Source organism: Bradyrhizobium sp. Kon37, from assembly GCF_055807535.1.
On the sequence record NZ_JBVVOY010000015.1, the window covers coordinates 1 to 55611 of the forward strand.

The window sequence follows — 55611 nt, forward strand, 5'->3', positions numbered from 1 at the left end:
CCACATCACCGCAGGACTTGACGCACAGACCCCGGGCGTCAGGACCACACGACTTGTTCGTCCGCGCACGTCCTCGCATGTCGCTTCGAGTGCTGGCGTGTGCTCGCACCCGAAACCATGCGAAGACGCTGTCGGCATCGTGTCGTAGGCACGAAAGCCTGTGCTCACGGTTTCCCGCCCTGCAAGGCTCGCCGTGCCCGACGCCGTCGCGTCCATCGCTACCCAACCCGCGGTTCATGACGATCGCGATCCGCCCCTTGTCTCGGGCCAGGGTGTGTCGCTTGTACGACAAATCCGAATTTCGGTAAAGTGGAATATTTTTGCCGGGTGCACTTGACTGGCCAAGGCGGCACACTTTCGCAGTGTTTCGCCTTTGGCGCACCGCGCTCCAGGGAGGCGTCTGGAGCTATCCGCCAGAAGCAACATTGTTCCGAAATTGTGATGCGATGTCTTTTGGCCATGCCATTTCCTGAGTATGATGCAACTGAAGAGCCCCACACCTAGCGGGGACACGTTCAGGGAGAGTCGCCATGGCTGTAGCAGGGACAGCTCGGTGGACGTGGATTTGGCCAGGGCTGGCGTGGGGCGTCCTGTTGATCAGTTTCGTTCTCGGCAAAGGCGGGGTCATCGACGCCGCCGCCGGAGCGGCTCTGTTCGGCACGGTCTTCGCCGCCGTGTATCACGCCGAGGTGGTCGCTCACCGCGTCGGCGAGCCGTTCGGCACGCTGATCCTGGCGTTGGCCGTGACGGTGATCGAGACGGCGCTCATCGTCTCGGTGATGATCGGCGCGCCTGCCGAGAAGGCCGGGCTGGCCCGCGACACGGTTTTCGCGGCAGTCATGATCGTCTGTAACGGCATCGTAGGTGCTTGTCTGCTGTGGGGCGGCGTGCGCCACCATGAACAGGGCTTCCAGGCGCAAGGCGCCAGTGCCGCTCTCGCCGTGCTGGTGGCTCTCACCAGCCTCACGATGGTGCTTCCGAACCTTGCAGCCCAAGAGCTCGGTCCGCTGTACAACACCTCGCAGCTCATCTTTGCCGCGCTTGCGTCCTTGATTCTGTACCTCGCGTTCGTCTTCGTTCAGACGGTCAGACACCGTGACTATTTCCTAGCCGCGAAAGGTGCCGCGGCCGACGAGCATTCGCCTCCTCCGGACAAGGGAACGACCAGCCTGAGTGCCGCTCTCCTCGTCGTCTCCCTTGTGGCCGTCGTGGGGCTTGCGAAAGTCCTTACCCCCAGCGTGGAGCGCGCTATCGATTATCTCCAGGTCCCTAAGGCAGTCGTCGGCACGATCATCGCCGCACTCGTTCTTCTTCCGGAGGCAGTGGCGGCCATCAAGGCGGCGCAAAGCGACCGGCTTCAGACCAGTCTCAACCTCGCCCTCGGCTCGGCGCTCGCGACCATCGGCCTGACCATTCCCGCCGTCGCGGCTGTCTCGATCGTCATGGGATATCGGCTCGAACTCGGGTTGGACATAAAGGATTTGGGGCTGCTCATGCTCACGCTGCTGTTGAGTGTCATCACACTCGGCACCGGGCGGACCACGGTGCTGCAGGGCGTCGTGCATCTGGTCATCTTCGCCGCGTTTCTGTTTTTCGCGGTAGTGCCGTGAGCTCGCGGAACGACGCCGCCAGGCCGAAGGATCAAATTCGATAGGATTCGAGGAGCGCTCGATGATCCGACATCTTACGCGATTTGGCATCTTGACGCTCCTTGTCGTCGGCTTGCAGGGCTGCGGGGAAAAGAAGGAGGCGAGCGAACAGCCGGTCCGCGGTCTGCGCGCCTACAAGGTGGCCGCGACGGCGGAAAGCCGCGTTCGGCGCTTCCCGAGCGTTCTGCAGCCGGCCGACGTCAGCAGCCTCTCCTTCGAGATCGGGGGCCAGCTGAAGGCCGTCGGCCTCACCGTCGGCCAGAAGGTGCAACTCGGCGACGTTCTTGCCGAAATCGATCCGAGATCGCTGCAGAGCCAGGTGGACCAGGCCAGCGCGGGCGTGCAGCAGGCGCAGGCGCAGCTCGACAACGCCCAGTCCGATTTCCAGCGCAAGGAAGAACTCCTCAAGCGCGGCGTCGCGACCCAGGCGGCTTTCGAGCAGTCTAACGCCACCTTGCTCAGCTCGAGAGCCCAGCTCGACCAGGCGCGCCGCCAGCTCGAATTGGCCGATCAGAACCTTGATCGCAGCAAGCTGCTGGCTCCCTTCGCCGGGACCATCGCTCGCGTGGAGGTCAAATCCTTCGCGCAGGTCGCTGCGGGGCAGCCGGTCGCTACCCTCTACAGCGACGACAGCTTCGAAATGTCCTTTCTGGTGCCGGCCGCGACCTTCCAGAGCCTGAAGGTCGGGCAGAAGGTGGCCATCAAGGTCGCCGATAAGCCCGATCTTCCGCTCAAGGGCGAGATCAGGGAGCTCGGGTCCAAAGCCGAGCAGGTATCGGCGTTCCCGGTTGTGGTCAGGCTGGACAACAATGCCCCTGGTCTGAACGCCGGTATGTCGGTCGAGGTCGCGATCGAAGAACCGTTGGTCGTGGGCCGCAGCGGGTTTCTCGTTCCGCTCACCGTGCTGGTGCCCGAAGGCGGAAAGGTCCTGCAGAACACCGGTACGGTGTTTCGCTACGACGTGGCAAGTTCGACGGTGAAGAAGAGCACCGTCATCGTTGGCGGAATCCGGGACAATCGTCTCGTCGTGGTGGAGGGCGTCAAGCTTGGGGACGTCCTGGCCTCGGCAGGGGTGTCCTACCTCTCGGACGGACAAAAGGTGAAGCTGCTTCCGTTCGAGGAGGCGGGGCCGTGAATCTTCTCACCCGGTTCGGTCTGGCGCGGTCCCGATTCACGATCATGGCCATGATCGGTCTGCTGATTGCCGGCATCGGGCTCTATCCGAACTTCCCTAAACGCGAAGACCCGGTCATCGTCATCCGGACAGCGGTTGTGTCGGCCCTTTTTCCGGGCATGGCGCCCGAGCGAATGGAGAATCTGGTCGCCGTTCCCGTCGAGCGAAAAGTACGCGAACTCGCTGAGGTCAAGGACATCCGAACGCTTGCCGGCGAAGGATCCCTGACCATCTATGTCGACCTGAAGGACGAAATCGCGAACGTCAACGCCACCTGGCAGCGACTGCGCGACAAGATGGCCGACGCCAAGATCGAGCTGCCCGATGGGGTGGTCGGACCGTTCGTCAACAGCGACTTCGGCGATGTCGCAATCGCGACCATCGCCATCACAGGGGAAGGCTTTTCCCCCCGCGAACTGAAGGACGCGGCCGAGGACTTTCGGAAGAAGCTCTACCAGATCGCGGGAATCTCCAAGGTCGAGCTTCACGGCGTGCAGGACGAACGGGTTTGGCTCGAGCTCGATACCCGAAAGATGGCCGCGATCGGCGTTCAGGTCAACGCGTTGATCAAGGATCTCCAGGGACAGAATGTCGTGCTGCCGTCCGGCAACATCAACGCCGACGGCACGCGCCTTCTGCTCGAGACCTCCGGCGATTTTCCAAACGTGCGGGCGATCGAGACCATGCTCACGCGGGTCGGGACCACCGACAGTCTGGTTCGGCTTGCCGATATCGTCACGGTCCGCCGAGACTACGTCTCCCCGAAGGTCAAGCCGATCTATTTCAATGGTCGTCCCGCCGTGGTCCTCAGCGTCATTATGCAGCCGGACCAGGACGTCACGCAGCTTGGAGTCAAGCTCCGTGCGGCCGCAGGCGACTATGAGGAGCGCCTTCCGATCGGCTACGCCGTCTCTTTCGCGACCTACCAGGCCGATCAGGTCAGCGCCTCCGTCAATTCCGCCCTCTCGAGTGTGGCCCAGACTTTCGTCGTCGTGGCAGTGCTGGTGATCGTTTTTCTGGGCCTGCGGGCGGGCACTATCGCGGCGATGATCGTTCCCTTCGCCGTGATGTTTTCGTTGATCGGCATGCGGGCGCTGGGGATCGCGCTGGAGCAGGTCTCGATCGCGGCGATCATCATCGCGCTCGGTCTCCTGGTCGACAATGGCGTCGTCATCGTCGAGGACATCGTCAGCCGGATCGGCCGCGGAGTGCCTCCCGAGGAGGCCGGCCTAGCCTCCGGAGAGCAGTATGCGCTGCCGCTCCTGATCTCCTCGATCACCACCATCGCTGCGTTCTTGCCGCTCATGCTGCTATCGGGCGCGTCTGGCGAGTATGCGTTTTCGCTGGCGGCCGTGGTGGCGCTCACGCTCGGCGGCTCCTGGATCACGGCGATGTACATTCTTCCCGCCCTGACCGTGTGGCTGATCGGCCGGCGGACCGGATCTGCTGAGGAGGATGCGGCGCCGTCTCGCCTGCAGCGGCTCTATGCCTCCGCGCTCGGCTCGGCCTTGCGCTTCTCTCCTGTCGTCCTGGCCGGTTGCATTGCGCTCGTCGTAATTGCGCTTACTCAATTCCCGCGCATCCCGAAGGAGATGTTTCCGCTCAGCGAACGTAGCCAATTCCTGATCTACATGAATATGCCTGACGGGACCGACATCTCGCAAACGGAAGATCGCGCGCGCGAGATCGAACGGTGGCTCGGGGACAGAAGGGCCAATCCGGAGATCTCCAGCGAAATCCTGTACGTGGGTGACGGCGGGCCGAGATTCTATCTCACTCTGACCCCAGTCCCGCCGGATCCGGCGTCCGCGTTCTTCCTTGTCAACACGACGGACTACCAGGCTGCGGTGCGTGCGGCCGATCGTGCCTGGAAATATCTTTATGCCAATCACCCGGAAGCAAGCTTCAAGATCAAGCGGCTGGCGATGGGAGCCGTCGAATCGGGCGTCGTGGAGCTGGAGATATCGGGCCCGGACGGTGACCGGCTGCTCGCGTTCAGCGAACGGGTTCGATCCCTGTTGCAGGCGGCGCCGAACGTCCGTGAGAACGATGACGACTGGGGCAACAAGATCGTCAAGGTGGTCGTCGAGATCGACCAGGACCGTGCGCGCCAGCTTGGAGTCACCTCTGAGGAAGTCACTCGGCTCCTGAACACGTATTTCACCGGCACCGCGGTGTCGATCTACCGGGAAGGCGATAACTCGATCCCGATCGTGCTGCGCGCCGGCGCGTACACCTCGCAGAGCTTGGAAGGCCTCACCAGCGCCACCTTCGCAAAGAGCGGCGGCCTCATCTCGCTGGCGCAGGTCGCGAGGCTAAAGCCGGGCTTCGACTTCGCGCGGATCCGCCGCAAGAACCAGGAACGGACGATCACCGTGACGGCCCGCAGCACCTCCCTGACGGCCGGGCAGCTTTTGGAAACGATTCAGCCCAGACTCAACGAGATGGACATGACTGGGGGATATCACGTGACCGTCGGCGGCGAGATCCAGAAAAGCGCGGAGACGAACCAGAAGCTCGGCGGGGGCTTTCCGATCGCACTTGCCGTGATGGTGCTGGCGATCATCCTGCAGTTCAACTCCTTCCGGCGCACGCTTCTGACGTTCATGAGCATACCGCTCATCCTGATTGGGATTCCGTTCGGCCTGCTGGCGGCCGGACAACCGCTCTCGTTCTTCGGCACCCTCGGCATCATCAGCCTGTCGGGCATCATCATCAACAACGCCATCGTTCTGATCGATCAGATCGATATCGAGCGAGAGACGCTTCCGCTGCGGGAAGCCATCGTAGCTGCGTCGGGAAAGCGTCTTCGTCCGATCCTCCTGACGTCGGCCACCACGGTCCTTGGGCTCGCACCCATGGCCATCTCCGGCGGCGCGTTGTGGCAACCCATGGCGGTGCTCATGATGTCCGGGCTTGCAGTCGCCTCGCTCCTGACCCTGTTCTTCGTTCCGGCTGGATATTTCGTGCTTTTTGGGATTCCTTCTCCCGGAGGCAAGAAAGCCGTTTTCAAATTCAGTGCCGGTCCTAGCTCACGTTCCGGTTGACGCAGCCGAACTCGGCGTGGCCCATTTTGCGACCTCATGGAGGCAGCCTTTAAGCCGATGCTTGGAGGCTAAATCAGCCCCGCCAACCTTAGCGTCACGCCCGCGGCGCAACTGCCGGCCAGCACCGTCAGCATCCCCAGCTTGAAGCGGAAGATCGCGGTTGCGGCCGCGATCGACAGCACGAGCGCAGGGATATCGACGCTAGTCAGCACCGGCATGTCGAAGGCAAACGGGAAAGTGTGTACCGGCACGGTGTCGCGGAACAGCGTGTGCAGCGCGAACCAGATCGAGAGGTTGAGGATCACGCCGACGACGGCAGCCGTGATGGCACTGAGCGCACCGCCGAGGCCCTTGTTGCCGCGCAGACGTTCGACGTAGGGGGCGCCTACGAAAATCCAGAGGAAGCAAGGCGTGAAGGTGACCCAGGTCGCGAGCAATCCGCCCAAGGTAGCCGCGAGCATCGGCGACAGGCCGCTGGCGTCGCGGTAGGCGGCCATGAAGCCCACGAACTGAAGCACCATGATCAGCGGGCCCGGCGTGGTCTCGGCCATGCCGAGGCCGTCGAGCATCTCGTGCGGCTTGAGCCAGTGATAGTGCTCGACCGCCTGCTGGGCGACATAGGCCAGCACCGCATAGGCGCCGCCGAAGGTGACCAGCGCCATTTTTGAGAAGAACAGCGCGATGTGACTGAAGACGTTGTCCTGTCCAACAGCGAGCAACAGCGCGATCACCGGCACCAGCCACAGCGCAAGCCACAACGCGCCGACCCGGATCGCGCGCGCGGAGTTGGGGCGTACATGCTCGGGCACGGCGTCGCCGAGCATGCTGTCGATCACGGCGCTGCTGCCGCCAGGGCCGTGACCGGCCGGCGCGAATTCCGGACGGCCCTGTTTGGCGCCGATATATCCGATGATGCCTGCGGCGATGATGATGACCGGGAAGGGGATCGCGAAGAAGAAAATCGCGACGAAGGCGATCGCGGCAAGCGCGATCATGATGCGGTTCTTCAGCGCGCGCTTGCCGACGCGCACCACGGCCTCGACGACGATGGCGAGCACGGCGGCCTTCAACCCGAAGAACAGCGCCTCGACGAAGCTGACATTGCCGAAGGCGGCGTAGACGTAGCTCAGGCCCATGATGGCGATGATGCCGGGCAGGATGAACAGCCCGCCCGCCATCAGCCCGCCGGCGGTGCGATGCATCAGCCAGCCGATATAGGTCGCGAGCTGCTGCGCCTCCGGGCCCGGCAAGAGCATGCAATAGTTCAGCGCGTGGAGGAAACGCGCTTCCGAGATCCAGTTCTTTTCCTCGACCAGGATGCGGTGCATCACCGCGATCTGGCCCGCGGGCCCCCCAAAACTCAGGCAGGCGACGCGGAGCCAGACGCGAAAGGCTTCGCTGAAGCTGACGCCGTGACCGGCATCAGCTCCTGCTTCGATCGTACGGGTATCCATCAAGCCTTCGCCTTGTTGGTCGGCCAGTTGTGGGTCTCGGACGTGGCGTCACGGCACCACCGGTAGAACGCGTCGTAGAGCAGCATGCCGGCCTCGAGCTGTTCGAGGTCGTCATCATACATCCGCGACAGCCCGAGCGAAGCCGCGAGCAGGCCGGGGGCCTCCGGCGCAAGGTCGGGCCGCCCGGTGTCGGCGCCGCGCACCAGCGTTGCGAGCCGGAGCAGCGCCGGCGCGGCAATCCCGAACTCCTCGATCATCACGTCGAAGGTGCAGAGCTCGCCACGGTGGCTCCAGAACACGTTCTCAATGTCGAACGGGGCTGCCTTGAATCGTTCGCCGACGGCAACCACTTCGGACGGAGCCACGAATAGGAAAACCGCGTTTGGATCGACGAAGCGGCGGATCAGCCAGGGGCAGGCGATGCGGTCGACCTTGGGCCGCGCCCGCGTCACCCAGACGGTGCGTCCCTTGGCGTCGCGCGGCGGCAGCTTGCGGGTGTCGAGCAGCGGCAGCTTTGCGTCCTTCCAGCCCTCGAAGCCGCCTTCCAGCGTCTCGGCCTGGACCCCAAGCTGCCTGAGCCAGGCCGCCGTGCCCTGCGCCAGCTTTGCGCCGCGCAGGCAGGAGACGATGGCGGTGCGGCCGGCGAATTCGGCACCCCATTCCGGAACATTGTCGTGGCTGAGCTTGATCGAACCTGGGATCAAGCGCCGGTCGGCGGCAAAATCCTCGTCGGTGCGCACGTCGATCAGGGCAGGGGCGTTCGCCGTGCCGATCAGCCGTGCCAGTTTGTCAGATGATATCGTCGTGTAGGAAGACATGATGCGCCCTCGTGAAAAACAACGGGACGCGATACTTGGGCATGTCGCCTCGTGGGGAGATCGCTCAAATCCCCATGGCCTTCATTACACCGAAACGGCACCTACCTGTCAATCGGCTCATTCCGGCGATTTTGCCCAGAAGACTCGCAGGTCTATATTAGGGGTCAACGGCCCGGACCTTTCGGAGACTTTGCGATGCATTCCCATTCCATCGAACAATGGACCCATGACCACGCCTTTCTGGGCGACAAGCACGACGAGAACGAGCGGCGCACCTGGCTCGTCGTCATCCTGACGCTGGTCATGATGGTCGGCGAGATCGTCGCCGGCTCGCTGTTCGGCTCGATGGCACTGCTCGCCGACGGATGGCACATGGGCACGCATGCGGCGGCGCTGGGGATTGCCGCGTTCGCGTATCGCTTTGCGCGGCGGCACCTGGGGAGCTCGCATTTCAGCTTCGGCACCGGCAAGTTCGGCGATCTCGCCGCCTTCGCCAGCGCGATCATCCTCGGCCTGATCGCGGTCGAGATCGCCTATGAGAGCGTGCTGCGGCTGATCACGCCAGTGCCGATCGTCTATGGCGAGGCGATCGTGGTCGCTGCCCTTGGCCTGTGCGTCAACCTCGCCAGTGCCTGGCTGCTCCGCGATAACCATGGTCATCATCATCACGGCCATGCGCATGATGATCACGATGATCATGACCATGATCATCACCGCCATCATCACGACAACAATCTCCGCGCGGCCTACGTCCACGTCATGGCGGACGCGGCGACCTCGGTGCTGGCGATCGCCGCGCTCGTGATCGCCATGTATTCGGGATGGGCCTGGGCCGATCCGGCGGTCGGCCTGATCGGCAGCGCCGTGATCGCAAGCTGGGCGTTCGGCCTGATCAAGACATCAGGCGCGGTGCTGCTCGACGTGCGCGCCGACGAGAAGCTCGAGCGTGTGATCCGGGCGCGTATGGAGATCGGCGACGACCGCGTCACCGATCTGCATCTGTGGCAGGTCGGCCCCGGCCATTGCGCCGTGCTGGTGTCGGTGGTCTCGGACAAGCCGAAGCAGCCGGCGGTCTATAAGAAGCGGCTCGCCGGGCTGAAGGGCCTCAGCCACGTCACCGTCGAGGTCGAGACCTGCCCGCACTGAAGCGGTCTGCGGGAATTCTGCGAACGGACCGGGGTTGACCCTCGGTCACAGCCGACAATGGCTGCAAGGGAGGAACGAATGACGTCAAGGATCACGCTCGCTCTCACCGTCGCCGCGCTTGCTCTGTCCGGCCATGCGGCGCTGGCGCAATCGGAAAAGACCGGTGTCGAAAAGCTCTACGTGCTCAATTGCGGGGAGGGCACCGCCGGCGATATCTCGCGCTGGACGCCCGGCCTCAACGAGGGCAAGACGATGGACTTCGTCGACAGCTGCTATCTCGTCAAGCACGCCAAGGGCTGGTTCCTGTGGGATACCGGCATCGCCGACGCAGTCGCCGCGATGCCCAATGGACTTACGCCCGCCGATCCCAAGGCGGTGACCTGGCGCCGGCCGAAGACGCTTGCCGCCCAGCTCGAACAGCTTGGCCTCAAGCCCGGTGACGTCAAGATGATGGCGGTCTCGCACACCCATCCCGACCACACCGGCAATGTCGAGCTATTCCCGCAGGCCACGCTCTACGTGCAGAAGGCCGAGTATGACTGGCCCGGCGCCAACAACGAGCCGCGATTCAAGCCGACACATCCGGTCGAGCTGCTTGCGGGCGACAAGGACGTGTTTGGCGACGGCAGCGTGACCATCCTGTCGACGCCCGGCCATACGCCGGGACACCAATCGCTGCTGGTGAAGCTGCCGAAGACCGGCGCGGTGGTGCTGTCGGGCGATGCGGTGCACTTCAAAGACAATTGGGACAATCGCCGTGTGCCCAGCATGAACGCCAACAAGGACCAGAGCACGGCCTCGATGCAGAAGATCGCCGACACGCTCGGGAAGGAGAAGGCGCAGCTCTGGATCAACCACGACAAGGTCCAGCGCGACAGCCAGAAGATGTCGCCGGAGTTTTACGACTAACTTCCCGCGACGCCCCTGTTGCCACTACGGTGGCAGCAGGGGCGTGCTAGCGCCCTCAGCAGGCTCCGCAACGGGAGACGATTGTGGGTGAGTGGGCCGGGGTTGCGATCGCGCTGGCGTCGAGCAGCCTTGGCGGCACTGCCGCGGCGATCACCCGCTATCTGGTCGGCGGCGCCGATCCGATCCTGCTCGCGATCCTGCGCTGGGGGATCGGCTTTCTCTGCCTGCTGCCGTGCGCGGTTCTGCTCGGCGTGCGCTGGCCGCAGCGGTCCGACTGGCCGGCCGTGGCGCTGCTCGGCATCTGTTTTTTCGGCCTGTTCTTCATCCTCTACAACATCGCGGTGTCCTACACGACCGCCGCGCGCGCCAGTCTCGCGCTGGCGACGCTGCCGCTCCACACCATGGTGGTCGGCGCCATCCTCGGCGTCGAGCGGCTGACGGCGCGCAAGATCATCGGTGTCGGCATCGCGGTGTTCGGCGTGGCGGCGGCGCTGGCCGCGGGTCTGGCGCAAAGCCCGCCCGGGGCCTGGCGCGGCGAGCTGATCATGACCGGTGCCGTGTTCTGCATGGCGTTCTACAACGTGCTGTCGCGGCCGCTGATGCAGCGCTCCAGCCCGCTCGGCTTTCTCACGGTCGGCATGGGTTCGGGCGCCGCCGTGCTGGTGCTCGCGGGTCTGGTGAAAGGCAGTTTCGCAGCGCTCGAGCACTTCACGACGGCGCAGTGGATTGCCGGAATTTATCTGGGCATCGGCGGCGGTGCGCTCGCCTTCATCCTCTGGGTCATGGCGCTGGCGCGCGCCACGCCGACCCGGGTCGCCAATACCATGACGGTCAACCCGATTGCGGCCACCTTGCTCGCCGCGCTGCTGATCGGCGAGCCGATCACGCCAAATCTCCTGATCGGGCTGGTCGCCGTGTTCGCCGGCATCTGGATCGCGACCAGCGAAACGAAGCCGGCTTAGCTGCGCGGCGCGGTCGCGGCGGGCGGACTCGCGTCCGGCGTCTTCTTCGGCTTCAGCGAGCCGGCGTAGAAGGAGATTAGCCAGACCAGGATGATGGCGAGGAGATAGACACCCCAGGCCTGCGGTGGCGTGGTCGCCCAGCGCAGGAGGCCTTTGAATGTGCGGGGCGGGCGCGTGTCTTCGGTCATGCTCCGCTTGTGCGCGAAAGCTCCGGCCCGGTCAATCCGGCCGCGGTTGCGCGCGGATCATGAACAGCGCGGCCAGCGCCGAGAGGCTGAGCGCGGAGGAGACGATCAGCACCTTGGCGCCCATGACGTCGATGAGCAGGCCGAAGGCCAGCGGCGCCACGGCCTGCGCCATCCGTGCCGGCGCGCCGATGATGCCGAGGCGATAGCCGAAATCCTTGGGGCCGAAAATCGACAGCGGCAGCGTGCCGCGCGCGATTGTCAAAATACCGTTGCCGGAGCCGTGGAATAGCGCAAACGCACTGGCCGCGGCGCCGCCGAAGATCGCAACGACCACCGCGCCGATCGGGTGGGTGAGGCAGGCGAGCCGCGTCGACCATAGCGGATGAAAGCGGCTGAGGAAGCCCGCTTCCAGAACCCGCGCGGCCACTTGCGCCGGGCCGATCAGCGCACCGGCCGCGATCGCCTCGACCGGCGTCGCGCCTGTGGTCTCCAGGATGCGCGGGAAATGCGCGGCCATCGCGCCGGTGACGGTCCAGACCGCCGCAAAGATGAAGGCGAGCAGCACCATGGTGCGGTCGAGCGGCAGATGCGGCTTCTCTGCCGCCGCCTTAGCTTGCTTGGCGCCCTTGATCGTCGGCAGCAAGAAGAAGTTGAGCGGCAGGCCGATCAGGATATTGGCAGCGGCCCAGGCAAAGCAGGTGTCGCGCCAGCCGATATGGGCGAGGCCCCAGGCGGTGAGCGGCCAGCCGACGGTCGATGCAAAGCCCGCCATCAGCGTGATGCCGGTGATCGGCCTGCGCGCCTCGGTGCCGTAGATCCGGCCGAGCGCGGCGAAGGCGGCGTCGTAGAGCCCCATCGCCATGCCGATGCCGAGCACCAGCCAGGCCAGCGCCATCACCGCCACCGATTGCGAGAGGCCGAGCAGAACGAGGCCGGCGGCGATCGTCAGGTTCGACACCGAGAGGACCTGCCGGCCGCCGACGAGATCGATCTGTCGCCCGATGCGCGGGCCGAGCAGTGCCGAAATCACCAGCGAGGCCGAGAAAGCGCCAAAGACCCAGTTGGAGGAGATGCCGAGATCGCGTGCCATGGGATCGGCGAGCAGCGCCGGCAGATAGTAGCTCGAGGCCCAGGCCAGGGTCTGCGTGGTACCGAGCGCCAGGATTATCGGAAGCTGGCGCTGGCTCATATCCCCGTATTTCTGATCGGCGGTGTCATCGTTCGCATTTGCCGCCCGCGGCGGGAGCGCGTCAACAGCGTCCGCGACATATGCGACCTGCCGCGGGTGGGAGCCTTGACGCAAGGTCAGCGCGCCGCCTTTCGCTCGTCACGAATGCACGGCATAATGGCGCATGCAATTGACCTCGCGCCTTGCGTTGATGAACTGGTTGGCCGGCCAGGGGCTCACCGGCCTGCCCGAACCCGAACTGCTGCGCGGCTTCTGCGAGCGCTGCCGCGCCGAGGGGCTGGAACTCTCGCGTGGGCTTGTCGTGATCGATACGCTGCACCCGATCTACGAGGGACGCGCCTTCCGCTGGAGCGATACGCCGACCAACGAGAGCGACGTCGTGGAATACGGCTCGACGGCCGAGGGCGACGCGGCCAACAATTGGCGCCGCTCGGTGTTCTATCATCTGCTCGAGCATGGTCACGACGAGATGGTGATCGATCTCGCCGACGCGCCCTCGCTCGACTTTTCGCAGATCGGCGAGCTCGCCGAAACGGGGCACCGCCATTTCCTGGCCTTTGTGCACCGCTTCGGGGAGACCGGCGCGCTCGGGCAGATGGACTGCCTCTACTCCTCATGGACAACGCGACGCGAGGTTGGCTTTACCGACGCGCCGAGCTCACGGCGCTGCGCGATCTCGTGCCGGTGCTGGGGCTCGCGATCAAGTCGGCGCAGCAGGTCGACATCGCGCGCACGCTCGGCCGCGTCTATCTCGGACGCGATGCCTCAGAGCAGGTCTTGAGCGGACGCATCTCGCGCGGCGTCACCGAGCGCATTAACGCCGTGCTCTGGTATTCGGATCTGCGCGGCTCGACCGGAATCAGCGAGAGCATCGGCCCCGACGAGATCATCCCGTTCCTCAACGACTATGCGCAGGCCGTGATCGATGCGATCCACGACGCCGGCGGGGACGTGCTGAAGCTGATCGGCGACGGCGTGCTCGCGATGTTCACCGGCGAGGACATGGCGCATGCCCGGCGCGCGGCGCTGCGCGCCGAGCATTTATTCCGCAAAAACGTCGCGGCGCTGAACCTGCGGCGGGGCGCCGAGGGCCGTCCCACCACGTCCGCCTATATCGGCTTGCATGTCGGCGAGGTCTTCTACGGCAATATCGGCAGCGAGGACCGGCTCGACTTCACCGTGGTCGGTCCGACCGTGAACGAGGTCAGCCGCATCGCCTCGATGAGCCGTTCGGTCGATCGAGAGCTGCTGGCCTCGGCGGAGTTCTACAAGGGCCTCGACGCCGCCGGCCGGCGCTACCTCGTCTCCACCGGCCGCTACGCGCTGCGTGGCATCGGCCGCGCGCAGGATCTCTACACGCTCGATCCCGAGGTGGACGCGAGCGAGCCGGTGACGGGGAGCTACGAGCGGTATCTGGCAGGCTAGGCTAGCTGCTTCAACATATTCCGTCATTGCGAGGAGCTCTTGCGACGAAGCAATCCAGACTGTCTCCGCGGACGGATTCTGGATTGCTTCGCTTCGCTCGCAATGACGGTGCGGCTAACACCGCGCCGCCACCTCGTCGCCCACCATGTCCGGCTGCCGGTCCAGCGCCACCGCGGACGAGAGCCAGATCACCAGCGCCTGCACGCCGAACACGGCCGCGGCGAGATAGAGGCAGGCTTCCGCGCTCCAGAGGCCGCCGACGATCGCACCCAGCGCCGAGCCGACCGGGCGGGCGCCGTAGCTCATGATGTTGATGGCGGAGACGCGGCCGAGCAGGCGAGGCGGCGTCACCGATTGGCGCAGCGTCGTGGTCGAGATCACCCACAGGATCGGCCCGACGCCGAGCAGGAAGAAGCTCAAGGCCGCAAGCCAGGGCGAGGGGACCAGCACCGTCAGCGCCATCACCATTGCGGCGACGAAGCCGGTGACGGGGCCGAGGCCGACAACCGTGCCGAACGCGATGCGCTTCATCACGCGCGTGGCGAACAGCGCGCCGATCACCATGCCGACGCCGTACATGGTCAGCACGGCGCCAACACCGGCAGCCGTCAGGCCGAGGTGACGTACGGCGTAGGGCACGAACACCGCGATCTGCAGAAACCATCCGGTGTTGAAGATGAACTGGGTGATGAAGACCGGCCGCAGCAGCGGATGGTGAAACACGAAGGCCGCGCCCTCGCGGATGTCCTGAAACGGATGCCGCCGTGCGGCCGGCGTGCGGGCGGGCTCGTAGATGCCCGAGAGCAGCACGACGGCGATCGCCGATAGCGCGGCCGCAAAGCCGAAGGCCGGGCTCGCGCCCCACCACCCGACCAGCACGCCGCCGAGCGCAGGGCCGCTGGCGAAGGCGATGGTGCGTGCGAGCTCGATCCGCGCATTGGCCGCCGGCAACAGGTCCGAACTCACCAGCGAGGGCACCAGTGCCGGCGCGGCCACGCTGTAGACGACGGTGCCGCAAACGGCGGCAAAGCCGAGCAGCGCCAGCAGTGGCAGATTGAGCGCGCCGAGTGCGAGCAGCAGCACGATCGCAGCGAGGGCCGCGGCCCGCAGCGCCTCGGCGCCCGCCATCAGCGAGCGGCGGGAGATGCGGTCGGCCAGCAGGCCGGCGGGGATGGCGAAGAGGACGAAGGGCAGGGTCAGCGCGGTCTGGAGCAGGCCCGTCTGGCCTTCGGCGACGCCGAGCGTCAGCACCGCGACGATGGGGGCCGCGGCCAGCGCGATCTGTTCGGCCGACTGTGCCGCCAAATTGGACCAGGCGAGGCGGTTGAATGTCTCGGGGAGGCGCGGGGGATTTGACATGGCTCATTTCCTGCAAAGTCGAGTCGGCGCCACTATCCGCCTCGGAGGACGGCCAAACCCACCCGCTTCCCGACAGGGGCAACGAATAGCGACCGCCACCGGAACGCACCCGGCTAGATGCAGTTGCAAATGAGTTGCAATAAGGCTCGACTTCGGTATTCTCGCCCCATGGATGCTCGCTCTCCCGATCTGACCCGAGACGCCGCCGGCTGGCGCAATGATGCGCCCGTGACCAAGAGCCTGGCCGAGGTGAATGCCTCGGTCGCCCTCCCCATCGCGGGGGTGTGGTGGCGGCGCCTGCTCGCCTTTGTCGGCCCGGGCTATCTGGTCTCGGTCGGCTACATGGACCCGGGCAATTGGGCGACCGACCTCGCCGGAGGGTCCAAGTTCGGCTACACGCTGCTCTCCGTCATTCTGCTCTCGAATTTGATGGCGATCCTGCTGCAATCACTGGCGGCACGGCTCGGCATCGTCACCGACCGCGACCTGGCGCAGGCCTGCCGCGCGACCTATTCGCCGGCCGTGAACTTCATGCTGTGGCTCGCCTGCGAGGCGGCGATCATCGCCTGCGATCTCGCCGAGGTCATCGGCACGGCGATCGCCCTAAAACTGCTGTTCGGCATTCCCCTGATCGGCGGCGCGCTGATCGCCGCACTGGATGCCTTTTTGCTGCTCATCCTGATGAACCGCGGCTTCCGTTTCCTCGAAGCCTTCGTCATCGCGCTGCTCGTCGTGATCGCAGTCTGCTTCACCGTCCAGCTTGCCGCGGCCGCACCACCGGTTGCCGAGATGCTGAGGGGATTTGTGCCGAAGACCGAGATCTTCACCAACCCCGAGATGCTCTACATCGCGATCGGCATCATCGGCGCCACCGTGATGCCGCATAATCTGTATCTGCACTCCTCGATCGTGCAGACACGCGCTTATGAGCGCAACGACACCGGCCGGCGCGAGGCGATCAAATGGGCGACGACGGATTCGACCGTCGCCCTGATGCTGGCGCTGTTCATCAATGCCGCGATCCTCGTCGTGGCTGCCGCAACCTTCCACAAGAGCGGCCATTCCGACGTCGCCGAGATCGGCCAGGCCTTCGAGCTGCTGTCTCCGTTGCTCGGGCTCGGCATCGCCTCGACACTGTTCGCAGTGGCGTTGCTCGCCTCGGGCCTCAACTCGACCGTGACCGCGACGCTGGCCGGCCAGATCGTGATGGAGGGTTTTCTCGACCTGCGCCTGCCGAGCTGGGCGCGCCGGCTGCTGACCCGCGGCATTGCCATCATCCCCGTCATTATCGTCACCGCGATCTACGGCGAACGCGGCACGGCGGATTTGCTGGTGTTCAGCCAGGTCGTGCTGTCGATGCAGCTGCCTTTCGCCGTGATCCCGCTGGTCCGCTTCGTCTCCGACCGCCGCAAGATGGGCAAGTTCGCGATTCCAACGTGGGTCGCCGCGATCGCGTGGATCGTCGCCGGCATCATCGTGGTTTTGAATCTGAAGCTGCTGGCGGATACGCTGTTCGGGTGAGAGCGCTTGCGAGCGTGGCCGCTAACAAAGGCCGCTCATGTGCTTGAACTTCCAGAGCGACGGCAATCCTTGCGGACTGGATTTCGGCACGTAGCCCCGCAACGTCGTCTTCGGTCCCTTCTGCTTGAACTCGTCGATCCCGCATGATGTCGGGCCCTCGTACACGCTCACCGTCACGACATAGAAATCGGGAAGAACGCCGACGATCCGGGCTTCGGATTCGACGTCGGCGTTCGGGCGCCGCCATGTGTGAATGATCTTGCGGCCAGGCTCGGGCTTGTCGAACAAGGGCAGGTCTGGTGCGAAGAGATCGGCGACCTCGCCAATCTGGGCGACCGGCTGGCCGTAGTTCTTGAGGAACGTGAGCAGCTTCGGGGCGGGAAGCGTCACCGCGATACAACGGCCAAAATACTCTTTGTGGCCGGCGTCACAGGCATGAGCGTCGACGCTCGACGGCATGATCAACGAGAGTGCGACCAGGACAGAAATTGCAGACGGCAAGCGCATGCCTGTGCTCACCGCGCGACGTCGAACCACCGTTTCCTAGTCCTGCGGCTCGGAGGCCGCATCGCCCTGTGCGTCGATGCGCAGCCAGCCTGACGGCGCGAGGCGCTGCTGCGGCAGGAAGCGGGCCTTGTAGTCCATCTTCTTGGAGCCCTCGATCCAGTAGCCGAGATAGACGTAAGGCAATCCCTGCCGGCGAGCGCGGGCGATGTGGTCGAGGATCATGAAGGTGCCCATCGAGCGGCTGACCTCGCCGGGCTCGAAGAACGAATAGACCATCGACAGGCCGTCGCTGAGCACGTCGGTCAGCGCGACCGCGATCAGCTCCTCGCCGCGGCCGGTGATGCCGCTGTCGGGACCACGCTTGCGGTACTCGATGATACGGGTCTCGACGTGGCTGTCCTCGACCATCATGGCGTAGTCGAGCACGGTCATGTCGGCCATGCCGCCATGGCGGTGACGGGAATCGAGATAGGCACGGAACACGGAATATTGCTCGGAGGTCGGCACCGCGCTGCGCTGCTCGCCGATAATGTCGGCGTTGCGCGCGATCACCTTGCGGAAGTTGCGGGAGGGGCGGAACTCGTTGGCGATCACCCGGACCGAGACGCAGGCGCGACACTGGTCACAGGCGGGACGGTAGGCGATCGACTGGCTGCGACGGAAGCCGCCGTGGGTCAGGAGGTCGTTGAGGTCACCGGCGCGCTCACCTACGAGGTGCGTAAACACCTTGCGCTCGTGCCGGCCCGGCAGATAGGGGCAGGGGGAGGGCGCCGTGAGGTAAAACTGTGGGGTGTCGCGCGAGTGCTGGGTCAAGGGACGTCGTGGGCCTCCAAAATGTGCGTCAGCATCGCGCTACGAAAGCCCCCGGTCAATCGGTCTACTCGGCAGGTCAGGTCGGACAGCATAGCGGGTCCAGGTTGATAGGTTCTTGATCCGGGGTCGTTGATCAGCAGGTCGCTGATCAGTAGGTCCTGGCGCCTTGAGGCACCGGCGCACGAACGGAATTGTTGATCACGACCGTTCCCAGCACGAAATCCTGCAGCAAGCGCCTGCGGCCGTTGAACAGGCCGACCAGGACGACGAAAGGCGACAGGAACGACACGGTCACCCAGAACAGCACCGCGTGGGTGGCGCCCAGCACGAAATAGCCGGGCGCGCCGTACCAGGTGCGCAACTCAAGATCCATCACGCGCATGCCGATGGTCGCGGACGACGGACCGCCGATGCAGGCGCCGTAATAGACGATGGCCCAGATCACGGAGGCCGGCCACGCCAGCCAGAACAGCGCCCAGCCGATGCCGAGCGTGACCACGCCGAACACCGCGATGAAGAGGTAGCCGAGGATCACCGGCACCGAGATCACGACCATGTCGATCAGGAAGGCGAACACCCGCCGCGTCGCAACGCCGCGGAACAGTTCCGGGTGCAGATAGGGATCGTATGCGTGAGCCGCACCATCACTGCGCCAAGCATTGCCCGAGTCCGAATACGACATGACCGTCCTCCCGAGGGGAAACTCCCGTGGCAGCACATGGGAATAGGCCGTCCGCGTGCCAAGGGTGCCGCGATTAACAAGCCGAAATATTCCGGCGATTCGGGGGCGGCGGAGGTGGGGGGAAAAGGGCGCGCCGCCACACGAATAGTGTCGTCCCGGCGAAGGCCCGGACCCATAACCACGCAAAGCAGTTTGGCGAAGGCTCAGGGGTTGATCGCTTCCCCGGTACCAATACCCCGCGCGCCCGATAGATCACGCGGTATGGGTCCCGGCCTGCGCCGGGACGACATTGGGGCTTACCCCTGCGCGCGCAGCTTCTCCGCCGCCTTCGGTGCGAAATAGCTCAGCACACCGTCGGCGCCGGCGCGCTTGAAGGCGAGCAGGCTCTCCATCATGGCGCGCTCGCCGTCGAGCCAGCCGTTGTTGGCAGCGGCCGCGATCATCGCGTATTCGCCGGAGACCTGGTAGGCGAAAGTCGGCATCGCGAACGTGTCCTTCACGCGGCGGACGACGTCGAGATAGGGCATGCCGGGCTTGACCATCACCATGTCGGCGCCCTCGGCGATGTCGAGCTCGACCTCGCGCAGCGCCTCGTCGGTGTTGGCGCTGTCCATCTGGTAGGTGCGCTTGTCGCCGGTGAGCGTCTTGGCCGAGCCGATGGCGTCGCGGAACGGACCGTAGAAGGCGGAGGCGTATTTTGCGGCATAGGCCATGATCTGCACGTCAAGAAGCCCGGTGCGATCCAAGCCCTCGCGGATCGCAGCGACGCGGCCGTCCATCATGTCGGAGGGCGCGATGATGTCGCAGCCGGCTTCGGCCTGCACCAGGGCCTGACGCACCAGCACGGCGACCGTCTCGTCGTTCAGGATCTTGCCGTCGGAGATCAGGCCGTCATGGCCGTGACTGGTGAAGGGATCGAGCGCGACGTCGCAGAGAACGCCGATCTCCGGAAACTCCTTCTTGATCGCGCGCACCGCCTGGCAGACCAAATTGTTCGGGTTGGTGGCTTCCGAGCCGTCCTCGTCGCGCAGGGATGGGTCGGTGTAGGGAAACAGCGCGAGGCAGGGGATGGTGAGCTTCATTGCGCGCTCGGCGTCGCGCACGGCCTGGTCGACGCTGAGGCGCTCGACGCCCGGCATCGAGGCAATCTGCTCGCGCTTGTTGTTGCCGTCGATCAGAAACAGCGGCCAGATCAGATCGTCGGTGGTGAGCACGTTCTCGCGCACCATACGCCGGGCCCATTCGGCCTTGCGGTTGCGGCGCGGGCGGACGGTCAGATCGAGGGCAGGGGAGGCCCCAGTGCCATCCCGGCGCGAGACCTCGCGCAATTCGATCGGACGTCCGTATTTGATCGCCATCACTCTTCCTCCGGCTGGAATTATTCTTATACCAGCTCGCATGGTTCCCGTCACCGCGGCTTGACCTGTCGCAAAAGATGGCAGCCGATTGATTTTGCGGGGCAAAGCAGCCAGAAGGGGGCATGTCCGAGATCTCCACCCGCGATGCGGCCCGCGACAGCACCAGGGACGCCGTCCGAGACAATGCCAGAGACAGTGCAATGTCGGTGGCGGCGATCTCGTCGGAGCGGGCTGAATCCGACGATAATGCCTGGACGCGCCGGCTCGTGCTGTTCCTGCGGGTGATGGCGCTGCTCTCGATCCTCAAGGGCCTCTATCATTGGGCGCAGGTGACGGGCTTCGTCGGCGGCGAGGACGAGGCGTTCGAGAACCAGTCGATGGCCTGGCAGGCCTCGACCATCTACTTCGCCGTGATCGAACTCGTTGCCGCGGTCGGGCTGTGGCTGGCGACGCCCTGGGGCGCCGTGGTGTGGCTGACGACCGTGGTATCGATGGCGGTGATCGAGCTGATGTTCCCGGGCATCTACGGCGGCAGCCTGGTTGTGGTCGGGGTCGAAGCCTTCATGCTCGCCGCCTACCTCGCGCTCGCCTGGATGGCCGCGCGCGAACGGCCGCCATAGCAAACTCTCGTGCCCCGACTCTGCGCTTCGCTGTGCTGGACCGGGACACGAGATTGTCGCTTGGTTGACCATTGGTTGCGTAAAATTCGACGTAAGTTTTCGCTAACCAGCCTCTTCCGCCACAGCTCTTACGCGGCCGTTTCGAAACGGGGCGGGGCTGTTCTGGAATGCGACAATCGCGGCGGACGGAGGGTGAACAGGACCTTGCGAGAGTCAACAGACTATTGCGAAAAGTGCTTGTGGCACAGGCTTAATCCGCAATTCACTGTCTTAAATTCATGATCTCTTTATTCTCTTATTTAAGCCGATCTTCAAACGGGCCCCTTAAGTTGCACCTATCAGACGGGACACAAGTTTCGTCGAATGAGTGTCGATAAAAACGACAACAGGGGAAGTGTCATGATGAAAGCCGTCGCAACTGCGGCAGATACCGCAGAGCGCGTCTCCGGCCAGCAGGGTTCGGTGCAGACGCTCTATCTGGAAGCCTTGACTCTGGTGGAGCGGCTGCATCGCCGGCTGCTCGACGTGATCAAGGACGAGTTTGATCGCCGCGGCCGTGCGGACATCAATTCGGTGCAGGCGCTGCTGCTCTACAACATCGGCGACAAGGAGCTGACCGCGGGCGAACTGCGCACGCGCGGTTATTACCTCGGCTCCAACGTCTCCTACAATCTGAAGAAGCTCGTCGAGCTCGGCTTCCTCGACCATCAGCGCTCGCGCGTCGATCGCCGCTCGGTGCGCATCCGCCTGACGCCGCAGGGCCAGGAAGTCCGCCGCATCGTCGACTCGCTCTACCAGAAGCACGTCAAGACGGTCGAGCAGGTCGGTGGAATCTCGGGCGAGGAGTTCTCGACCCTCAACAAGTCGCTGCACCGCCTCGAGCGATTCTGGACCGACCAGATCCTGTATCGTCTCTGAGTTCTTTTCGACGGGACAAGGCCAAGCCGGCCCGCAACAAGACCGGCAAGCCTCCCGAATGTGCCTCACTTCCCCAAGCGCGCCGGCCCGGCTCTGTCCGGACCGGTGCGTTTCTTCCATTTCGCGGTTGCGAAAAAAATCCCCAACCGGAGGGAACGAGTTCCCGGTTCGGTGCTTATCCCCTTCGATCGGAGGGCGGACGATGCTGGTCGAGCGTGGCGTGGGGGTGATGAACGTGGAACTCGTGAGCGAGGCCTATGCCATCGCAGCGAACTATCTTCGCCGCTCCGGCGCGATCCGCGACACCCTCGTCACCGACGAAAGCCTGCTTGAGATCGTCATCAAGCTGCTCCAGCACGGCGAATTCAACAAGATCAGGTTGGCAAACAAGGCCATCGTCAGGTTCGAGGCGCAGTCCGAGGCTAAAGCGGTTGCCTGATCTCAACTCCCAAACGCGGCAAGAACCAGAGGGTGCCATGGAAGCTGCCATCGACCGGATCATGCATACCTACGATTTGCTCGCCAACCGCACGTCGGCGGCGAGCGCGGAGGCGCGGGAAAAGGTGACTAACTACCTCAATACGTTGATGGAAGCCGGGGAGAAGGACACCCACAGGTTGACGGTTTGCGGCCTCACCTATCTGCGGCAGCTCGACGGCAGCGTGGATCCCGTGAAGGCGGGGTATACCGGGCTGTAGAGGCTGGCCGCTCGCATCCACGCGGCCTTTCGAGCCCAAAGCGGGCCTTTCAGGACATGGACGACCGGATACCGCCCCGTCGTCCAAATCCTCCAATCCCACCATATCTTGCATAAATCTCAGGTCCGACCCGCAACTACTTGGCCTGTTGCGGGCGATGTGGTAGATCGCGCTCGCCGCTTCCGATCGCCACACCAGACCCGCCCGTAGCCCGCCAAAAGGCTGCGGCGGTGGAGATATTCGCAAGATGACCTTCGCCAAAACCGCCTCCGCGCCCGATTCGTTTTTCACCGCCTCGCTCGAGCAGGCTGACCCGGAAATCGCAGCCGCCATCAAGGGCGAGCTCGGCCGCCAGCGTCACGAGGTCGAGCTGATCGCCTCCGAGAACATCGTCAGCCGTGCCGTGCTGGAAGCGCAGGGTTCGGTGATGACCAACAAATATGCGGAAGGCTATCCGGGCGCGCGTTACTACGGCGGTTGTGAGTGGGTCGACGTCGCCGAGAACCTCGCGATCGATCGCGCCAAGAAGCTGTTCGGCGCCAACTTCGCCAACGTGCAGCCGAACTCCGGCAGTCAGATGAACCAGGCGGTGTTTCTGGCGCTGCTTCAGCCCGGCGACACCTTCATGGGCCTCGATCTTGCGGCCGGCGGCCATCTCACCCACGGCTCCCCCGTCAACATGAGCGGCAAGTGGTTCAAGGCCGCGCACTACACCGTGCGCCGCGAGGACCAGATCGTCGACATGGACGCCGTCGCCAAGCAGGCTGAGGAGGTCAAGCCGAAGCTGATCGTGGCCGGCGGCTCGGCCTATTCGCGCGCCTGGGACTTCAAGCGCTTCCGCGAGATCGCGGACAGCGTCGGCGCGTACCTCCTGGTCGACATGGCGCACTTCGCCGGTCTGGTCGCCGGCGGCGTGCATGCCTCGCCCGTGCCCTATGCCCACATCACCACCACCACGACCCACAAATCGCTGCGCGGTCCGCGCGGCGGCCTGATGCTGTGGAATGACGAGGCGCTGACCAAGAAATTCAACTCGGCGATCTTCCCGGGCCTGCAGGGCGGCCCCCTGATGCATGTGATCGCGGCGAAGGCAGTCGCCTTTGCCGAGGCGCTGCGGCCGGACTTCAAGGTCTATGCCAAGAACGTCGTCGAGAACGCCAAGGCGCTGGCCGAGGCGATGAAGAGCCACGGCTTCGATATCGTCTCCGGCGGCACCGATAACCATCTGATGCTGGTTGACCTCCGGCCGAAGGGCCTGAAGGGCAACGCCTCGGAGAAGGCGCTGGTTCGCGCTGCCATCACCTGCAACAAGAACGGTATTCCTTTCGACCCCGAGTCGCCGTTTGTCACCTCCGGTATTCGGCTGGGCACGCCTGCGGCAACCACCCGCGGCTTCGGCGTCGCTGAATTCCAGCAGGTCGCCGGCATGATCGCCGAAGTCCTCAACGCGATCGCGCAATCCTCCGACGGCAAGGCGCCGCTGGTGGAAGCGGCGATCAAGGAACGGGTCAAGGCGCTCACCGACCGTTTCCCGATCTATCAGTAAGGTCCAAGACAACCGGTCAAGGTCAACGGATGCGCTGCCCGAACTGCAACAGTCTCGATACGCAGGTGAAGGACTCGCGTCCGACCGAGGACTCTTCCGTGATCCGCAGGCGGCGCGTGTGCGTCGCCTGCAATTTCCGCTTCACCACCTTCGAGCGCGTGCAGCTGCGCGAGCTCACGGTGATCAAGCGCAACGGCCGCCGCGTGCCGTTCGACCGCGACAAGCTGATGCGCTCGGTGTCGATCAGCTTGCGCAAGCGGCAGGTCGAGCCTGAAAGGGTGGAGAAGATGGTCTCCACCATCGTGCGCGAGCTCGAGACCGGGGGCGAGGCTGAAATCTCCTCCGAAGTGATCGGCGAGACCGTGATGGAGCATCTGCGCACGCTCGACGACGTCGCCTATGTCCGCTTCGCCTCGGTCTACCGCAATTTCCGCGAGGCCAAGGATTTCGCCGACGTGCTTGGCGAGCTCTCCGGTGAGGAGGAAGCGCGGCTCGCCGCGATCCGCAAATGATCTTCCGCATCCTGGAGGATCAATTCGCGCAGAAGGCGCGCGAGTCCAGGGATGCCGACCGGCGCTTCATGGAGCTTGCGCTGGCGCTCGGCAGGCGCGGGCAGGGACGTACCTGGCCCAATCCCGCCGTCGGTGCCGTCATCGTCAAGGACGGCGTGATCGTCGGCCGCGGCTGGACCCAACCAGGCGGACGACCGCATGGCGAGCCCGAAGCGCTGCGGCGCGCAGGCGAGTCCGCGCGCGGCGCCACGCTCTACGTCACGCTGGAGCCGTGCTCGCATGCCGGCAAATCGCCACCGTGCGCCGACGCCGTGATTGCCGCCGGCATCAAGCGTGTGGTGGCCGCGATCGAGGATCCCAATCCGGAAGTCGCCGGTCAAGGTGATGCGCGCCTGCGCGCCGCCGGCATCATGGTGGATGTGGGTCTGTGCGCGCGCGAAGCCGCCTTCGATCATGCCGGGCATTTCCGTCGCATCAGCGATCACCGCCCGCATGTGATCCTGAAGCTCGCGGTCTCGCCCGACGGCAAGATCGGCGCGGCCGGGGGCAAGCCGGTCGCGATCACCGGCGAGGCGGCGCGCAACCGGGTGCATCTCCTGCGCGCGCAAAGCGACGCCATCCTGGTTGGCATCGGCACGGTGCTGGCGGACGATCCGCAGCTCGACTGCCGCCTGCCGGGCATGGCAGCACGCTCACCGGTGCGCGTGGTGCTCGATCAGAGCCTGCGCATTCCCGGAGCGAGCAAGCTCGTGGGCTCCGCGCGCGAGATTCCGCTGTGGGTGGTGGGTTCCGAACTCGCGGAGGCCGCGGCTGCCACGCGGCTCGGTGCGGCCGGCGCGCAGGTGATCCGCGTGCCGCCCGGCAACGCCGCGGGACTCGATCTTGCGGCGGTGCTGCATGCATTGGCCGGCAAGGGCATCACGCGGCTGATGGTCGAGGGCGGCAGCCGCGTCGCCGCGTCCTTTATCGCCGCCGACCTCGTTGACGAGATATGGCTGTTCCGCGGCGCGGAGGCGGCGGGCGCCGACGGGGTGGATGCGCTCGCTGCATTGCCGCTGTCGAAAATCACGCAGTCGCAGGCCTACAAGGTTCATGCTAGCGAGACCTTCGACAAGGATACTCTCACCATCTACGAGCGCGCGTAATGTTCACCGGCATTGTCACCGATATCGGCGAGATCGTCGGCTTCACGCCGACGGCGCAGGGCCAGCTGCACCGGCTGCGCATCGCCTGCCGCTACGACCAGACCACCATCGCCGACGGCGCCTCGATCGCCTGCAACGGCGTCTGCCTGACGGTGGTTGCTTCCGGCGTCGAAGGCGGCAAGGACTCTGCTCAAAGGACCTGGTTCGACGTCGATGCCGCGGCCGAGACGTTGGCGCTGACGACCGCAAAGCACTGGAGGGTCGGCACCAGGCTCAATCTCGAGCGTGCGCTCAAGATCGGCGACGAGCTCGGCGGGCATATCGTCGCCGGCCATGCCGATGGCATCGCGACCCTCGTCAGCCGCGAAGACCTGCCCGAGATGGCGCGGTTCGAGCTCTCCACGACGCGGGAGCTGGCGCGGTTCATCGCGACCAAGGGCTCGATCACGCTCGACGGCGTCTCGCTGACGGTTAATACGGTGAAGGACGTGAGCTTTTCGGTGCTGATCATCCCGCACACCCTGACGGTCACGACGATCGGCGGCTGGAAGGCGGGGAATGAGGTCAATATCGAGGTCGATCTGATGGCCCGCTACGCGGCGCGGCTGACGGAAATGAAGTGACGGCGTCTTTAAACTTGGCTTACCCGCTGGTGGCGACTACATAGCGCCAACCCCTGTGGAACGGATTTGACGATGGCAGACGCGCGGCGCGCACCCCTGAAGGACCAGACCGACATCTCCGGCGCACGCGCGCTGATTGTCGAGGCGCGGTTCTATGACGATCTCCAGGATGCGATGCTCGAAGGCGCGGTGGCCGAGCTGAAGGCGGCCGGTCTGACCCACGACGTCATCACGGTTCCCGGCGCGCTGGAGATTCCCGCGGCGATCGCTATCGCGATCGATTCCGCGGCCGCCAATGGCAAGCCCTACGACGCCGCGATCGCGCTCGGATGCGTGATCCGTGGCGACACCATCCATTTCGAGATTGTCTCGCAGGAATCTTCCCGCGCGCTGATGGACCTCGCGGTGACGCGCAAGCTGCCGCTCGGCAACGGCATCCTCACCGTCAACACCGAGGCGCAGGCCTGGGCGCGGGCGCGCGCCAGCGAGCTGAACAAGGGCGGCGATGCTGCGCGGGCCGCGATTGCGATGCTGCGCATAAAGCGCCGGCTGGCGCGGGCTTGATCATGGCCGATAACAACAAGAAGCCGCCGGCTGGCACGGAGAAGAAGGCGAACCGCCGCGGTGCGGCGCGGCTCGCAGCTGTCCAGGCGCTGTACCAGATGGATATCGGCGGCGCCGGCATCAACGACATTTTTGCGGAGTTCGAGAGCCACTGGCTCGGCAACGAGGTCGAGGGCGACACATATTTGCCGGCGGAAGCGGCGTTCTTCCGCGACGTCGTCTCCGGCGTCGTGCGCGACCAGAAGAAGCTCGATCCGCTGATCGACGAGGCGCTGTCGAAGGGCTGGCCATTGAAGCGCATCGAAGCGATCCTGCGCGCGGTGCTGCGGGCAGGGGCCTATGAATTGGAACACCGCAAGGACGTGCCGGGCCGCGTCGTCGTGTCCGAATATGTCGACGTCGCCAATGCCTTCGTCGACCGCGAGGAGACCGGCATGGTCAACGCGGTGCTCGACCAGATCGGCCGCCAGTTTCGCGGTGACGAGTTCGGGCGGGGGTAGATATGGGATCGTCATTGCGAGGAGCGTAGCGACGAAGCAATCCAGACTGTTTCTCCGGAGGCAGTCTGGATTGCTTCGCTTTGCTCGCAATGACGGCGGGGAGATTACGGATCGAGCTAATGACCAGCCCGCACAATCCCTCCGCCGAAGACTCCCTCATCGCGCGCTATTTCAAGCCGCTGGCGACTGATCCCGGCGCGTTGGGGCTGGTGGACGATGCCGCCATCCTGCAGCCTCTCGGCAGCGACATCGTCGTCACCACCGACGCGGTGGTGGAGGGTGTGCATTATCTTGCCAGCGATCCGCCCGATACCATCGCGCGCAAGGCGCTGCGGGTGAACCTGTCCGATCTCGCTGCCAAGGGCGCCGTGCCCGCCGGCTTCGTGCTGACACTGGCGCTGCGCAGCGGGGAAGACGCCTGGCTCAGGCCGTTCGCGGACGCGCTCGGCGAGGATGCGAAAACCTTCGCCTGTCCGCTGCTCGGCGGCGACACGGTGTCGACCCCGGGGCCGCAGATGATCTCGATCACCGCCTTTGGCCGCGTGCCGCAGGGCCGGATGGTCGGCCGCATCGGCGCCAAACCGGGCGACCGTATCCTTGTGACTGGGACGATCGGCGACGCCGCGCTTGGCCTCGATGTGCTCAAGGGCGGCGCGGTGGCGAATGCGCTGGCCTCCGATCCGCACGCGCGCGAGACGCTGATCTCGCGCTATCGCGTGCCGCAGCCGCGCAATGCTCTCGCGCAAGGCGTGCGTGACCATGCAACGGCTGCGATGGATGTCTCCGACGGGCTTGCAGGAGACCTGACCAAGCTCTGTGCGGCGTCAGGCGTCTCGGCCACGATCGACGTGACGAGCGTGCCGCTCTCGGCCGCTGCCGCCGGCCTGATCGCGGGCGACGTCGTTTCCGTTGAGACGCTGCTGGCCGGGGGGGACGATTACGAGGTGCTGTGCACCGTCCCGCCGGTGCACAGCGACGCGCTGATTGCCTTGGGGCGGGCGGCCGGCCTTGCCGTCACGGCCATCGGCACGATCGTCGCGGGCCATGAGCGGCCGCGCTTCCTGGACGGGCAGGGCCAGGAGCTGGTGTTGAAGCGGCTGTCCTACAGCCACTTCTAGGAATTGCTCCAAACCGGCGTCCGGGCTGCCAAGACCGGCTAAATACCTGCCGAGATCGGCTTTTCGACCTTATCTGGCGTTGCACCCTCAATTTGATTTTGGCAAGGTCGTGACCGACTAGGGCCGCGCCTTCGGGCAAGGGGCGGCCTTGTTCAAAATCAAGGCGCCGCACCGCACGACGGAAAAACAAAAGGCGCCGGGGGTACGTTCATCAAGGATCTGAGGCAAAAAATCACATGACAGCATTATGGTTGATTGTGCTCTGCGGAGTGCTTTCCGTCGTCTACGCGATCTGGGCGACGTCTTCGGTTTTGAGTGCGGATGCGGGGTCTCCGCGCATGCAGGAAATCGCGGCAGCGGTGCGCGAAGGCGCACAGGCCTACCTGCGGCGTCAGTACACCACGATCGGGATGGTCGGCATCGTCATCTTCGTGCTGCTTGCCTATTTCCTGGGGCTCTATGTCGCGATCGGTTTTGCCATCGGCGCGATCCTGTCGGGGGCGGCCGGCTTCATCGGCATGAACGTCTCGGTCCGCGCCAATGTGCGCACCGCCCAAGCGGCGACGACGTCGCTCGCGGGTGGTCTTGAGCTTGCCTTCAAGGCGGGCGCCATCACCGGCATGCTGGTGGCGGGTCTCGCGCTGCTCGGCGTGACCCTCTATTTCGGCTTCCTGGTCCATTCGCTGAAGCTTGCGCCTGACAGCCGCGTCGTCATCGACGCCATGGTGGCGCTCGGCTTCGGCGCCTCGCTGATCTCGATCTTCGCGCGTCTCGGCGGCGGCATCTTCACCAAGGGTGCGGACGTCGGCGGCGACCTCGTCGGCAAGGTCGAGGCCGGCATCCCCGAGGATGACCCGCGCAACCCGGCCACCATCGCCGACAACGTCGGCGACAATGTCGGCGACTGCGCCGGCATGGCCGCCGACCTGTTCGAAACCTATGCGGTGACCGCGGTCGCCACCATGGTCCTGGCGGCGATCTTCTTCGCCAAGACGCCGATCCTCGCCGACATGATGACGTTGCCGCTCGCCATCGGCGGCATCTGCATCATCACCTCGATTATCGGCACCTTCTTCGTGAAGCTCGGGCCGAGCCAGTCGATCATGGGCGCGCTTTACAAGGGACTGATCGCAACCGGCGTCCTGTCGCTGGTCGGCATTGCCGGCGTGATCTATTACCTGATCGGCTTCGGCAAGCTCGCCGGCGTCGATTACACCGGCATGGCGCTGTTCGAGTGCGGCGTGGTCGGCCTCGCCGTCACCGCGCTGATCATCTGGATCACCGAATACTACACCGGCACCGACTATCGTCCGGTGAAGTCGATCGCCCAGGCCTCCGTGACCGGCCACGGCACCAACGTGATCCAGGGCCTCGCCGTCTCGATGGAATCGACCGCGCTGCCCGCGCTCGTCATCATCGCCGGTATCCTGGTCACCTACAGCCTCGCCGGCCTGTTCGGCATCGCGATCGCGACCGCCACGATGCTTGCGCTCGCCGGCATGGTCGTCGCGCTCGACGCGTTCGGTCCGGTCACAGACAACGCCGGCGGCATTGCCGAGATGGCGGGCCTGCCGAAGGAGGTTCGCAAGTCGACCGACGCGCTCGATGCGGTCGGCAACACCACCAAGGCGGTGACCAAGGGCTACGCGATCGGCTCCGCCGGTCTCGGCGCCCTGGTGCTGTTCGCGGCCTACAATGAGGATCTCAAGTTCTTCATTGCGGACTCCGCGCACCACGCCTACTTCGCCGGCGTCAAACCGGACTTCTCGCTCAACAACCCCTACGTCGTGGTGGGCCTGTTGTTCGGCGGTCTGTTGCCGTATCTGTTCGGCGCGATGGGCATGACCGCCGTGGGCCGCGCGGCGAGCGCGATCGTCGAGGAGGTCCGGCGCCAATTCCGCGAGAAGCCGGGCATCATGCAAGGCACCGACAAGCCGGATTACGGCAAGGCGGTCGACCTTTTGACCAAGGCGGCGATCAAGGAAATGATCATCCCCTCGCTGCTTCCGGTGCTGTCACCGATCTTCGTCTACTTCGTGATCTATGCGATCGCGGGGGGCGGGGCGGCCGGCAAGTCGGCGGCGTTCTCGGCCGTGGGCGCGATGCTGCTCGGCGTGATCGTGACAGGCCTGTTCGTCGCGATCTCCATGACCTCGGGCGGTGGCGCCTGGGACAACGCCAAGAAGTACATCGAGGACGGTCATTTCGGCGGCAAGGGCAGTGACGCTCACAAGGCGGCCGTGACCGGCGACACCGTCGGCGATCCCTACAAGGACACCGCAGGTCCGGCGGTGAACCCGATGATCAAGATCACGAACATCGTGGCGCTGCTGCTGCTCGCGGTGCTCGCGCACTGAACCAGAGGCAGCGTTCCTGCGACAAACCCGCGGTGCAAGCCGCGGGTTTTTTGTCGGCTGCCAGCCGGGCGCGGCGATTCTTCTGGAGAGGTTGGGCACCATGAAGTTCGAGATGACCAGGTGCAATCAGTGCGGTAGCGATATGCCGATGGGCACGACCCTCTGTCCAAGCTGCGGCAAAGCGCAAACCGGAGCCAGGAGATCAGGCTCGCTTCAGCCGCGCACCCTCCTGGCGGTTGCGCTGGCGGCGGCGGTGCTTCTCGTTTTCAACTGGATCAAAGCCCCGGCGCCGCAGCCCGCCCCCGTCATTGCACGTCCATCTGCAGTCCTTCCTTCTGGATGATGCCGGCGAACTTCTTCGTCTCGGCGTCCACGAAGGCGGCAAACTGGTCGGGCGTGCCGTAGTCGGCGCGGGCGCCCATGGCCACGATGTTCTTCTTGATGTCGTCGCGCTCGAGCATCGCCTTCACTTGAAGGTTGAGTGCTTCGACAACGGCGGGCTGCACACCCTTCGGCAGGAACACCGAGAACCACGACGAGACGTCGAAAGCCGCAAGCTCCGGCGCGCTCTCGCGCATGGTCGGCAGGTTCGGCGCGAGGTCGCTACGCTCGGTCGTGGTGACGCAGAGGCCGGTCAGGGTGCCGTTCTGCACCTGCGGCAGGCTCGGATAGAGATTGTCGAACAGGATCTGGATGTCGCCGGCGAGCGCTGCCTGGAGCGCGGGACCGGCGCCGCGGAACGGGATATGCGTCATCTTCAGGCCGGTGAGCTGCAGGAACCAGGCGCCGGTGAGGTGAGGGCTCTGGCCGACGCCGGAGGAGGCGTAGCTGAGCTTGTCTGGATTGGCCTTGAGATAGGCGACCAGCTCGGCGATCGACTTGATGCCGGTCTTGGGATGCGCCGAGACGATGTTCGGGATCCGGATCATGTTGGAGACCGGCTGGAGCTGGTCCGGCTTGTAGGTGAGGTTCTTGAAGATGCTGTAGGCGATCGCGTTCGGACCGGGATTGCCGATCAGGATGGTGTGGCCGTCCGGCTTGGCGCGGACCACCTCGGCCGTGCCGATCGTGCCGCCGCCGCCGGAGCGATTTTCCACCACGGCCGATTGGCCCCAGGCGGTCTGCAGATGCGCGGCCAGAAGCCGACCCATCACGTCGGTCGAGCCGCCGGCGGCAGCCGGCACGACGAGGCGGACGTTTTCGGTGGGCTTCCAGTCCGCCAGGCTCGATCGCGGCAGGATCGCTGCGGCCGAAAGGGCGGCAGCACCGGTGAGCACGCGACGGCGGGACAACAATTGTTTGGGCACGAATCCACTCCCTGCATCTTGTTTTGCAGGGAGCGTATGGAACAGGACGCGCAACGGCAAGCCGCACGAAGCCGCAGGCTGAAGGCTCAGTTAAAGCTGAGCAGCTTGAAGATCGGCGTGAGGTAGCTCATCTCCTGGCCCGACGTGGGCGTGGTCCGGCTGATGAAGTCGAAGATCTTGCCGTCCTGGAGGCCGTAATTCGCAAGCCGGCGCACGCGCCGGTTCTTGTCGAAATAGACCGCGATGACGCGCTGATCGACCACCTTCTGGTTCATGAAGGCGACCATGCGCTCGGAGCGCTGCGAGATGTAATAGAACACCTCGCCGTCGAGGGTTGCGACGGTGGAGGGGGTGCCCATCACGATCAGCACCTGGTCCTGGCTCGCGCCGATCGGGATCTGCTCCAGCGCGTTGGGCGGCAGGATGTAACCCTTCTGGAACTGCTCGCCGGTGCAGCCCGCAAGCGCAGCCCCAACCAGGGCCGCGGCCGCGAACAGGCGCAAGCCGCGCCAACGTGCTTGAAGGCCGCGCCGCTTGTCTGCACGCAGGCTGGTCTGGTTCGTTATCGTCATAGCGGAACTGATTCCGTCCCCTTGCGTCGCGCGAGGCGCTGAAGTACCGGGCGGAGGCTCTGAATGCAACACGCGCGCGCCCGCTTGCGGAAACCACAATGCTTTGGCCGTTCAATCACTTCAGGAAACCCCGCCTAGCCTCGCCGGGCACCATTGAAGCCATCTATGGCATGATCGTGACGCAGGCGCGAGAACCCATATTTTACCGCGACTTGGGCGTGCCTGATACCGTTAACGGGCGTTTCGATCTGTTGCTGCTGCACCTCTGGCTGCTGCTGCGCCGCCTGCGCACGGTCGAGGGCGCCTCCCGACAGGGCGCCACCGAGCTGTCGCAGGCGCTGTTCGACCGCTTCTGCGAGGACATGGACGACAATCTGCGCGAGATGGGGATAGGCGACCAGACCGTGCCGAAGCGGATGCGGGCCTTCGGCGAGGCGTTTTACGGCCGGGTCCAGGCCTACGATCTGGCCATGGAAAGCGACGGCGAGGCGCTGGCATCGGCGATCTGCAAGAATATCTTGAATGGGGCCGGCATGGACCAGGCGCAGCGGCTCGCGGCCTATGCCAGGGCTGCCGAGGCCGACCTCGTCCGGACCGGCGACGCCGTATTGTTGGCCGCGTCCTTTAAGTTTCCCCCAGCGCTCCCTGAGGATGTCACGCCATGAGCCGACCGATTACCGCATCCGGGCCCGATCCCTGGCAGGTGCCCGTCATCGTTGCACAGATCCCGGATACCGGCCTGCATCGCAAGCTCGAGGCCTCGGCCGCCGAGCGGCAGGCCATGGCCGAGACGGCAGGCTTGCGCGAGGTTGTCTCGGTCCAGGCTGATTTCGATGTTGTGCCGAAAAGCGGCAACCAGATCCAGGTCACGGGGCACGTCCGCGCCCGGATCGGCCAGACCTGCGTGGTCACGCTTGACCCGATGGAGAGCGAGATCGATGAGGCCGTGGACCTGATATTCGCCCCCGAGGCAGAGGTCCGCCGCCTGGCCGACCTGATGGAGGAGGGGCACGACGATCAGGAGCAGGTCGCCGACCCCCCGGAGGCGATCGTCAATGGCATCATCGACCTCGGGAGACTTGCCACCGACGCCCTGTTCCTGGCGGTCGATCCCTATCCGCGGAAGCCGGGGGTGGTGTTTGAGCCCGAGGTCACCGCCCCCGATCCGGAGGACCATCCCTTTGCGGTGCTGAAGGCGCTCCAGGACAAGAAGAAAGACCAATAGGTCCCGTCTTTCCCAGAGGACCGCTTTGCTGCGGGGCGCGAGGTGTTTGCGATCGTGGTTTGAAAGGTCGAATTATCTGTTTGATTTTGATGCGTTTCTTGTGAATTCGGCCGTCTGCGGCCGGATCGTCCCGAATGCAAAAGGCTGGGGGCAAGAGGTTGTTTCGGGATAACAAAACGCTATTGTCGCGCCCCGGTCCGGGTGCGGCGTGGCGCTTGACCGACCGCCATGTTCGTGGCGAACCCATTTGCGGCCCCGCTCGTTCAAGACCGCACCAGACCAGGTTTCCAGGACTTTTATGCCAAGCAAGGTTCGCATCGCGCTTGACGCCATGGGGGGCGACGCCGGCGCCGCGGTGGTCATCCCAGGCGCCGCCATCTCGCTTCACAGGCATCGCGAGATCGAATTCCTGCTGATCGGGGACCGCGCCAAGATCGAGCCCGAGCTCGAGCGCCACCCCGCGCTGAAGGCCGCTTCGAAGATCATCCATACCGATGTCGCGGTCAGCGGCGAGGAAAAGCCGAGCCAGGCGCTGCGGCGCGGCCGCCGGACCTCCTCCATGTGGCTTGCCATCGATGCGGTGAAAAAGGGCGAGGCGGATGTTGCGGTCTCCGCCGGGAACACCGGTGCGCTGATGGCGATGTCGCGCTTCCACCTGCGCACGCTGCCGGGCGTCGATCGTCCGGCCATCGCCGGCATGTGGCCGACCAGGCGCGGCGATTCCGTGGTCCTCGACCTCGGCGCCAGCATCGGCGGCGATACCCACCATCTGGTGTCGCTCGCCATCATGGGCGCGGCGATGGCCAGCGTGTTGTTCAACAAGAAGCGCCCCACGGTCGGCCTGCTCAATATCGGGGTCGAAGAAATCAAGGGGCACGAGGAAATTCGCGAGGCCGGCGAAATCCTGCGCGCCAGGAACCTGCCCGAGCTCGACTATCTCGGCTTCGTCGAGGGCGACGGCATCGGCAAGGGGGTGGCGGACGTCATCGTCACCGAAGGCTACAGCGGCAACATCGCGCTGAAGGCCGCGGAGGGAACCGCGCGGCAGATGGCGGAATTGCTCCGGGACGAGATGAAGCGGGGCTGGCTGTCAAAGCTCGGCTATCTCTTTGCGCGCAACGCCTTCCAGGCCCTGCGGAACAAGATGGATCCGAACAAATCCAACGGCGGCGTGTTGCTGGGATTGAACGGGATCGTGGTCAAGAGCCATGGCGGAATCGCTGCCGAAGGCTTTGCCTATGCGATTGATGTTGGCTATGAGATGGTCAAATTCGATCTCCTCAACAAGATCAATCAGATGCTCAACCGCGAAGGTGGTGCACTCAATTCCGTGCAGGCCGCGCAGGAGGCTGTTTCGTGACTCAAATTCGTTCGGTCGTGCTGGGCTGCGGCTCTTATTTGCCGGAGCAGGTGGTGACCAACGCCCAATTGGCGGCGCGCATCGACACATCCGACGAGTGGATCGTGCAGCGCACCGGCATTCGCGAGCGGCATATCGCGGCCGAGGGCGAGTTCACCTCGCACTTAGCGCTCAAGGCGGCGCAGGCCGCGCTCGCCGATGCCGGCGTGGATGCGCAGTCGATCGACCTGATCGTGCTCGCGACCTCGACGCCTGACAACACTTTCCCCGCGAGCGCGGTCGCCGTGCAGCACGGGCTTGGCATCAACCATGGCGCGGCCTTCGACCTTCAGGCGGTGTGCTCGGGCTTCGTGTTCGGGCTCGCCACCGCCGATAATTTCCTGCGCACGGGCGCCTTCAAGCGCGCGCTGGTGATCGGGGCGGAAACCTTCTCGCGCATCCTCGACTGGACCGATCGCGGCACCTGCGTGCTGTTCGGCGACGGCGCCGGCGCGGTGGTGCTGGAGGCACAGGAGCAGCCGGGCAATGCCGCGACCGACCGCGGCATCGTGACCACGCATCTGCGCTCCGACGGCCGCCACAAGGCGAAGCTGTTCGTCGACGGCGGCCCGTCCTCGACCCAGACCGTCGGCCATCTGCGCATGGAGGGCCGCGAGGTCTTCAAGCACGCGGTGGGCATGATTACCGATGTGATCGTCGATGCCTTCAAGGCGACCGGGCTCAATGCCGACAGCATCGACTGGTTCGTGCCGCACCAGGCCAACAAGCGAATCATCGACGCGTCCGCGCACAAGCTCCATATCGCGCCGGAGAAGGTGGTGCTGACGGTGGACCTTCACGGCAACACCTCGGCGGCCTCGATCCCGCTGGCGCTGTCGGTGGCGCGCAAGGACGGCCGCATCAAGCGCGGCGACCTGGTTCTGCTGGAAGCCATGGGCGGCGGCTTCACCTGGGGCTCCGCGCTGGTGCGCTGGTAAGCCACAGTCGATAAAATTTTGCCCGAATCAGCGCGGATTATCGATGCGCCTGCATTGATGAGCGCTGTTGACCGCCGTATCGTAAGCTCATAATTTCAGACAACAATTGTTCGCCGTGATGTGGGGCAGGGCGATGACCGATCAAAGTAAAACCGTAACGCGTGTCGATCTGTGCGAAGCCGTCTACCAGAAGGTGGGGCTGTCGCGCACGGAATCGTCTGCCTTCGTGGAACTCGTGCTGAAGGAGATCACCGATTGCCTTGAGAAAGGCGAGACGGTGAAGCTGTCCTCGTTCGGCTCCTTCATGGTCCGCAAGAAGGGTCAGCGCATCGGTCGCAACCCCAAGACCGGCACCGAGGTGCCGATCTCGCCCCGCCGGGTCATGGTGTTCAAGCCGTCCGCGATCCTGAAGCAGCGGATCAACGCCCAGCACCGCACCAATGGCGACGCCAGCAAGGCGCAACCCGAGGCGTAATCCGCCCTCCGGATAAGGATTTGGCATTTGGACAAGGCGCCGGATGCGTTCCGAACCATCAGCGAAGTAGCGCAGGAACTCGACATTCCGCAGCACGTGCTGCGGTTCTGGGAGACGCGTTTCTCCCAGATCAAGCCGATGAAGCGCAGCGGCGGCCGCCGCTATTACCGCCCCGACGACGTCGACCTGCTCAAGGGCATCCGCCGTCTCCTGTACGGGGAGGGCTACACCATCCGCGGGGTGCAGCGGATCCTGAAAGAACACGGCGTCAAATCGGTGCAGGGCCTCGCCGACAGCGCGGCCGCGGTCTCGTTCGGCGCCATCGAGGACGCCGTCGGCGCGAGCCTGATGGAGCCCGAGGAGGAGACCGGCGTCCGCGGCGCCCGCGACAGCGACGATGACGATTACCAGGGCGAGGAGGAGGAGGGCATCGACTTCCGCTTCTCCGAGACCGACGATGAGGAAATCCTCACCACCTTCCGCAAGGGCGGCACCCCCTCAGCGCCCGCCGGCCCCAGCGCCATCGACCGGGAGCGCCTCGGACGGGTGCTCGCCGAGCTCATCGCCTGCCGCGAAATGCTGGATCAGGCGCTCAAGGACGCGTGACGCCGGATCTCCTCGGCTTGGGGCAAGTTCCGGGGCCTTTCGGCGGAGGCACCAAAATGGTGTGACCTCGCCTTGCGCAAACCGGCGATCCTAGCTAATGGAACGACGTTCGGAGCGTGGCGCAGCCCGGTTAGCGCACTAGTCTGGGAGACTAGGGGTCGGAGGTTCAAATCCTCTCGCTCCGACCATTTTTTCCAAAGCATCTGTCGGATGGATTGAGCGGCGGCGCGCAGCCAGCTGCCGCCGACGACGCATGCGCCGCGATCAGTCGCGGGGGCCGCTTCGGTGACCGGAAAACGAAAATGCCGAAAACAACCCCATGCACAGTAGCGATGTCGTTGACGGGATAACGTTTTTCCGAATCGATTTGACGCGTCGGGCAACACAGGGGTATGTTGTTATCGTGCGTGTGAGGTGAGGCAACCAATGCTCGCGGCCGACCGCGTCTGGGCTTGGTTCAGAGAACCGTTGTGCCCGGACGCTTCGATGTGCTGGTCGTATCGACTTTCCGGATCTCATTTCGATGATGTTAGAGGTAGCGCGGACGGCGCGTAGAAGACTCGAGGCTTGAACGTATTTGGCTGTGACGTGCGCGGGATCTGCTTGCCGAGCTCGCAATCAGGAGCACCTTCACAGCTTCGTACGAGTCACCACCGCAAGCTGCGATTGTCTAGCCGGCAACGGCCTTATGTGACACGCAGATGACAGAGCCAAACTTGCTTCTCATTGACCGAATCTAAATTTGTTCGTAGTTTGTTCTCAGTGGAAGATTACCAGTTGCGGTGATCACACTGTGAATACGCGGGAAGGACGTCTTTTGTCTCGAAGCAGCATCGGCGTATTGTCGCTGCGATGTCCAAGGACCTACTAAACCCCCAGGGGGCCTTCATTTTTCGGATTTGCCACAAGGGCAACCTCGAAAAGCTTTTGGAGGATGGTGGATGCCTGTCGCGGAACGAGGCCAACGCCTCGAAGTATGTCGAGATCGGGAATCAAGAACTGATTGCTAAGCGCCAAGCGCGCTCGGTGCCGTGCGGGCCGGGTGGAACCTTGGCGGATTACGTCCCGTTCTATTTCACGCCGTATAGTCCGATGCTCTACAACATCAAGACTGGATACAACGGCATTCCGCGTGGCCCTTGAGAAGACTTCCGAGCTGATTGATGGCTTCGAATCCCCGCTTGGAATGGAGCTTCTCGCCACAGTCGATTGGCTGGTCAACGAGGCCGGTGTCGAGTCGAGCGTAAGCGCGGTGCGTGAGCGGCTCGCGAGCTGGCCGGGAGGAAAGGAAGCGGGCGAGCGGAAGTTGAAGTTGTTCGAAGATCGCACAATTGAGATCGCATTGTCATCACTTGCAGACGCGGAGCTAATTGCCGCGCCGAAAGAATAGAAGTCTCTCTTCTCGTTTGAAGTGCCTTATATGACTGAGGTCTGCGATCCGCGCTGCATCGCCTCTGACCAATTTGGCGCTTCAAATGCTCCTGTGCTTCGCACATGCGATGTTTCTATCGTTGTGGTTCAGGAGTGCCTTCACGCGATCTACAGGCAGCCGGTCGAGCTGCATCTGCTCCGTGACCAGCCGCACAATTACGCGCTGATGCCGACGCCGGAGGGGCGACGCGCGCGTTCGATCATTCTGCGGGCGGTGGCTTAAAAGGAAGGTGTGATCGTTGTCACAAAGCGCGCCGCCGCAATGGGGCTGGCGCTGTCGGTGCCCGCGCGGAAAGACCATGCGGCCTCCGGGGCGTTTCCTCGTGTTAGTCTTGGTGCGTCGTCTTGGTATCAGTAGTTTTGCGGGGCCTTAGGCGTGGCCCTTGATCTCGTAGCGACCCGGAACGCATTTGTAGCGATCGAGCCGCCAGTTGGCGTGGTAGATCGGATGCTCGCCCATCCATTTCGCCAAGGGGGCCTGTGCGCCGATCGCACACTGCATCATCGACATCTCGGGCGTCATGTTGCTGTCGGTCACGATTTCCTCGATGCAACTGCCTGAGCTGGCTGCACTTAGCCGGCAGAGCACGGCAACGACGGTCACGAACATTCCAGTCACCTCATCGGTAGTTTCTGACCACGAAGAGGATGCAAGCGGAGTGCCAGAGCCTGTGACGCAAACAACACGCTGGCCTGGCCGACTCGACCCAGCGTCCGGACTCCAGTTAGCGATTCGGATTGTAAAAAAATTGCCCCTAAACCGAAGCCGGGCAAATACGGGGAACCGAGTCAATAATAACCGCAGGGATGTCGAATTCCGGGGGCAGCGCCGCGCCGGTGGCGCTTCACAGGCCGCGCGCAGCCGGTAGGCTCGGAGGGACCGTGGCCACCCGCCAAAAGAGCGGGACCGCCACAAGGGATATGGAAACGCGAGGGCAGACCATGAAGGCACGACCGACCGGCGTGATTCCGCCGATGACGACGCCGTTCCGCAAGGATGGCGAGATCGACTACACTCTTGTGGCGCCCCAGGTCGACTGGATGATCCGCGCCGGCGCGCATGGCGTCGCGGCCGGCGGCTCGACCGGCGAGGGGCACACGCTCGATCACGAGGAATATCGCGACCTGATGGAGGCGACGGTCGCGGCGGTAAAGGGACGCATTCCCGTCATCGCCGGCATCATCGTCGATTCCACGCGCGATGCGATCCGCCGCGGCAAGCTGGTGCGCGACATGAATGTCGCCGCGCTCCAGGTCACGCCGGTGCACTATCTGTTCAAGCCGGACGACGAGGCGATGGTGGCGCATTTCCGCGCCATGGCTGATGAGACCGGCATGCCCATCATCATCTACAACGTGGTGCCGTGGTCGTATCTGTCGCCGGCGCTGCTGACGCGGATCATGACCGAGGTGCCGCTGGTGGTCGGCGTCAAGCAGAGCGCCGGAGATCTGAAGCTGTTCGCGGATCTCATGATGATGGCGCCGGACAAGCTGATCTACAGCGCGGTCGATGCCCTGATGTATCCGTCCTACACATTGGGGGCCCATGGCTCGATCGCCGCGATCCTCACCGCGGCGCCGCATGCCTCCGTCGCGCTGTGGGACGCGGTGAAGGCGGGTGACCATCCGCGCGCGCTCGACTTGCACAAGAAGCTGCTGACGCTGTGGAACGCTGTGATCGCCGACAATCTGCCGGCCTGCACGCGCTATGCGCAGACGCTGCAGGGCCTGCCCAGGACTTATCCGCGCGCGCCGATGCCCGAGCCCTCGAGCGCGCAGCAGGCGGCGATCCGCAAGGCGCTGGACGGGCTCGGCGCGTTGAACGGACGGCGCGTCGAGGCGGCCGAATAGTCCACGCCCCGAAATAACTGATGACCATGGCAGCGCCGATCCGCTTTTACCTGCGGATGCGGCGCTGCTACATTTTGCGCGCGCTCCGATGCGTGGGGCGCTGGCTGTGAAGAAACATACCGACAAGGGAGGGGCCGAAAGTCCCATGAAGGATTTTGCAGGAAAGATCGCCGTCATCACCGGTGGCGGCACGGGAATGGGGCGCGAGCTCGCGCGGCAGCTCGTCGCCGAAGGCTGCAATGTCGCGATGTGCGACGTCTCCGAAGCCGCGATGGCCGAGACCAAGCGTCTGTGCGAGGTCGAGAAGCTGCCGCAGGGCCTGCGCGTCACGACCCATGTCGCCGACGTTTCGATCGAGGATCATCTCAAGCGATTCCGCGACGAGCTCGCCGAGCAGCAGAAGACCGACCGGATCCATCTTCTGTTCAACAACGCCGGCATCGGCGGCGGCGGCAGCCTGTTCACCAACACCCGCGAGCAGTGGGAGCGCACCTTCAACATCTGCTGGGGCGGCGTCTATCTCGGCGTCCGCACCTTCCTGCCGATGCTGGTGGCAGCCGACGAGGCCCACATCGTCAACACCGCGAGCGTCAACGGCTTCTGGGCCTCGATCGGCATGACCCAGTCGCACACCGCCTACAGCTCGGCGAAGTTCGCCGTGAAGGGGTTTACCGAAGCGCTGATCAACGACCTCCGCCTGCACGCGCCGCATGTCAAATGCTCGGTGGTGATGCCCGGCCATATCGGCACATCGATCGTCTCCAATTCGCGCAAGGTGCAGAGCGCCGACGGTTCGGAGCGGCTCAATGCCGACGAGGTCGCGCTGACCCGCAAGCGCATGGTCGCGGCCGGCGTGCCGGACGCCGACAAGATGTCGGACGAGGACATCCAGGCGGCGTTCGCCGAGCGCGCCCGCAGCTTCCTCGAGGATGCGCCGACGACGGCGGCGCAGGCCGCCAGGATCATCCTCGACGGGGTCAAGGCGGAGCAATGGCGCATTCTCGTGGGCGAGGACGCAAAGCGCCTCGACGAGCGCGTTCGTGCTACGCCGGAGCAGGCCTACGACCGCGCCTTCTTCGAAAGCTTTACGCAGGAGGTCGGCTGGCGGCTCGGCTGAGGCAGGCGACGAGCGCGCGCCGATATAGGTATGATGATCATCATGGCAAGAGGTGCGCAGGCATTTTCGCGTGCCACCTCTTGCCAGTTCGCTGCCGGCGTTTGTGGCCCGTGCTCGCCCACTTATGTCGAATTGGAATATCACGCATGCGACACATCCCTGCGTTCAAGCGATGGTGATCTCCCACGGCTCTCATTCGGCGCACGGCAGCTTGGTCAGGGAACCAAAATAGTTTACTCAGTCATGTGTAAGGCGATGACCAGAGCATAGCTCCCGATGATACCCGCATGCCTCTCCGACGACTGGACCCTTTGCCCGGAGCGAGAGGACATCTCCGCTGAGTTCACGCGGCTCCTCACCGCGGCCCAGGAGGGCGGCGCCACGATCGCCGAATGCCTGATGATCGCGCGGCAGCTGAAGCGGGGCAACGACCAGTCCTGGCATCGCGAGTGGAAGAATCTGGCGCAGGCCAATCGGCTTCGTGCCGAGGCCGCGTTCGCGGAAGGTCACAGGGCGACCGCGCAGCGCAACTGGCTCCGCGCCATGAATTACTACAGCGCGGCCGCGATGCCGCTCGATCCGGCGGACGAGCGCCGCTGGGTCGCGGTGCTCGCGATGCAGGATTGCGCCCGCCGCTTCCTCGCCGCGCGCGATCCGGCCGGAGAGGTCCTGACGATACCCTGGCTCGACGGCCATTCGTTGCAGGGCTATTTCCTGCCCGCGCACGCGCCGTCGGGAAGTGTGCGGGCTCCGACCGTGATCTGCATCGGCGAACCCGGCCACCGCAAGGAGGAATTTCTGTTCAAGCTCGCGCCGCATGCGCGCGAGCGCGGCTTCTCGCTGCTGGCGCTGGACCTGTTCGGCGAGCAGCGCGACGATCATCTCGACGCGCTGTTGCGGCGCCGGGATCTCGAGAGTGCGATTCCGTGCGTGATGGACTATCTGGAGACGTGCAGCGAGGTCGATTTCGCACGTGTCGCGATCGTCGCCGATGGCTGGGGCTCTTCCTTCGTGGCGCGCGCGGTGTTGCAGGAGCCGCGGCTTGCCGCCGCCGTCTGCGATGGCGGCCTGTGGGACCTGCACGAGCGGGCCTTCTTTGCCAGCCGATTCGCGATGAGCGATGTCAGCATCGTTCCGGTGCCGCATGCGCCGCTGATGGCCTCCAGCGCCGACTGTCCGGTGCTGATCACGCTCGGCGAGGACGGCTGGCTCAAGGCCGATCGGGCACGTCAGATTGTCCAGACGTCCCGGCTCGGCAGTTCGGATGTCGTGTTGAAGGTGTTCACCGCGGCCGAAACCGGCGCGGCGCAGGCCCATGCGGACAATCCGAGCCTTGCCAACGAATACATCTTCGACTGGCTCGAATCCCGGCTCGGCGCCGCGGGGCGCATCTAAGGACGTCGCCTCAGAAGTCGAGGGTCAGGCGGACGCAGGCCTTTTCGAGGCGGGTCTTGAGCATCGCGAGCTTGGTCGTGAATTCCGTCAGCTCTTTCTCGTCGAACTCCTGGAAGACGAATTCCTTGATCGTCTTGTACTGATCGTTGAGGCTCGCCAGGTGCTTCTGCGTCTTCTCGGTCAGGGACAGCCGGACCACCCTTGCGTCGGTCGGCGAGGGACGACGGCGCAACAGGGCCTTCTTCTCGAGCAGCTTGGACTGGGTGGTGACGAACGACGGATCGACGTGGAGGAGTTTCGAGACGACGTTGACCGGAATGCCGTCGTCCTTGTCGAGGTCGGAGATCGCCATCAGGATCAACCATTGCGGACCGCTGATGCCGAGCGTTCTCGCCCAGAACTGACGCAGCTCCTCCAGATACATGTTGATCGACGATATCTCCCAGGTGAAGCGCCTGATGATATCCAGATTGCCGATGGAGCGGAGGCGCGCCCCTTCTTTCCTCGTCGCTGACACAGCGTCACTCCCGTGATCTGATTTGTATGCGGCCGGTGTCGTGCAAGCCATAGTCCACGCAAGCCTGCTCTGACGCAAGTGCAGAGCAGGGTAATTTCGTCACTAAAACTACAAAGATGATCAGCTCATGGAATCGCGTCGCCGTGGTGTTGCGCACTGGGCACAGGTTTGGGGAAACCACAAACCTGATCAAATAAGGTATTTTGATTAGTGAACGGCGCAGGCATATTGCGTCGTGACGGTGGGGGTACTCGATCGTCCCGTTGCAGGTGGTTTGCTCACGTCCCTCGCGTGGAAAGAGGGTGTGTCCGAAAGCGCAAAGCGGCCGAGCGGATTTGAAAGACGGGGATCTGGGGGGCCTCACGGTCCGGTCTTCGTAACATGAGCAACTTGGAGGTTTTAATATGAAATTGGCGAAGAGCCTTTTGCTCGGCACTGCGGCGGGTCTGATCGCCGTCGGTGGAGCTCAGGCGGCTGATCTTCCGGTCAAGGCCAAGGCGGTCGAGTACGTGAAGGTCTGCTCGCTCTACGGCGCGGGTTTCTACTACATCCCGGGCAGCGACACCTGCATCAAGCTGGGCGGCTATCTGCGTGCCGAAGTGGCGCTCAATGCCGGCGGCAATTACAGCGCCCAGTACAACAACGTCTTCGCGGCCAACAACCGCCTGACCAACTACTACTCGATGCGCGCTCGTGAAGATCTCAACATCGACACGCGCACCGCGACCGAGTACGGCGTTGTCCGCACCTATTTCGATGCGGTCTTCACCTGGACGACCGGCAACTATGTCGGCGCCGGTTCGGGAACGGGTGCCACCCAGTACAGCAGCACGCTCGGCGTCAACGCCGCAGGCACGGGTCTGATCGGGTCCAGCGGCGGCGCCATCAACGGCACCGACGGGGGGATCTCGGGCGGCGCGCTCGGCGTCTACTACGCCTTCATCCAGTTCGCCGGCTTCACCATGGGTAAGGCGGTGTCGCAGTTCGACGCGCCCTGGATCAACTATCCCGGCAACAACTTCGACCAGCTCGTCGGCGGCAGCGGCAGCACCAACGGTGTTGCCCAGTTCACCTACACCGCCGATCTCGGCCAGGGCGTGACGGCGATCGTCTCGGCCCAGGACCAGACGCAGGTGTTCCAGACCGCCCTCTGGAATACGGCCGGCATGTCCACCACCGGCGTCCTCGGCGGTGCCTACGGCTCCAACGATCTCGGCGGCACCCGCGCCCCCGATCTCGTCGGCACGCTCCGTGTCGACCAGGCCTGGGGCCTGTTCCAGGCCTCGGTCGCCGCGCACGACAACCATGTCGCCTATTACGGCGCGAGCGAAGCCACCGGTCATCCTGAAGACAAGTGGGGCTGGGCCGTCCAGCTGGCTCTGTCGATCAAGAACATCCCGACCGGCGCCGGTGACTTGATCAACATCTCGGGCGTCTACACCGACGGCGCGAGCCGCTACAACTTCCAGGAGCTGGCAGCGACCAACTACTCGATGTTCGGCGGTTCGGGTGGCGCGTATCAGAGCATCGGCTTTGCCGGCGTGTCTGACGCGGTGTTCGCACCCGGCAGCGGCCTCGAGCTGACCAAGACCTACGGCTTCCGTGGTGCCTACACCCACAACTGGAGCCCGTACTGGAACTCGGCGCTCTATGGTGCGTGGGCTGCCGTCAACTACAGCGGCACGGCCAAGGGCATGATCTGCGGCAGCGCCGCGTTCGCGACCCTGACCGGCACCTGCAACCCGGACTTCAACATCGGCCAGATCGGTGTCATCACCCGCTGGACCCCGGTCAAGAACCTGACCTTCTCGGCTGACTTCACCTACAGCCACCTTGACCAGAAGTACTCGGGCGTGATCACGACGCCTGCGCTCACCAGCGTTGCCAAGCCTGCGGCGGCCTATGAGCTGAAGGACCAAGACACCTACAGCCTGCTCGTTCGCGCCCAGCGCAACTGGTAAGCCTTGGTCTTCTTAACTGGGTCTTCGGACTTGGGTTTTCGGATATGACGCAGCCCCGGCGGGACAACCGCCGGGGCTTTTTTACGAGATGTTTTTTTATGAGCGGGCGTTCGGAAAATCCGGCGGCCCGTGCGGGCGACGAAGACGAGCCATGCGATTCGGTCGGCCCAAATTTATTTACTTACCTGAGTTACTAAGCTATATAGTTTTCAGCCGATGACGAAAGTCGCGGCTCTGACTTGATGCTAAACCTCCAGAAACCTCCGGCAATGCCCTGCCGGAGGTTTTTCGTTTGAGGACACGGCTCCAGGATATGGTTCTAAGCGCGCATGACGCGCGCGCGGGAATTTGGCCGGTAGGCGAGGCGGCTGTGGCCGACGCAATAGGACTGGCCATCGGGCGCGGAATTGCCGCAGAAGCAGAAATCGTCGGCGCCAGGCGTCGAGATCGGCCAGCGGCAGCGGTTCTCGGCAAGCTCCAGCAGCGAGCAGCGATTGGCATCATCGATCGGACCGGCGACCATCGGCGCACCGGTCTCGCCATAGATCGTGGCGAGCATCTCGTATTGCAGCCGCGGCACGGTCCGCGGCGTGCGCGAAGGCGCCAGGCCCCTGTCCTGAACCTTGCGGTCGTCGATGGTCCGGCCGCGCGTCAGATTGAGGCGAGACAGCTTGCCGATCACGGCATTGCGGCTGACGCCGATGTCGGCGGCGATCTCGCGGCAGGAGAGGCCAGCCTCGAAATGCTGCTTCAAAAGTTCAAGTCGTTCGTCGGTCCAGGTGGGTGAGAGAACAGGCATTGGTGCGGTCCCAGGTTGCAGATGTCGGCCATCCGCCTCTCGAGATCCGTCCGCCTCACGTTCGGCGCGCGCTCACGTCCTGCCATTGTCGCGAATCGACAAAAGCCCGTCCTTGATGGCGAGACGGATGCCTTCCTCGATCAAGGTACGTGCGACGCCGGGAACGCTGGTGCCGTGGGTGCCCTGTCTCACCAGCTTCTCCAGATAGGTGATGGTCGAGAGCGCCAAGGTTACGGGAATGCGGTCAGTCTCGGCTTTTTCGGTGGCCATGCCTAAACGCTAGCCTCATACGCGGGTACATAAAAGTTACGATTAAGACTCTATTTAGGTTTGGCAGCGGAAGTCAAATGCAGGCTGCGACTCTTAGTCAGCTCGTTGGAATCGCGAGGGAAATCAGGCATGGCAGGACACGCCGCGCGAGAAGGCAGGCGGCGGCATGGCCTCGAGAGGTCAGGAGAGGGCGGTCGGCTCAGCCGTGCACGATCGCCTTGTCGATCATGCAATGGATGCCCTTGGAGCCGTTGACGGTCTGGGTCACCCGCAGATCGGCCGCCAGGCTGCAAAGCATATAGGCGTCCTCGCGCGACAAATTGCGCCTCTCGCCGAGCAGCACGATCATGTCGCGCAGCGCCCGCACCACGCATTGGTCGAGGTCGGGGTCCATCGCCATGGTCATGTAATGCGTCGCCGTCTCGCCGCGGGGATAGTCGAGCCTGAGATCCTTGCGCAACGTCAGGCGAAAGCGGCCCTGGAGTGCGGTCTCGATCGCGGTGACGCAGACCTCGCCGTCGCCCTGCACGCCATGGCCGTCGCCGCAGGAGAACAGCGCGCCCGGGACGAACACCGGCAGGTACAGCGTCGCGCCGGCGCCAAGCTCCTTGTTGTCGAGATTGCCGCCCATGGCGCGCGGGACCAGCGAGGAGATACGGCCCCAGGCCGGAGGCGGCGAAACGCCCATCACGCCGAAGAACGGCTTGAGCGGCAGGTCGAGCCCCCACGGCATGCGGGCGACCATCCGTGACCGGTCGAGCGGGATGTTCAGGATGCGCGTCTCGTGAAAATCGTCGGGCAGGGTGCCGGACAGCGGCTTGATCATGTTCCAGCCCCAATCCTGCCGGAGCTGGACGTCGAGGATCTCGACCGCGAGCACGTCGCCGGGCTCGGCCCCCTCGACCGCGATCGGGCCGGTGAGGATATGGCCGGGCAGCATGCGCTCGTTCTTGGCGTGAACCTCGTGCATCTCGGGCGGAATGTGAAACTTGCTGGGGTCGGGCAGCATGTCCGGACCGCCGCTGATGGTGTCGATCGTGACCTCGTCGCCGCTCGCGATGGTGAGGACGGGCTTGAGCGCGGCTTCGAAGAAGCCCCAATGACAGGTCTCGGGGCTGGAATGCAGGTGGTGATGGGTCATGTGGTATCCGTCCATTTCACAGGCCCGGGCTTGACCAGGCAATCGATCCTCTTCCAAGAAGCTTTCTGAAGATCGACGGGCGGGTCAAGCCCGCGCGCACCAGGCACGATCATTCCAGCGAGGCTCCCCTGCTTTTTGTCCTGTCCAAGACCCTCGGCACAGCGGTGCTGCCGATCAACTTGATGATCGAGCTCGGGATCGTCTCGGTCGTCCTGATGGCGACGCGCTTTGCCGCCTTCGGCCGCAAGCTCGCCGCGGCCACGCTGATCATGCTGGCGCTCGCCGCATTCTCGCCGCTCGGCAACCTTTTGCTCTATCCGCTGGAGTCGCGTTTTCCGCCGTGGGATCCGTCGCGCGGCGCGCCCGACGGCATCATCGTGCTCGGCGGCTCGGTCGACACCGATCTGTCGGCGGCACACCGCACGCCGGTCGTCGCGCACGCGGCCGATCGCCTGTTTGCGCCGGCCGAGCTCGCGCGCCGCTATCCGAACACGCGCGTTGTTTTCACCGGGGGCACCGCGAACCTGGTTTCGACAGACGCCCGGGAGGCCGACTACTCCGCGCCGATCCTGGAGAATTTGGGCATCGCGAAGCAGCGCCTGATCCTCGAGCGGGACTCTCGCAACACCTACGAGAATGCCATCTTCACCAAACAATTGGTGGCGCCCAAGCCGGGCGAGCGCTGGCTCCTGGTCACCTCGGCCTTTCACATGCCGCGTTCGATGGGGATCTTTCGCAAGGCGGGATTTGACGTCGAAGCCTATCCCGTGGACTGGCGAATGGGCGGGCGCGACGATCTCTTCTCTTTCACCAATGTCGGCACGGACGGGCTCGGCCGAACCGAGGTCGCGGTGCGCGAATGGATCGGGCTCCTCGCCTACCGCCTGATGGGCCGCACTGGCGAGTTGCTCCCGGGACCAGCGAAGGACTAGAACCGTTCAAGAAGAAATAACAGCGCCGGTGCGCGAACGCCCGGCCGGGAGGACGCCATGCAACAGCAGAGTGCAGACAGCATCGATCTTGCCGGCCTCGTCGCCGATCTCAACAGCTTGCTGCGGCTGAAGACAACGGTGATCGGCATGAAGCTGTTCGCGCGGACCGCGGACATGGAGGCAATCCCGAAAATCCGGCGGCCGAACGCGGTCCACACCACCGACCAGATCGTCAGCATGGCGGCGCGTCTGGGCTGGACCGTCGGCATCACGGCCGACGATCTCGTCGGCGCGCAATGCCGCGCGGTGATCGGCCTTGCACCGCAGGACGAGAAATGGCTCGCCGGCGAAAACTATGTCGGGGTCTGGCACGGCACCGCGGAGGACGCACGCAAGCGCCAGGAGGCGCTGGACGTGGTTCCGTTCGGGCAATATCAGGCGCTCGCAGTCAGCCCGCTGGCGAGCGGCCGGCTCCACCCGCCCGATATCTGTCTCGTCTATGCGACGCCGGGGCAGATGATCATCCTGATCAACGGGCTGCAATATACCGGCTACAAGAAGTTCGAATGGGGCGTGGTCGGCGAGACCGCTTGCGCCGATTCCTGGGGCAGGGCGCTCAAGAGCGGTGAGCCCAGCCTGTCCTTGCCATGCTATGCCGAACGGCGCTATGGCGGCGTGCCGGACGAGGAGATGCTGATGGCCCTGAAGCCGGAACATCTCGCCAAGGCGGTTGTGGGCATGAAGGCGCTGGCGAAGAACGGCCTGCGTTATCCGATCCCGCCCTATGGTATTCAAAGCGATGTCCGTGCCGGCATGGGCGTGAGCTACGCGAAGAAGTAAAGTAAAGGCCGACCATGAGCTCTGCGAAATTCGACATCGTCGTCTATGGCGCGACCGGTTTTACCGGCCAGCTCGTCGCCGAATACCTGACCCAGCATTACAAGAGCGACCATTCGCTCAAATGGGCGATGGCGGGCCGCAGCCTCGGCAAGCTGAAATCGGTGCGCGATGCGATCGGCGCACCCGGGAATACGGAGCTTATTGTCGCGGATGCGTCGGACCCGGCCTCGCTGAAGGCGATGGCGGAACGGACGATGTCGGTGATCACCACTGTCGGCCCGTATCAGCTCTATGGTGAGGAACTGCTCGCCGCCTGCGTCGCCACCGGCACGGATTATTTCGATCTCTGCGGCGAGCCGATCTGGATGCGCCAGATGATCGACAAGTACGAGACGGCTGCAAAAGAGAGCGGCGCGCGGATCGTGTTTTCGTGCGGCTACGATTCCGTGCCGTTCGAGCTCGGGACGTTCTTCGTCCAGGAAGAGGCCAAACGTGTCTTCGGCGCGGCGGCGCCGCGGGTGAAAGGGCGTGTGCGCGACATGCGCGGCACGCTCTCGGGCGGCACTGCCGCGAGCGCGAAGGCGACCTTCGATGCCGTGGCCAGGGATCTCAGCCTTGTCGCCATTCTCAACGATCATTTTGCGCTGACGCCCGGCTTCACCGGCCCGAAGCAGCCGAAAGGCAACAGGGCCGCCTTCGAGGAGGATCTGCAATCCTGGGCGGCGCCGTTCATGATGGCGCTGATCAACACGCGCAACGTTCATCGCTCCAACATGCTGATGGGATTTCCCTACGGCCAGGACTTCGTCTATGACGAGATGGTCCTGACCGGTCCCAGCGAGAAGGGTGAGGCCAACGCCAAGCTCGTGATGGCTGCCAATGCGGGCAAGACCGGCCCCGACGCACCGAAGCCGGGCGAGGGGCCGTCGAAGGAAGAGCGCGACAACGGTCTGTTCGATCTGCTCTATATCGCGATCGCACCTGATGGCCGCATGGTTCGCGCCGGTGTCACCGGCGACCGCGATCCCGGCTACGGCTCGACCTCGAAGATGATCTCCGAATGTGCCATCTGCATGCTGCGTGACACGACCGACGTCGCAGCCGGCTTCTGGACGCCAGGCGCGGCGATGCAGCACAAGCTGATCAAGCGGCTGGTCGAGAACGCCGGGCTGACGTTCGCCGTGGAAGCTTAAAGCCCACGATCCCCGGGAAGCCGATCCGTGTCCGCAAAATTCGACATCGTCGTCTACGGCGCAACCGGATATACCGGCCAGCTCGTCGCCGAGTACCTGGCCGCGCATTACGTCGGTGACGGCGCGCCGACATGGGCGATGGCGGGGCGCAGCAGTGACAAGCTCGCATTAGTCCGCGATGCGATCGGCGCGCCTGCCGACACGCCGCTCATCGTTGCGGACGCAGCCGATTCTACGTCATTGCGGGCGATGGTCGATCAGGCGAAGCTGGTCATCACCACGGTCGGTCCATACCAGCTCTATGGCTCCGATCTGCTTGCGGCCTGCGTCGCGTCGGGCACCGACTACATGGATCTCTGCGGCGAGCCGATCTGGCTGAAGCAGATGATCGACAAGCATGAAGCCGCGGCGAAAGCGAGCGGCGCCCGGATCCTGTTCTCCTGCGGATTCGATTCGGTGCCGTTCGAACTCGGTGCATTCTTCGTGCAAGAGCAGGCCAAGCGCGTGTTCGGCGCACCGGCGCCGCGCGTCAAGGGCCGCGTCCGCGACCTCAGCTGGAAATTCTCCGGCGGCACTTCGGCAAGTGCAAGGGTCACCTTTGAGGCGGTGGCGCAGGACCTCAGCCTGGTGTCGATCCTCAAAGACCCATTTGCCTTCACGCCGGGGTTCGAGGGACCGAAACAGCCGCGCGGCAACAGGCCCATCTTCGAGGAGGACTTGCAATCCTGGTCCGCACCGTTCGCGATGGCGATCCTCAATACGCGCAATGTCCATCGCTCGAACATGCTGATGGGATTCCCCTATGGCGGGGACTTCGTCTACGACGAAATGGTGCTGACGGGGGCGGGGGAGGAAGGGCAGGCCAACGCCAAGCGCGTCATGGCCGCCAACGGCGAAAAGACCGGTCCTGAAGCGCTCAAGCCCGGCGAGGGCCCCTCAAAGGAGGAGCGCGACAACGGTCATTACGACCTGCTCTATGTCGCAATTGCTCCCGATGGCCGCCAGGTTCGCGCGGCGGTCAAGGGCGATCTCGATCCGGGTTATGCGTCGACGGCGAAGATCATCTCCGAATGCGCAATCTGCCTGTTGCGCGACACGCCAGCCGTACCGGCTGGTCTCTGGACGCCGGGCGCAGCGATGCAGCACAAACTGATCAAGCGGCTGGTCGAGAACGCGGGGCTGACGTTCGCAGTGGAGAAGTAGCTGTCACCTTCGCCTCTCCCACGCGGCGAAACCGACCTTTCATCCTCAAGCCGTCTCGCGTGTTGAGCACGAGCAAGGTGATGTTCACAGCTCCTGCGGCAAGCTCGACAGCCTGCACCGCATAGAACACTGCATCAAGCTCGGCGGCACTCGCCTTATGTGCGAGGAACAGTGCGGCGGGGACCAGCACCAGGATGCCATTGCCGGCGATCAGCGGCATTCGCTTGATCTTCGCGCCGACCATGCCGGCTCGCCGACCCCGTGCCAGTGTAAAGCCCGTGCCGCCCGCCGCCGCCAGCGCCGGGACCAACAAAAGAAAGCCCCATGGTATGGCCGTCTTGACGGCGGTGATGACGGCTTGGGACGCGAAAAGCTCACTGAGCGCAGTCGACAGCCAAAATGTCGAAATGGTCAGAAGCGCGATGGCGCCAGCGATGGGATGAATCACCTTGATCATAATTAGGTTTCCTTGACCGAGAACGGCTAGCTTGTTCAATGTGACACGATGGTGTCGATATTTTTGCTTCAAGGAACCATATTGACATTATGATGTCAATAAATTCATGGTGACAATATGCGCGCTACGAAGCGATCTCCGGCTGGTGATGCCTTGACTGACCTCATTCTCGATCTGTTCAGGGTCAATAACCTGACCGTGACGTGGGGCGACCGGCTGGTCGCTTCGCTCGGCCTGACAAGCGCCCGCTGGCAAATTCTGGGGGCAATCGTAGCCGCGGATCGCGCCCAACCGGTCGCCTGGCTCGCCCGCGACCTCGGAGCGAACCGCCAGAACGTTCAGCGCATCGTCAATGACCTGGCGCAGGACCGGCTCGTTACGTTTGAGCCCAATCCACATCACCGTCGCGCCCACCTCGTGGTGCTGACGGACAAGGGGCGGAAGACTTACGACGCTGCCATCCGCCTGTATGACCCAAGGATCAACTCCCTTGTGCAAGGTCTTCCTATGGAAGACCTCAGGACCGCCGGTCGCCTCATGAAGGCGCTGCGCAAGAGGCTTGAAGACCAAGAGAGTGCTACAGAGGCTTGATCAATCGTCGTGCCGACATCGACCAAGTGGTGACGCTCTGCGTCCTTCTAGCGCCGCCCGTGCCGAGGCCGCTTCGACCCGATGCGCTTACACCGCCCGCGCGTCGTAGGCGTACATGAAATCCATGCTCTTTGCGCCCAAGGGCAGCAGCCACTTCATCATCCGATTGCGGATCCACGCGCCGGTGGCGCTGAACTCGCGCTTGCTGTTGCCGTTGCGGCGGGCCATGGCGACGATCTTTTCCGTGCGCGGGCGCCGTTCGGCCTCGAAGGCCTGGAAGGTGGCGCCGAGCTCCTGGCCTTGCTGCATCAACCGGGCGAGGCGCATCGCATCCTCCAGCGCGAGCGAGGCGCCCTGGCCGGCATGGGGGCTGGTCGCATGGGCGGCATCGCCGATCAGCAGCGAGCGCTTGCGCGACCAGGTCGGCAGGGTGGCGACGTCGAGCGTGTCGGTGACCACGATGTTCTCGGCTGCCTCGATGATGCCAGGGATCGGATCGTGCCAGCCGCGGTGGAAGCCGCGCAGGTGCTGCTTCAGCGTTGCACGGTCGAGCGCGCGGAACATGGCCGCGTCCATGCCGTGCGCGGGCTGCGTGCTCCACCACATCACGCCGTCGTCCGGATCGGGACTGCAATAGCCGTAGCCGAAGAAGCCGCTCTGCCCGAACGTGGTCTCGACATGCCGGCCGATCGGCCGGCCGTCGAGGACGGCGTGCGGCACGAAACCGCCGAAGCCGATCAGTCCGGTGTCGAACGGTTGCGGCCCGTCCGGCACCACCTGGCGGCGCGCTACCGAGTGCACGCCGTCGGCGCCGATCAGGAAGTCGCCCTCGGCCGTGGTGCCGTCGGCGAAGTAGGCGATGATCGGCTGGTCGCCGCGATCCTCGATCTTGATCAGGCGCTTCTCGAAATAGAGTGAAACGCACGCGCACCAGGCCTTGTCGATCAGCATCTCGTTCAGCGTGGCGCGGCAGACATTGACCGCGGGCTGGCCGAAACGCCGCGCCATGTCGCGATTGATCGAGCCGAGCCTCATCCCGCCTTGCGAATAGAAGTCGAACGATTCCGCGATCGAGCCGCGGCTGATCAGCTCGTTCGAAAGGCCGATCTCGTCCATGACCTGCATGCCGTTCGGCGCGATCTGAAGGCCGCCGCCGATGCCTTTCGAATAGGGCCAGGCCTCGTAGATCGCGGACTCGATGCCGGCGCGGCGCAGCAGAACCGCCGCGACGGGGCCGGCAATGCCGGCGCCGATGATCAGGGCCTTGCGAGGACGATAGGACATGGCTTGCTCCCGACGTTTCCGTGGTGCTAGGAGAATTATGGTCGCTAAATATCTTAGTGACTAAGATATATATCGAGTAAGATACGAGGTCTGTCTTGTCAAGGACGAAGGCGCGCGCTGCGCTGCTGCAGGAACTCGAGGAGGCGATGCGCAGGTCGTCCGCGCAGGGCGTGCTCTATGGCCAGACCGTTGCGAACGTTGCCGGAATTGCCAATTCCGACCTCGAATGCATGGACATCCTGTATCTCGAAGGCCGTGTCACCGCCGGCCGGCTCGCCGAAGTCACGGGGCTCACGACGGGGGCCATTACCGGTGTGGTCGACCGGCTCGAAAAGGCAGGCCTGGTGCGTCGTGAGCGCGACGATGCCGATCGTCGCAAGGTCTTCATTGCCGTCGTGCCGGAGGCGATAGAAAGGCTTGGCCAGTTCTACGTGCCGATGCAGCAGGCGATGGAAAAGGTTTTCGGCAGCTATTCCGACCAGGAATTGCGTCTGCTGCTACGCTTCGCCAATGAGGGCTACAAGGGCGTGCTGGCGGCGACCGCGGCGCTGAAGGGCCTGCTTGACACGCCGCCGGAGAAACGCCCCGATCTCAAGCTGAAGAAGCTTCGTCGCCAGTCCTAGCCTTGTAGATCTGCGCGGCCGCGATCATGCCCCACATCGCGCCCAGCATCATCCAGAAATGCCGCCAGTGGTCGGTGTCGATCACAAAACTTTCGCCGACGGTGCCGACGAAGGCGGAGAACACCGCCAGATAAGCGCGCTGCCAGGGCACGGGCACGAAGATGTGCCTGACACCCATGATGACGGTCGTGAAGACCAGCGCGGGATAGCAGATGCCTGACAGCCAGCCGCCGGACATGAAGGCGTTGAGATAGGAGTTGTGGGTGTCCTCGGGGAAGAAGCGGTGGAATTGTAGAGGGCCGATGCCGAACGGCAGGTCGAGCGCCATCTCCGCTCCCAGGATGTGCCGGCCGAACCGGCCGAACCTGCCTTCGTCATAGCTTTGGTCGAAGCTCGCGCGCTGCTTGAACATCTCGGCGGTGGAATCGAACGACATCAACACCGCGATCAGCGCGAGGCCCAGCACCGCGGCCAGGATCGCCATGACGATGATTCGCGAGCGTTGCGCGTTGGTGCGGCTGGTCAGCACCATCAGCGCCAGCATGAAGGCGGATGTCAGCACCAGCCCGCCCCAGGCGGCGCGGGAGAACGCGAGCAGGATCGCCAGCGACATGATGCCGAAGGCGATGACGTTGCGGAACGCCTTGCCGAACTTATCGGAGACGACGCTCTGCAGCGAGAA

The 55611-nt window shown here is 64.3% G+C and carries 56 protein-coding genes, 1 tRNA gene and 1 pseudogene (1 of these 58 only partly in view); 39 read left to right on the forward strand and 19 right to left on the reverse strand.

The genetic code is table 11. The features are described from left to right. Nucleotides 1–530 precede the first annotated feature (530 nt). From AC0L3J_RS24480 to AC0L3J_RS24490, 3 genes are all read left to right on the forward strand, one after another. On the forward strand, nt 531–1610 hold the full coding sequence (locus AC0L3J_RS24480) for a calcium:cation antiporter (RefSeq protein ID WP_473348579.1): 1080 nt from the start codon (nt 531–533) through the stop codon (nt 1608–1610). A 61-nt stretch (nt 1611–1671) separates the two neighbouring features. Continuing rightward, entirely contained in the window at nt 1672–2784 is a 1113-nt protein-coding gene (locus AC0L3J_RS24485) for an efflux RND transporter periplasmic adaptor subunit (RefSeq protein ID WP_473348580.1), read from the forward strand. Continuing rightward, nucleotides 2781–5870 (forward strand): efflux RND transporter permease subunit, encoded by a 3090-nt coding sequence (locus AC0L3J_RS24490; RefSeq protein ID WP_473348581.1) that lies wholly within the window; start codon nt 2781–2783, stop codon nt 5868–5870. Before AC0L3J_RS24485 ends, AC0L3J_RS24490 begins: the two co-directional genes overlap by 4 nt. A gap of 68 nt (nt 5871–5938) precedes the next feature. Here the strand turns inward: AC0L3J_RS24490 and chrA are convergent, their stop codons facing one another. Both chrA and AC0L3J_RS24500 read right to left on the reverse strand, forming a co-directional pair. After that, nucleotides 5939–7324, reverse strand: coding sequence for a chromate efflux transporter (gene chrA, locus AC0L3J_RS24495; protein WP_473348582.1), 1386 nt, complete (start codon nt 7322–7324; stop codon nt 5939–5941). Continuing rightward, nucleotides 7324–8142: a chromate resistance protein ChrB domain-containing protein gene (locus AC0L3J_RS24500; protein ID WP_026233570.1), complete on the reverse strand. Its 819-nt coding sequence runs from the start codon at nt 8140–8142 to the stop codon at nt 7324–7326. Before AC0L3J_RS24500 ends, chrA begins: the two co-directional genes overlap by 1 nt. Nucleotides 8143–8337: 195 nt before the next feature. Between AC0L3J_RS24500 and dmeF the strand changes: the two genes are divergently transcribed. The 3 genes from dmeF to AC0L3J_RS24515 all read left to right on the forward strand — a co-directional run bounded on the left by dmeF (nt 8338) and on the right by AC0L3J_RS24515 (nt 11159). After that, nucleotides 8338–9288, forward strand: a complete 951-nt coding sequence (dmeF, locus tag AC0L3J_RS24505) for a CDF family Co(II)/Ni(II) efflux transporter DmeF (protein WP_473348583.1) — start codon at nt 8338–8340, stop codon at nt 9286–9288. Nucleotides 9289–9366: 78 nt separating this feature from the next. Beyond that, nucleotides 9367–10197: an N-acyl homoserine lactonase family protein gene (locus AC0L3J_RS24510; protein ID WP_473348584.1), complete on the forward strand. Its 831-nt coding sequence runs from the start codon at nt 9367–9369 to the stop codon at nt 10195–10197. Nucleotides 10198–10280: 83 nt separating this feature from the next. Next, nucleotides 10281–11159 (forward strand): DMT family transporter, encoded by an 879-nt coding sequence (locus tag AC0L3J_RS24515; RefSeq protein ID WP_473348585.1) that lies wholly within the window; start codon nt 10281–10283, stop codon nt 11157–11159. On the opposite strand, the gene AC0L3J_RS24520 is transcribed toward AC0L3J_RS24515, so the two are convergent. Beyond that, on the reverse strand, nt 11156–11347 hold the full coding sequence (locus AC0L3J_RS24520; RefSeq protein ID WP_473348586.1) for a hypothetical protein: 192 nt from the start codon (nt 11345–11347) through the stop codon (nt 11156–11158). The genes AC0L3J_RS24515 and AC0L3J_RS24520 overlap by 4 nt on opposite strands. A gap of 31 nt (nt 11348–11378) precedes the next feature. Next, nucleotides 11379–12536, reverse strand: coding sequence for an MFS transporter (locus tag AC0L3J_RS24525; RefSeq protein ID WP_473348587.1), 1158 nt, complete (start codon nt 12534–12536; stop codon nt 11379–11381). A 163-nt stretch (nt 12537–12699) separates the two neighbouring features. Between AC0L3J_RS24525 and AC0L3J_RS24530 the strand changes: the two are divergent. After that, nucleotides 12700–13961, forward strand: a pseudogene (locus AC0L3J_RS24530) (adenylate/guanylate cyclase domain-containing protein). A 114-nt stretch (nt 13962–14075) separates the two neighbouring features. On the opposite strand, the gene AC0L3J_RS24535 reads toward AC0L3J_RS24530, so the two are convergent. Further along, nucleotides 14076–15320 (reverse strand): MFS transporter, encoded by a 1245-nt coding sequence (locus AC0L3J_RS24535; protein ID WP_473348588.1) that lies wholly within the window; start codon nt 15318–15320, stop codon nt 14076–14078. Nucleotides 15321–15488: 168 nt separating this feature from the next. On the opposite strand from AC0L3J_RS24535, the gene AC0L3J_RS24540 reads away from it, so the two are divergent. After that, nucleotides 15489–16841: an Nramp family divalent metal transporter gene (locus AC0L3J_RS24540; protein WP_473348589.1), complete on the forward strand. Its 1353-nt coding sequence runs from the start codon at nt 15489–15491 to the stop codon at nt 16839–16841. A gap of 21 nt (nt 16842–16862) precedes the next feature. On the opposite strand, the gene AC0L3J_RS24545 is transcribed toward AC0L3J_RS24540, so the two are convergent. From AC0L3J_RS24545 to hemB, 4 genes are all read right to left on the reverse strand, one after another. Beyond that, nucleotides 16863–17348 carry a hypothetical protein gene (locus AC0L3J_RS24545; protein WP_473348590.1) on the reverse strand — a complete coding sequence of 162 codons (486 nt, stop codon included), beginning with the start codon at nt 17346–17348 and terminating at the stop codon, nt 16863–16865. 36 nt (nt 17349–17384) lie between these two features. Beyond that, nucleotides 17385–18161, reverse strand: coding sequence for an arginyltransferase (locus AC0L3J_RS24550; RefSeq protein WP_007603416.1), 777 nt, complete (start codon nt 18159–18161; stop codon nt 17385–17387). 148 nt (nt 18162–18309) lie between these two features. Beyond that, entirely contained in the window at nt 18310–18843 is a 534-nt protein-coding gene (locus AC0L3J_RS24555; RefSeq protein WP_473279231.1) for an RDD family protein, read from the reverse strand. A 296-nt stretch (nt 18844–19139) separates the two neighbouring features. Further along, a complete protein-coding gene (gene hemB / locus AC0L3J_RS24560; RefSeq protein ID WP_473348591.1) occupies nt 19140–20201 on the reverse strand; it encodes a porphobilinogen synthase in 1062 nt (353 codons plus the stop codon). A 122-nt stretch (nt 20202–20323) separates the two neighbouring features. Between hemB and AC0L3J_RS24565 the strand changes: the two genes are divergently transcribed. From AC0L3J_RS24565 to AC0L3J_RS24620, 12 genes are all read left to right on the forward strand, one after another. Next, nucleotides 20324–20821 (forward strand): DUF6163 family protein, encoded by a 498-nt coding sequence (locus AC0L3J_RS24565; protein WP_473348592.1) that lies wholly within the window; start codon nt 20324–20326, stop codon nt 20819–20821. 399 nt (nt 20822–21220) lie between these two features. After that, nucleotides 21221–21739 carry a transcriptional regulator LdtR gene (ldtR, locus tag AC0L3J_RS24570; RefSeq protein ID WP_007603420.1) on the forward strand — a complete coding sequence of 173 codons (519 nt, stop codon included), beginning with the start codon at nt 21221–21223 and terminating at the stop codon, nt 21737–21739. 202 nt (nt 21740–21941) lie between these two features. Further along, nucleotides 21942–22178 (forward strand): hypothetical protein, encoded by a 237-nt coding sequence (locus tag AC0L3J_RS24575; protein WP_456764032.1) that lies wholly within the window; start codon nt 21942–21944, stop codon nt 22176–22178. A 37-nt stretch (nt 22179–22215) separates the two neighbouring features. Further along, on the forward strand, nt 22216–22437 hold the full coding sequence (locus tag AC0L3J_RS24580; RefSeq protein ID WP_007603423.1) for a hypothetical protein: 222 nt from the start codon (nt 22216–22218) through the stop codon (nt 22435–22437). A gap of 247 nt (nt 22438–22684) precedes the next feature. After that, nucleotides 22685–23983, forward strand: a complete 1299-nt coding sequence (glyA, locus tag AC0L3J_RS24585; RefSeq protein WP_473348593.1) for a serine hydroxymethyltransferase — start codon at nt 22685–22687, stop codon at nt 23981–23983. A gap of 29 nt (nt 23984–24012) precedes the next feature. Beyond that, complete coding sequence (gene nrdR, locus AC0L3J_RS24590; protein ID WP_007603426.1) at nt 24013–24495, forward strand: transcriptional regulator NrdR; 483 nt, start codon at nt 24013–24015, stop codon at nt 24493–24495. Further along, on the forward strand, nt 24492–25640 hold the full coding sequence (gene ribD / locus AC0L3J_RS24595) for a bifunctional diaminohydroxyphosphoribosylaminopyrimidine deaminase/5-amino-6-(5-phosphoribosylamino)uracil reductase RibD (protein ID WP_473348594.1): 1149 nt from the start codon (nt 24492–24494) through the stop codon (nt 25638–25640). The genes nrdR and ribD overlap by 4 nt, the downstream gene beginning before the upstream one ends. Beyond that, nucleotides 25640–26263: a riboflavin synthase gene (locus AC0L3J_RS24600; RefSeq protein WP_473348595.1), complete on the forward strand. Its 624-nt coding sequence runs from the start codon at nt 25640–25642 to the stop codon at nt 26261–26263. Before ribD ends, AC0L3J_RS24600 begins: the two co-directional genes overlap by 1 nt. 72 nt (nt 26264–26335) lie before the next feature. Next, nucleotides 26336–26827, forward strand: coding sequence for a 6,7-dimethyl-8-ribityllumazine synthase (gene ribH, locus AC0L3J_RS24605; RefSeq protein ID WP_473348596.1), 492 nt, complete (start codon nt 26336–26338; stop codon nt 26825–26827). A gap of 2 nt (nt 26828–26829) precedes the next feature. Next, complete coding sequence (gene nusB, locus AC0L3J_RS24610) at nt 26830–27327, forward strand: transcription antitermination factor NusB (RefSeq protein ID WP_007611091.1); 498 nt, start codon at nt 26830–26832, stop codon at nt 27325–27327. Nucleotides 27328–27446: 119 nt separating this feature from the next. After that, nucleotides 27447–28445, forward strand: a complete 999-nt coding sequence (thiL, locus tag AC0L3J_RS24615; protein WP_473348597.1) for a thiamine-phosphate kinase — start codon at nt 27447–27449, stop codon at nt 28443–28445. Nucleotides 28446–28681: 236 nt separating this feature from the next. Beyond that, nucleotides 28682–30802 carry a sodium-translocating pyrophosphatase gene (locus tag AC0L3J_RS24620; RefSeq protein WP_473289471.1) on the forward strand — a complete coding sequence of 707 codons (2121 nt, stop codon included), beginning with the start codon at nt 28682–28684 and terminating at the stop codon, nt 30800–30802. A gap of 305 nt (nt 30803–31107) precedes the next feature. On the opposite strand, the gene AC0L3J_RS24625 is transcribed toward AC0L3J_RS24620, so the two are convergent. After that, entirely contained in the window at nt 31108–32109 is a 1002-nt protein-coding gene (locus AC0L3J_RS24625) for a Bug family tripartite tricarboxylate transporter substrate binding protein (protein ID WP_027567257.1), read from the reverse strand. 86 nt (nt 32110–32195) lie between these two features. After that, a complete protein-coding gene (locus AC0L3J_RS24630) occupies nt 32196–32681 on the reverse strand; it encodes an outer membrane protein assembly factor BamE (RefSeq protein WP_027567256.1) in 486 nt (161 codons plus the stop codon). Between the two features lie 98 nt (nt 32682–32779). On the opposite strand from AC0L3J_RS24630, the gene AC0L3J_RS24635 reads away from it, so the two are divergent. The 9 genes from AC0L3J_RS24635 to AC0L3J_RS24675 all read left to right on the forward strand — a co-directional run bounded on the left by AC0L3J_RS24635 (nt 32780) and on the right by AC0L3J_RS24675 (nt 38714). Then, nucleotides 32780–33346, forward strand: a complete 567-nt coding sequence (locus tag AC0L3J_RS24635) for a ubiquinol-cytochrome C chaperone family protein (protein ID WP_473348598.1) — start codon at nt 32780–32782, stop codon at nt 33344–33346. After that, the gene (locus tag AC0L3J_RS24640) at nt 33343–33906 is read left to right on the forward strand and encodes a YceD family protein (protein WP_473348599.1); all 564 of its coding nucleotides are present in this window, start codon (nt 33343–33345) and stop codon (nt 33904–33906) included. The genes AC0L3J_RS24635 and AC0L3J_RS24640 overlap by 4 nt, the downstream gene beginning before the upstream one ends. A gap of 298 nt (nt 33907–34204) precedes the next feature. Then, nucleotides 34205–35266, forward strand: coding sequence for a phosphate acyltransferase PlsX (gene plsX / locus AC0L3J_RS24645; RefSeq protein ID WP_473348600.1), 1062 nt, complete (start codon nt 34205–34207; stop codon nt 35264–35266). After that, nucleotides 35263–36243 (forward strand): beta-ketoacyl-ACP synthase III, encoded by a 981-nt coding sequence (locus AC0L3J_RS24650; RefSeq protein ID WP_026233249.1) that lies wholly within the window; start codon nt 35263–35265, stop codon nt 36241–36243. The genes plsX and AC0L3J_RS24650 overlap by 4 nt, the downstream gene beginning before the upstream one ends. 133 nt (nt 36244–36376) lie before the next feature. Continuing rightward, on the forward strand, nt 36377–36718 hold the full coding sequence (locus tag AC0L3J_RS24655; RefSeq protein WP_018456841.1) for an integration host factor subunit alpha: 342 nt from the start codon (nt 36377–36379) through the stop codon (nt 36716–36718). A gap of 27 nt (nt 36719–36745) precedes the next feature. Beyond that, nucleotides 36746–37324 (forward strand): MerR family transcriptional regulator, encoded by a 579-nt coding sequence (locus AC0L3J_RS24660; RefSeq protein ID WP_275167850.1) that lies wholly within the window; start codon nt 36746–36748, stop codon nt 37322–37324. Between the two features lie 110 nt (nt 37325–37434). Beyond that, a tRNA-Pro gene (locus AC0L3J_RS24665) sits at nt 37435–37512 on the forward strand. Between the two features lie 664 nt (nt 37513–38176). Then, on the forward strand, nt 38177–38467 hold the full coding sequence (locus AC0L3J_RS24670; protein WP_473348601.1) for a DUF4433 domain-containing protein: 291 nt from the start codon (nt 38177–38179) through the stop codon (nt 38465–38467). Next, nucleotides 38457–38714: a hypothetical protein gene (locus AC0L3J_RS24675; protein ID WP_473348602.1), complete on the forward strand. Its 258-nt coding sequence runs from the start codon at nt 38457–38459 to the stop codon at nt 38712–38714. Before AC0L3J_RS24670 ends, AC0L3J_RS24675 begins: the two co-directional genes overlap by 11 nt. 411 nt (nt 38715–39125) lie before the next feature. On the opposite strand, the gene AC0L3J_RS24680 is transcribed toward AC0L3J_RS24675, so the two are convergent. Then, a complete protein-coding gene (locus AC0L3J_RS24680) occupies nt 39126–39365 on the reverse strand; it encodes a hypothetical protein (protein ID WP_007603449.1) in 240 nt (79 codons plus the stop codon). A gap of 332 nt (nt 39366–39697) precedes the next feature. Between AC0L3J_RS24680 and AC0L3J_RS24685 the strand changes: the two genes are divergently transcribed. The 3 genes from AC0L3J_RS24685 (at nt 39698) to AC0L3J_RS24695 (ending at nt 43118) form a co-directional block, all read left to right on the forward strand. After that, nucleotides 39698–40606 carry a dihydrodipicolinate synthase family protein gene (locus AC0L3J_RS24685; RefSeq protein ID WP_473348603.1) on the forward strand — a complete coding sequence of 303 codons (909 nt, stop codon included), beginning with the start codon at nt 39698–39700 and terminating at the stop codon, nt 40604–40606. Between the two features lie 145 nt (nt 40607–40751). Then, entirely contained in the window at nt 40752–41723 is a 972-nt protein-coding gene (locus tag AC0L3J_RS24690; protein WP_473289454.1) for an SDR family NAD(P)-dependent oxidoreductase, read from the forward strand. 276 nt (nt 41724–41999) lie between these two features. After that, nucleotides 42000–43118: an alpha/beta hydrolase family protein gene (locus AC0L3J_RS24695; protein WP_473348604.1), complete on the forward strand. Its 1119-nt coding sequence runs from the start codon at nt 42000–42002 to the stop codon at nt 43116–43118. A gap of 10 nt (nt 43119–43128) precedes the next feature. On the opposite strand, the gene AC0L3J_RS24700 is transcribed toward AC0L3J_RS24695, so the two are convergent. Further along, the gene (locus tag AC0L3J_RS24700) at nt 43129–43635 is read right to left on the reverse strand and encodes a MarR family winged helix-turn-helix transcriptional regulator (protein WP_456764051.1); all 507 of its coding nucleotides are present in this window, start codon (nt 43633–43635) and stop codon (nt 43129–43131) included. Between the two features lie 404 nt (nt 43636–44039). On the opposite strand from AC0L3J_RS24700, the gene AC0L3J_RS24705 reads away from it, so the two are divergent. Further along, the gene (locus AC0L3J_RS24705) at nt 44040–45596 is read left to right on the forward strand and encodes a porin (protein ID WP_473348605.1); all 1557 of its coding nucleotides are present in this window, start codon (nt 44040–44042) and stop codon (nt 45594–45596) included. 319 nt (nt 45597–45915) lie between these two features. On the opposite strand, the gene AC0L3J_RS24710 is transcribed toward AC0L3J_RS24705, so the two are convergent. From AC0L3J_RS24710 to AC0L3J_RS24720, 3 genes are all read right to left on the reverse strand, one after another. Further along, nucleotides 45916–46395 (reverse strand): GcrA family cell cycle regulator, encoded by a 480-nt coding sequence (locus AC0L3J_RS24710; RefSeq protein ID WP_473348606.1) that lies wholly within the window; start codon nt 46393–46395, stop codon nt 45916–45918. A 72-nt stretch (nt 46396–46467) separates the two neighbouring features. Further along, nucleotides 46468–46665, reverse strand: coding sequence for a hypothetical protein (locus AC0L3J_RS24715; RefSeq protein WP_007603456.1), 198 nt, complete (start codon nt 46663–46665; stop codon nt 46468–46470). A gap of 199 nt (nt 46666–46864) precedes the next feature. Then, on the reverse strand, nt 46865–47806 hold the full coding sequence (locus AC0L3J_RS24720; RefSeq protein WP_473348607.1) for an acetamidase/formamidase family protein: 942 nt from the start codon (nt 47804–47806) through the stop codon (nt 46865–46867). 182 nt (nt 47807–47988) lie between these two features. Here AC0L3J_RS24720 and AC0L3J_RS24725 point away from each other — a divergent pair, with 182 nt between their 5' ends. Genes AC0L3J_RS24725 through AC0L3J_RS24740 form a run of 4 tightly spaced genes read left to right on the forward strand, consistent with a single transcriptional unit; the run spans nt 47989 to nt 51974 of the window. Beyond that, nucleotides 47989–48738 (forward strand): YdcF family protein, encoded by a 750-nt coding sequence (locus AC0L3J_RS24725; RefSeq protein ID WP_473348608.1) that lies wholly within the window; start codon nt 47989–47991, stop codon nt 48736–48738. 57 nt (nt 48739–48795) lie between these two features. Continuing rightward, nucleotides 48796–49578 (forward strand): DUF169 domain-containing protein, encoded by a 783-nt coding sequence (locus AC0L3J_RS24730; RefSeq protein ID WP_473348609.1) that lies wholly within the window; start codon nt 48796–48798, stop codon nt 49576–49578. Between the two features lie 14 nt (nt 49579–49592). After that, nucleotides 49593–50771: a saccharopine dehydrogenase family protein gene (locus AC0L3J_RS24735; protein ID WP_473348610.1), complete on the forward strand. Its 1179-nt coding sequence runs from the start codon at nt 49593–49595 to the stop codon at nt 50769–50771. Between the two features lie 27 nt (nt 50772–50798). Continuing rightward, nucleotides 50799–51974 carry a saccharopine dehydrogenase family protein gene (locus AC0L3J_RS24740; RefSeq protein ID WP_473348611.1) on the forward strand — a complete coding sequence of 392 codons (1176 nt, stop codon included), beginning with the start codon at nt 50799–50801 and terminating at the stop codon, nt 51972–51974. Here the strand turns inward: AC0L3J_RS24740 and AC0L3J_RS24745 are convergent. Then, on the reverse strand, nt 51925–52431 hold the full coding sequence (locus AC0L3J_RS24745) for a hypothetical protein (protein WP_473348612.1): 507 nt from the start codon (nt 52429–52431) through the stop codon (nt 51925–51927). The genes AC0L3J_RS24740 and AC0L3J_RS24745 overlap by 50 nt on opposite strands. Before the next feature lie 117 nt (nt 52432–52548). Here AC0L3J_RS24745 and AC0L3J_RS24750 point away from each other — a divergent pair, with 117 nt between their 5' ends. Beyond that, on the forward strand, nt 52549–53022 hold the full coding sequence (locus AC0L3J_RS24750) for a MarR family winged helix-turn-helix transcriptional regulator (RefSeq protein WP_473348613.1): 474 nt from the start codon (nt 52549–52551) through the stop codon (nt 53020–53022). A gap of 87 nt (nt 53023–53109) precedes the next feature. On the opposite strand, the gene AC0L3J_RS24755 is transcribed toward AC0L3J_RS24750, so the two are convergent. Beyond that, nucleotides 53110–54306 (reverse strand): FAD-dependent monooxygenase, encoded by a 1197-nt coding sequence (locus tag AC0L3J_RS24755; RefSeq protein WP_473348614.1) that lies wholly within the window; start codon nt 54304–54306, stop codon nt 53110–53112. A 146-nt stretch (nt 54307–54452) separates the two neighbouring features. Between AC0L3J_RS24755 and AC0L3J_RS24760 the strand changes: the two genes are divergently transcribed. Continuing rightward, on the forward strand, nt 54453–54929 hold the full coding sequence (locus AC0L3J_RS24760) for a MarR family transcriptional regulator (protein ID WP_473289546.1): 477 nt from the start codon (nt 54453–54455) through the stop codon (nt 54927–54929). Here the strand turns inward: AC0L3J_RS24760 and AC0L3J_RS24765 are convergent. Continuing rightward, nucleotides 54898–55611: the 3' portion of an O-antigen ligase family protein gene (locus AC0L3J_RS24765; protein ID WP_473348615.1), read on the reverse strand. 543 nt of this gene lie beyond the right edge of the window; the window shows 714 of its 1257 coding nt (coding positions 544–1257); its start codon lies off the right edge, out of view; the stop codon is at nt 54898–54900. The genes AC0L3J_RS24760 and AC0L3J_RS24765 overlap by 32 nt on opposite strands.

Bases quoted from the DNA above. Each gene is read 5' to 3' on its own strand.
- AC0L3J_RS24480 (WP_473348579.1), top strand. From the start codon at position 531: ATGGCTGTAGCAGGGACAGCTCGGTGGACGTGGATTTGGCCAGGGCTG.
- AC0L3J_RS24485 (WP_473348580.1), top strand. From the start codon at position 1,672: ATGATCCGACATCTTACGCGATTTGGCATCTTGACGCTCCTTGTCGTC.
- chrA (WP_473348582.1), bottom strand. From the start codon at position 7,324: ATGGATACCCGTACGATCGAAGCAGGAGCTGATGCCGGTCACGGCGTC.
- AC0L3J_RS24500 (WP_026233570.1), bottom strand. From the start codon at position 8,142: ATGTCTTCCTACACGACGATATCATCTGACAAACTGGCACGGCTGATC.
- dmeF (WP_473348583.1), top strand. From the start codon at position 8,338: ATGCATTCCCATTCCATCGAACAATGGACCCATGACCACGCCTTTCTG.
- AC0L3J_RS24510 (WP_473348584.1), top strand. From the start codon at position 9,367: ATGACGTCAAGGATCACGCTCGCTCTCACCGTCGCCGCGCTTGCTCTG.
- AC0L3J_RS24520 (WP_473348586.1), bottom strand. From the start codon at position 11,347: ATGACCGAAGACACGCGCCCGCCCCGCACATTCAAAGGCCTCCTGCGC.
- AC0L3J_RS24525 (WP_473348587.1), bottom strand. From the start codon at position 12,536: ATGAGCCAGCGCCAGCTTCCGATAATCCTGGCGCTCGGTACCACGCAG.
- AC0L3J_RS24535 (WP_473348588.1), bottom strand. From the start codon at position 15,320: ATGTCAAATCCCCCGCGCCTCCCCGAGACATTCAACCGCCTCGCCTGG.
- AC0L3J_RS24540 (WP_473348589.1), top strand. From the start codon at position 15,489: ATGGATGCTCGCTCTCCCGATCTGACCCGAGACGCCGCCGGCTGGCGC.
- AC0L3J_RS24545 (WP_473348590.1), bottom strand. From the start codon at position 17,348: ATGCGCTTGCCGTCTGCAATTTCTGTCCTGGTCGCACTCTCGTTGATC.
- AC0L3J_RS24555 (WP_473279231.1), bottom strand. From the start codon at position 18,843: ATGTCGTATTCGGACTCGGGCAATGCTTGGCGCAGTGATGGTGCGGCT.
- hemB (WP_473348591.1), bottom strand. From the start codon at position 20,201: ATGGCGATCAAATACGGACGTCCGATCGAATTGCGCGAGGTCTCGCGC.
- AC0L3J_RS24565 (WP_473348592.1), top strand. From the start codon at position 20,324: ATGTCCGAGATCTCCACCCGCGATGCGGCCCGCGACAGCACCAGGGAC.
- ldtR (WP_007603420.1), top strand. From the start codon at position 21,221: ATGATGAAAGCCGTCGCAACTGCGGCAGATACCGCAGAGCGCGTCTCC.
- AC0L3J_RS24575 (WP_456764032.1), top strand. From the start codon at position 21,942: ATGCTGGTCGAGCGTGGCGTGGGGGTGATGAACGTGGAACTCGTGAGC.
- AC0L3J_RS24580 (WP_007603423.1), top strand. From the start codon at position 22,216: ATGGAAGCTGCCATCGACCGGATCATGCATACCTACGATTTGCTCGCC.
- glyA (WP_473348593.1), top strand. From the start codon at position 22,685: ATGACCTTCGCCAAAACCGCCTCCGCGCCCGATTCGTTTTTCACCGCC.
- nrdR (WP_007603426.1), top strand. From the start codon at position 24,013: ATGCGCTGCCCGAACTGCAACAGTCTCGATACGCAGGTGAAGGACTCG.
- ribD (WP_473348594.1), top strand. From the start codon at position 24,492: ATGATCTTCCGCATCCTGGAGGATCAATTCGCGCAGAAGGCGCGCGAG.
- AC0L3J_RS24600 (WP_473348595.1), top strand. From the start codon at position 25,640: ATGTTCACCGGCATTGTCACCGATATCGGCGAGATCGTCGGCTTCACG.
- ribH (WP_473348596.1), top strand. From the start codon at position 26,336: ATGGCAGACGCGCGGCGCGCACCCCTGAAGGACCAGACCGACATCTCC.
- nusB (WP_007611091.1), top strand. From the start codon at position 26,830: ATGGCCGATAACAACAAGAAGCCGCCGGCTGGCACGGAGAAGAAGGCG.
- thiL (WP_473348597.1), top strand. From the start codon at position 27,447: ATGACCAGCCCGCACAATCCCTCCGCCGAAGACTCCCTCATCGCGCGC.
- AC0L3J_RS24620 (WP_473289471.1), top strand. From the start codon at position 28,682: ATGACAGCATTATGGTTGATTGTGCTCTGCGGAGTGCTTTCCGTCGTC.
- AC0L3J_RS24630 (WP_027567256.1), bottom strand. From the start codon at position 32,681: ATGACGATAACGAACCAGACCAGCCTGCGTGCAGACAAGCGGCGCGGC.
- AC0L3J_RS24635 (WP_473348598.1), top strand. From the start codon at position 32,780: ATGCTTTGGCCGTTCAATCACTTCAGGAAACCCCGCCTAGCCTCGCCG.
- AC0L3J_RS24640 (WP_473348599.1), top strand. From the start codon at position 33,343: ATGAGCCGACCGATTACCGCATCCGGGCCCGATCCCTGGCAGGTGCCC.
- plsX (WP_473348600.1), top strand. From the start codon at position 34,205: ATGCCAAGCAAGGTTCGCATCGCGCTTGACGCCATGGGGGGCGACGCC.
- AC0L3J_RS24655 (WP_018456841.1), top strand. From the start codon at position 36,377: ATGACCGATCAAAGTAAAACCGTAACGCGTGTCGATCTGTGCGAAGCC.
- AC0L3J_RS24670 (WP_473348601.1), top strand. From the start codon at position 38,177: ATGTCCAAGGACCTACTAAACCCCCAGGGGGCCTTCATTTTTCGGATT.
- AC0L3J_RS24680 (WP_007603449.1), bottom strand. From the start codon at position 39,365: ATGTTCGTGACCGTCGTTGCCGTGCTCTGCCGGCTAAGTGCAGCCAGC.
- AC0L3J_RS24685 (WP_473348603.1), top strand. From the start codon at position 39,698: ATGAAGGCACGACCGACCGGCGTGATTCCGCCGATGACGACGCCGTTC.
- AC0L3J_RS24690 (WP_473289454.1), top strand. From the start codon at position 40,752: ATGAAGGATTTTGCAGGAAAGATCGCCGTCATCACCGGTGGCGGCACG.
- AC0L3J_RS24695 (WP_473348604.1), top strand. From the start codon at position 42,000: ATGATACCCGCATGCCTCTCCGACGACTGGACCCTTTGCCCGGAGCGA.
- AC0L3J_RS24705 (WP_473348605.1), top strand. From the start codon at position 44,040: ATGAAATTGGCGAAGAGCCTTTTGCTCGGCACTGCGGCGGGTCTGATC.
- AC0L3J_RS24710 (WP_473348606.1), bottom strand. From the start codon at position 46,395: ATGCCTGTTCTCTCACCCACCTGGACCGACGAACGACTTGAACTTTTG.
- AC0L3J_RS24715 (WP_007603456.1), bottom strand. From the start codon at position 46,665: ATGGCCACCGAAAAAGCCGAGACTGACCGCATTCCCGTAACCTTGGCG.
- AC0L3J_RS24720 (WP_473348607.1), bottom strand. From the start codon at position 47,806: ATGACCCATCACCACCTGCATTCCAGCCCCGAGACCTGTCATTGGGGC.
- AC0L3J_RS24725 (WP_473348608.1), top strand. From the start codon at position 47,989: ATGATCGAGCTCGGGATCGTCTCGGTCGTCCTGATGGCGACGCGCTTT.
- AC0L3J_RS24730 (WP_473348609.1), top strand. From the start codon at position 48,796: ATGCAACAGCAGAGTGCAGACAGCATCGATCTTGCCGGCCTCGTCGCC.
- AC0L3J_RS24735 (WP_473348610.1), top strand. From the start codon at position 49,593: ATGAGCTCTGCGAAATTCGACATCGTCGTCTATGGCGCGACCGGTTTT.
- AC0L3J_RS24745 (WP_473348612.1), bottom strand. From the start codon at position 52,431: ATGATCAAGGTGATTCATCCCATCGCTGGCGCCATCGCGCTTCTGACC.
- AC0L3J_RS24750 (WP_473348613.1), top strand. From the start codon at position 52,549: ATGCGCGCTACGAAGCGATCTCCGGCTGGTGATGCCTTGACTGACCTC.
- AC0L3J_RS24755 (WP_473348614.1), bottom strand. From the start codon at position 54,306: ATGTCCTATCGTCCTCGCAAGGCCCTGATCATCGGCGCCGGCATTGCC.
- AC0L3J_RS24760 (WP_473289546.1), top strand. From the start codon at position 54,453: ATGCGCAGGTCGTCCGCGCAGGGCGTGCTCTATGGCCAGACCGTTGCG.